47 protein-coding genes and 4 pseudogenes (1 of these 51 cut by a window edge) are annotated in these 57,671 nt (G+C 55.5%); 29 read left to right on the top strand and 22 right to left on the bottom strand.

Annotated features, from left to right (window positions below):
• Window positions 1–748, bottom strand: partial view of a zinc transporter ZntB gene (gene zntB / locus WH279_RS15415; protein ID WP_339457616.1) — the 5' portion only. It extends 236 nt beyond the left edge of the window; 748 of the gene's 984 nt are visible here — the first part of the coding sequence; its start codon is at window positions 746–748; the stop codon falls past the left edge of the window.
• Between the two features lie 416 nt (window positions 749–1,164).
• Between zntB and bglF the strand changes: the two genes are divergently transcribed.
• The 3 genes from bglF (at window position 1,165) to WH279_RS15400 (ending at window position 5,548) form a co-directional block, all read left to right on the top strand.
• Window positions 1,165–3,051, top strand: coding sequence for a PTS beta-glucoside transporter subunit IIABC (bglF, locus tag WH279_RS15410; RefSeq protein ID WP_339457615.1), 1,887 nt, complete (start codon window positions 1,165–1,167; stop codon window positions 3,049–3,051).
• A 20-nt stretch (window positions 3,052–3,071) separates the two neighbouring features.
• The gene (locus tag WH279_RS15405) at window positions 3,072–4,466 is read left to right on the top strand and encodes a glycoside hydrolase family 1 protein (protein ID WP_339457614.1); all 1,395 of its coding nucleotides are present in this window, start codon (window positions 3,072–3,074) and stop codon (window positions 4,464–4,466) included.
• A gap of 98 nt (window positions 4,467–4,564) precedes the next feature.
• Entirely contained in the window at window positions 4,565–5,548 is a 984-nt protein-coding gene (locus WH279_RS15400; protein WP_339457613.1) for a nucleoside hydrolase, read from the top strand.
• 45 nt (window positions 5,549–5,593) lie between these two features.
• Here the strand turns inward: WH279_RS15400 and dcp are convergent, their stop codons facing one another.
• The 5 genes from dcp to guaD all read right to left on the bottom strand — a co-directional run bounded on the left by dcp (window position 5,594) and on the right by guaD (window position 13,692).
• On the bottom strand, window positions 5,594–7,738 hold the full coding sequence (gene dcp / locus WH279_RS15395; RefSeq protein WP_339457612.1) for a peptidyl-dipeptidase Dcp: 2,145 nt from the start codon (window positions 7,736–7,738) through the stop codon (window positions 5,594–5,596).
• Between the two features lie 64 nt (window positions 7,739–7,802).
• Complete coding sequence (gene xdhC / locus WH279_RS15390) at window positions 7,803–8,576, bottom strand: xanthine dehydrogenase accessory protein XdhC (protein WP_339457611.1); 774 nt, start codon at window positions 8,574–8,576, stop codon at window positions 7,803–7,805.
• On the bottom strand, window positions 8,569–10,932 hold the full coding sequence (gene xdhB / locus WH279_RS15385) for a xanthine dehydrogenase molybdopterin binding subunit (RefSeq protein WP_339457610.1): 2,364 nt from the start codon (window positions 10,930–10,932) through the stop codon (window positions 8,569–8,571). Before xdhB ends, xdhC begins: the two co-directional genes overlap by 8 nt.
• Window positions 10,922–12,364 carry a xanthine dehydrogenase small subunit gene (gene xdhA / locus WH279_RS15380; protein WP_339457609.1) on the bottom strand — a complete coding sequence of 481 codons (1,443 nt, stop codon included), beginning with the start codon at window positions 12,362–12,364 and terminating at the stop codon, window positions 10,922–10,924. Before xdhA ends, xdhB begins: the two co-directional genes overlap by 11 nt.
• On the bottom strand, window positions 12,361–13,692 hold the full coding sequence (gene guaD / locus WH279_RS15375; RefSeq protein WP_339457608.1) for a guanine deaminase: 1,332 nt from the start codon (window positions 13,690–13,692) through the stop codon (window positions 12,361–12,363). The genes xdhA and guaD overlap by 4 nt, the downstream gene beginning before the upstream one ends.
• An 82-nt stretch (window positions 13,693–13,774) precedes the next feature.
• On the opposite strand from guaD, the gene WH279_RS15370 reads away from it, so the two are divergent.
• From WH279_RS15370 to ydfG, 5 genes are all read left to right on the top strand, one after another.
• Window positions 13,775–13,951 (top strand): hypothetical protein, encoded by a 177-nt coding sequence (locus WH279_RS15370; RefSeq protein WP_339457607.1) that lies wholly within the window; start codon window positions 13,775–13,777, stop codon window positions 13,949–13,951.
• Between the two features lie 333 nt (window positions 13,952–14,284).
• Window positions 14,285–14,767: an Hcp family type VI secretion system effector gene (locus WH279_RS15365; protein WP_339457606.1), complete on the top strand. Its 483-nt coding sequence runs from the start codon at window positions 14,285–14,287 to the stop codon at window positions 14,765–14,767.
• Between the two features lie 114 nt (window positions 14,768–14,881).
• A complete protein-coding gene (locus WH279_RS15360; protein WP_339457605.1) occupies window positions 14,882–15,583 on the top strand; it encodes a hypothetical protein in 702 nt (233 codons plus the stop codon).
• Window positions 15,580–15,720: a hypothetical protein gene (locus tag WH279_RS15355; protein ID WP_339457604.1), complete on the top strand. Its 141-nt coding sequence runs from the start codon at window positions 15,580–15,582 to the stop codon at window positions 15,718–15,720. The genes WH279_RS15360 and WH279_RS15355 overlap by 4 nt, the downstream gene beginning before the upstream one ends.
• Window positions 15,721–16,169: 449 nt before the next feature.
• Window positions 16,170–16,916: a bifunctional NADP-dependent 3-hydroxy acid dehydrogenase/3-hydroxypropionate dehydrogenase YdfG gene (gene ydfG / locus WH279_RS15350; protein WP_339457603.1), complete on the top strand. Its 747-nt coding sequence runs from the start codon at window positions 16,170–16,172 to the stop codon at window positions 16,914–16,916.
• Between the two features lie 28 nt (window positions 16,917–16,944).
• On the opposite strand, the pseudogene WH279_RS15345 reads toward ydfG, so the two are convergent.
• Window positions 16,945–17,265, bottom strand: a pseudogene (locus WH279_RS15345) (YnfA family protein); the annotation flags it as partial.
• 132 nt (window positions 17,266–17,397) lie between these two features.
• Between WH279_RS15345 and WH279_RS15340 the strand changes: the two are divergent.
• Together WH279_RS15340 and WH279_RS15335 are read left to right on the top strand one after the other, a co-directional pair.
• Window positions 17,398–17,745 carry a DUF1283 family protein gene (locus WH279_RS15340; protein ID WP_200642130.1) on the top strand — a complete coding sequence of 116 codons (348 nt, stop codon included), beginning with the start codon at window positions 17,398–17,400 and terminating at the stop codon, window positions 17,743–17,745.
• A 50-nt stretch (window positions 17,746–17,795) separates the two neighbouring features.
• Window positions 17,796–18,095 (top strand): DUF1161 domain-containing protein, encoded by a 300-nt coding sequence (locus WH279_RS15335; RefSeq protein WP_407647794.1) that lies wholly within the window; start codon window positions 17,796–17,798, stop codon window positions 18,093–18,095.
• A 41-nt stretch (window positions 18,096–18,136) separates the two neighbouring features.
• Here WH279_RS15335 and WH279_RS15330 read toward each other — a convergent pair whose 3' ends face one another.
• On the bottom strand, window positions 18,137–19,594 hold the full coding sequence (locus WH279_RS15330) for an MDR family MFS transporter (RefSeq protein ID WP_133845128.1): 1,458 nt from the start codon (window positions 19,592–19,594) through the stop codon (window positions 18,137–18,139).
• A 312-nt stretch (window positions 19,595–19,906) separates the two neighbouring features.
• On the opposite strand from WH279_RS15330, the gene WH279_RS15325 reads away from it, so the two are divergent.
• From WH279_RS15325 to osmV, 4 genes are read left to right on the top strand one after another with little or no spacing between them, the layout of a single operon-like run.
• Window positions 19,907–20,620, top strand: coding sequence for an ABC transporter permease (locus tag WH279_RS15325; RefSeq protein WP_339457602.1), 714 nt, complete (start codon window positions 19,907–19,909; stop codon window positions 20,618–20,620).
• Window positions 20,621–20,637: 17 nt separating this feature from the next.
• Window positions 20,638–21,561, top strand: coding sequence for a glycine betaine ABC transporter substrate-binding protein (locus WH279_RS15320; protein ID WP_445235271.1), 924 nt, complete (start codon window positions 20,638–20,640; stop codon window positions 21,559–21,561).
• A 9-nt stretch (window positions 21,562–21,570) separates the two neighbouring features.
• A complete protein-coding gene (gene osmW, locus WH279_RS15315) occupies window positions 21,571–22,218 on the top strand; it encodes an osmoprotectant ABC transporter permease OsmW (protein ID WP_159337188.1) in 648 nt (215 codons plus the stop codon).
• On the top strand, window positions 22,218–23,357 hold the full coding sequence (gene osmV / locus WH279_RS15310) for an osmoprotectant ABC transporter ATP-binding protein OsmV (protein WP_200642134.1): 1,140 nt from the start codon (window positions 22,218–22,220) through the stop codon (window positions 23,355–23,357). Before osmW ends, osmV begins: the two co-directional genes overlap by 1 nt.
• A gap of 61 nt (window positions 23,358–23,418) precedes the next feature.
• Here osmV and bioD read toward each other — a convergent pair whose 3' ends face one another.
• From bioD to WH279_RS15295, 3 genes are all read right to left on the bottom strand, one after another.
• Window positions 23,419–24,084, bottom strand: coding sequence for a dethiobiotin synthase (gene bioD / locus WH279_RS15305; protein ID WP_339457601.1), 666 nt, complete (start codon window positions 24,082–24,084; stop codon window positions 23,419–23,421).
• Window positions 24,085–24,206: 122 nt separating this feature from the next.
• Window positions 24,207–25,424, bottom strand: a complete 1,218-nt coding sequence (gene mlc, locus WH279_RS15300) for a sugar metabolism global transcriptional regulator Mlc (protein WP_200642136.1) — start codon at window positions 25,422–25,424, stop codon at window positions 24,207–24,209.
• Between the two features lie 180 nt (window positions 25,425–25,604).
• On the bottom strand, window positions 25,605–26,492 hold the full coding sequence (locus WH279_RS15295; RefSeq protein WP_200642137.1) for a LysR family transcriptional regulator: 888 nt from the start codon (window positions 26,490–26,492) through the stop codon (window positions 25,605–25,607).
• A 102-nt stretch (window positions 26,493–26,594) separates the two neighbouring features.
• On the opposite strand from WH279_RS15295, the gene WH279_RS15290 reads away from it, so the two are divergent.
• Together WH279_RS15290 and tus are read left to right on the top strand one after the other, a co-directional pair.
• Window positions 26,595–27,863: an MFS transporter gene (locus WH279_RS15290; RefSeq protein WP_445235270.1), complete on the top strand. Its 1,269-nt coding sequence runs from the start codon at window positions 26,595–26,597 to the stop codon at window positions 27,861–27,863.
• A gap of 181 nt (window positions 27,864–28,044) precedes the next feature.
• Window positions 28,045–28,980: pseudogene (gene tus / locus WH279_RS15285) on the top strand (DNA replication terminus site-binding protein).
• Between the two features lie 37 nt (window positions 28,981–29,017).
• On the opposite strand, the gene fumC reads toward tus, so the two are convergent.
• Complete coding sequence (fumC, locus tag WH279_RS15280) at window positions 29,018–30,415, bottom strand: class II fumarate hydratase (protein WP_339457600.1); 1,398 nt, start codon at window positions 30,413–30,415, stop codon at window positions 29,018–29,020.
• A 199-nt stretch (window positions 30,416–30,614) separates the two neighbouring features.
• Between fumC and manA the strand changes: the two are divergent.
• A pseudogene (gene manA / locus WH279_RS15275) lies at window positions 30,615–31,799 on the top strand (mannose-6-phosphate isomerase).
• A 137-nt stretch (window positions 31,800–31,936) separates the two neighbouring features.
• Window positions 31,937–33,439: a YdgA family protein gene (locus WH279_RS15270; protein WP_339457599.1), complete on the top strand. Its 1,503-nt coding sequence runs from the start codon at window positions 31,937–31,939 to the stop codon at window positions 33,437–33,439.
• Window positions 33,440–33,479: 40 nt separating this feature from the next.
• On the opposite strand, the gene WH279_RS15265 is transcribed toward WH279_RS15270, so the two are convergent.
• The gene (locus tag WH279_RS15265; protein WP_339457598.1) at window positions 33,480–34,820 is read right to left on the bottom strand and encodes a hypothetical protein; all 1,341 of its coding nucleotides are present in this window, start codon (window positions 34,818–34,820) and stop codon (window positions 33,480–33,482) included.
• Window positions 34,821–34,992: 172 nt separating this feature from the next.
• Here WH279_RS15265 and add point away from each other — a divergent pair, with 172 nt between their 5' ends.
• Window positions 34,993–35,991 carry an adenosine deaminase gene (gene add / locus WH279_RS15260; RefSeq protein ID WP_339457597.1) on the top strand — a complete coding sequence of 333 codons (999 nt, stop codon included), beginning with the start codon at window positions 34,993–34,995 and terminating at the stop codon, window positions 35,989–35,991.
• A gap of 52 nt (window positions 35,992–36,043) precedes the next feature.
• On the opposite strand, the gene WH279_RS15255 is transcribed toward add, so the two are convergent.
• From WH279_RS15255 to WH279_RS15235, 5 genes are all read right to left on the bottom strand, one after another.
• Window positions 36,044–37,084, bottom strand: coding sequence for an oxidoreductase (locus WH279_RS15255; protein WP_212814266.1), 1,041 nt, complete (start codon window positions 37,082–37,084; stop codon window positions 36,044–36,046).
• Between the two features lie 78 nt (window positions 37,085–37,162).
• Window positions 37,163–38,077: an arabinose operon transcriptional regulator AraC gene (araC, locus tag WH279_RS15250; RefSeq protein WP_339457596.1), complete on the bottom strand. Its 915-nt coding sequence runs from the start codon at window positions 38,075–38,077 to the stop codon at window positions 37,163–37,165.
• An 11-nt stretch (window positions 38,078–38,088) separates the two neighbouring features.
• Window positions 38,089–39,069, bottom strand: coding sequence for an L-arabinose ABC transporter permease AraH (gene araH, locus WH279_RS15245; RefSeq protein ID WP_133845166.1), 981 nt, complete (start codon window positions 39,067–39,069; stop codon window positions 38,089–38,091).
• 17 nt (window positions 39,070–39,086) lie between these two features.
• Entirely contained in the window at window positions 39,087–40,610 is a 1,524-nt protein-coding gene (gene araG, locus WH279_RS15240) for an L-arabinose ABC transporter ATP-binding protein AraG (RefSeq protein WP_339457595.1), read from the bottom strand.
• Window positions 40,611–40,838: 228 nt separating this feature from the next.
• On the bottom strand, window positions 40,839–41,822 hold the full coding sequence (locus WH279_RS15235) for an arabinose ABC transporter substrate-binding protein (RefSeq protein WP_133845170.1): 984 nt from the start codon (window positions 41,820–41,822) through the stop codon (window positions 40,839–40,841).
• A 372-nt stretch (window positions 41,823–42,194) separates the two neighbouring features.
• On the opposite strand from WH279_RS15235, the gene WH279_RS15230 reads away from it, so the two are divergent.
• The 4 genes from WH279_RS15230 (at window position 42,195) to WH279_RS15215 (ending at window position 48,063) form a co-directional block, all read left to right on the top strand.
• A complete protein-coding gene (locus tag WH279_RS15230) occupies window positions 42,195–43,880 on the top strand; it encodes a ribulokinase (RefSeq protein WP_133845172.1) in 1,686 nt (561 codons plus the stop codon).
• Between the two features lie 11 nt (window positions 43,881–43,891).
• On the top strand, window positions 43,892–45,397 hold the full coding sequence (gene araA / locus WH279_RS15225) for an L-arabinose isomerase (protein ID WP_133845174.1): 1,506 nt from the start codon (window positions 43,892–43,894) through the stop codon (window positions 45,395–45,397).
• A gap of 246 nt (window positions 45,398–45,643) precedes the next feature.
• Window positions 45,644–46,855 carry a hypothetical protein gene (locus WH279_RS15220; RefSeq protein ID WP_339457594.1) on the top strand — a complete coding sequence of 404 codons (1,212 nt, stop codon included), beginning with the start codon at window positions 45,644–45,646 and terminating at the stop codon, window positions 46,853–46,855.
• Window positions 46,856–46,878: 23 nt separating this feature from the next.
• On the top strand, window positions 46,879–48,063 hold the full coding sequence (locus WH279_RS15215) for an amidohydrolase (protein ID WP_445235269.1): 1,185 nt from the start codon (window positions 46,879–46,881) through the stop codon (window positions 48,061–48,063).
• A 244-nt stretch (window positions 48,064–48,307) separates the two neighbouring features.
• Here WH279_RS15215 and yjfF read toward each other — a convergent pair whose 3' ends face one another.
• The 4 genes and pseudogenes from yjfF to ytfQ form a co-directional block, all read right to left on the bottom strand.
• A complete protein-coding gene (gene yjfF / locus WH279_RS15210; protein WP_227536226.1) occupies window positions 48,308–49,291 on the bottom strand; it encodes a galactofuranose ABC transporter, permease protein YjfF in 984 nt (327 codons plus the stop codon).
• Window positions 49,284–50,303: a galactofuranose ABC transporter, ATP-binding protein YtfT gene (gene ytfT, locus WH279_RS15205; RefSeq protein WP_133845181.1), complete on the bottom strand. Its 1,020-nt coding sequence runs from the start codon at window positions 50,301–50,303 to the stop codon at window positions 49,284–49,286. Before ytfT ends, yjfF begins: the two co-directional genes overlap by 8 nt.
• Entirely contained in the window at window positions 50,296–51,792 is a 1,497-nt protein-coding gene (gene ytfR, locus WH279_RS15200) for a galactofuranose ABC transporter, ATP-binding protein YtfR (RefSeq protein ID WP_339457593.1), read from the bottom strand. Before ytfR ends, ytfT begins: the two co-directional genes overlap by 8 nt.
• Before the next feature lie 77 nt (window positions 51,793–51,869).
• A pseudogene (gene ytfQ, locus WH279_RS15195) lies at window positions 51,870–52,826 on the bottom strand (galactofuranose ABC transporter, galactofuranose-binding protein YtfQ).
• 490 nt (window positions 52,827–53,316) lie between these two features.
• On the opposite strand from ytfQ, the gene ydgT reads away from it, so the two are divergent.
• The 6 genes from ydgT to WH279_RS15165 form a co-directional block, all read left to right on the top strand.
• Window positions 53,317–53,532 (top strand): transcription modulator YdgT, encoded by a 216-nt coding sequence (gene ydgT, locus WH279_RS15190; RefSeq protein WP_133845187.1) that lies wholly within the window; start codon window positions 53,317–53,319, stop codon window positions 53,530–53,532.
• Window positions 53,533–53,652: 120 nt separating this feature from the next.
• Entirely contained in the window at window positions 53,653–54,093 is a 441-nt protein-coding gene (locus WH279_RS15185) for a DUF2569 domain-containing protein (protein WP_339457592.1), read from the top strand.
• A 126-nt stretch (window positions 54,094–54,219) separates the two neighbouring features.
• Entirely contained in the window at window positions 54,220–54,801 is a 582-nt protein-coding gene (gene rsxA / locus WH279_RS15180) for an electron transport complex subunit RsxA (RefSeq protein ID WP_133845191.1), read from the top strand.
• Window positions 54,801–55,376: an electron transport complex subunit RsxB gene (rsxB, locus tag WH279_RS15175; protein ID WP_339457591.1), complete on the top strand. Its 576-nt coding sequence runs from the start codon at window positions 54,801–54,803 to the stop codon at window positions 55,374–55,376. Before rsxA ends, rsxB begins: the two co-directional genes overlap by 1 nt.
• A complete protein-coding gene (gene rsxC / locus WH279_RS15170) occupies window positions 55,369–57,582 on the top strand; it encodes an electron transport complex subunit RsxC (RefSeq protein ID WP_339457590.1) in 2,214 nt (737 codons plus the stop codon). Before rsxB ends, rsxC begins: the two co-directional genes overlap by 8 nt.
• Window positions 57,583–57,671 (top strand): hypothetical protein (locus WH279_RS15165; RefSeq protein WP_339458723.1); only part of this gene is annotated, 89 nt, incomplete at its 3' end.

Genomic DNA, 57,671 nt, shown 5'->3' with positions numbered 1-57,671 from the left:
CACCCGTACGTGCCACGCTGGCATCAAGGTCGTCCAGCCCCCGCCCTAAACGGTCAGAGATATCCTGCATACGACGACGATCGTCATCGCTCATCCAGGGAAGACGTTCGCTGGCAATACGTGAAAAGACATCGCGCTGCGGTGCCATGTAGCGCCGCATGATAATCAGTTGCTTACGAATCAGTGCCAGCTCACCACGAGGCGGCACCTGCTGATCCACCACCGCATCTTCCAGATCGATGATCTTATCGTGCAGCTCTTCAATAAACTCGCTGGTGTGATCGGTCAGCGCATCGCAGACATCCACCAGCCAGCTACCCCCGTCCACCGGGCCATTGCCATTTTTCAGGTCGGTCAGCACTTCATCGATGGCAAACACTTTGCGCTGCCGCGTGGAAACAATCAGTTTCTCGTTGATAAAGACGCGGATCACCACCAGCTGTTCCGGGCGCGATTCGCTGTTGAGATTGATGCTACGCAAGGTGATCATGGTGCCATCACCCAGCCGGTTAACGCGTGGACGCATACTGTCGCCGCCCAGCGCATCGCGAACCGCGTCAGGCAGCAGCGGGGTCGACACCAGCCAGTCTGCGCTCTCACGGTGGGTATAATTCAGGTGCAGCCAGCACGGCTTGTCACACGTCAGCACATCGCTGTCGTCGATCGGGATTAACCCGCCCTTTCCATCTAACTGACAGGAAATAATCGCGTCAGACACCTGCAATGATTTACCAGCAATAACATCCACGTTTGCGTCGCCCTCAACAGAATCAATGCGATACAGTCTAGCCTGTGCTGAAGCGGTTGCCTAATCTGAGCCACTTCCTGAGCGTTAAAAATCGTGACAATCTGCAAACAAAGCGCGGGATAAAAGTCGATCCCGGTCACGAAAACCACTTATTCTAACCTTAACCTATTGCTAACCCTCGGCGAGTAAGGAAATATCGCTGCAACAAAAACAGGATTGCTACTGATTTTCAGGCAAAACCTAAACTGCTTTTCACGCCCGTTCGGCGATGTTGAAGCAGTTTAGGTTTTTTTTTGGCCTGAATTCAGCATCGGCCCGAAAACATAGACCCAACATAATTCAAGGTGCAGGCAGGCATCCCACACACCTGCACCGTGAAATATGAAGGTTACAGATGTCGAAACCAGGAGCATAAGATGAAGTACCAGGTTTTATCAGAAGAGATCCTGCAAGGTGTAGGCGGCAAAGAGAACATCAATTCGGTGATGCATTGCGCTACGCGTCTGCGTTTTAAACTTAAAGACAGCCGTAAAGCCGATACTGCAGCGCTGAAAGCCAACGCTGGCGTGATTATGGTGGTGGAAAGCGGAGGGCAGTATCAGGTGGTGATTGGTAACCACGTCAGCGAGGTCTATCAGGACCTGCTCACCACAGCGGGATTGGCAGACGACAGCAACAATAACGCGGACGAGGATAAAGGTTCGTTGTTTGCCCGCTTTATTGACATTGTTTCCGGTATTTTTACCCCGTTTGTCGGCATCATGGCCGCCTCCGGTATTCTTAAAGGATTGCTCTCTCTGGCGCTGGCCTGTGGCCTGACCACGGAAACCACCGGCACCTACATTACGCTCTCTGCGGCCGGTGATGCCGTCTTCTACTTCCTGCCGATTTTGCTGGGCTTCAGTGCGGGCAAAAAATTTGGCGGTAACGCCTTTACGACAATGATTATCGGTGCGGCTTTGGTCCACCCGATGATGATGGCGGCCTTTACGGCTTCACAGGCGGGCAGCCCGCCGCTGCACTTCTTCGGCATTCCGATGATCCTGATTAACTACAGCTCATCCGTGATCCCGATTATCTTCGCGGCCTGGTTCTCCTGCCTGATTGAGCGCGCGGTGCACAACCGCCTGCCGGGCGCGGTTCGTAACTTCACTACCCCGCTGATCTGTCTGGCCATTGTGGTTCCGGTCACCTTTATGCTGATTGGCCCGGTCGCCACCTGGGTCAGTGAACTGCTGGCAGCGGGCTACCTTCATGCCTACAGCTTCAGCCCGACCTTTGCAGGTGCCTTTATGGGCGCATTCTGGCAGGTCTGCGTGATCTTTGGTCTGCACTGGGGCCTTGTCCCTATCATGCTGAACAACCTCGCCGTACATGGCGCGGACACCCTGCTCCCGCTGCTGATGCCTGCCGTTCTCGGCCAGGCCGGGGCAACGCTGGGCGTGCTGCTGCGTACCCGTGACGTAAAACTCAAAGGAATTGCCGCATCGGCCTTTAGTGCCAGCCTGTTTGGTATCACTGAGCCTGCGGTCTACGGCGTCACGCTGCCGAACCGCCGTCCGTTTATCTTTGGTTGTATTGGCGGTGCACTGGGGGCTGCGGTGCTCGGTTTCTATCACACCACCAGTTACTCCTTCGGTTTGCCGTCAGTGTTTACCTTCAGCCAGGTGGTCCCCAAAACGGGCTTTGATGCCAGCGTGGTTGCCGCGATTGCCGGGGCGCTGATTGCCTTTATTTTTGCCGCCATAACCACGTCACTGTTCGGTCTGCCTGCGGCGAAAGTCACAGTAAAAGAAGAAGCGGCACCCGCTGCCCCGATGGCAGTCGTCAATCCTGACCTGCTGCATAAAGAGACGCTGGTCAGCCCAATGAGCGGTGCCGTCGTTGCGCTGGACCAGGTGCCGGATGAGACCTTTGCCAGCGGCCTGCTGGGGAAAGGCATCGGTATTCAGCCCAGTGTTGGCCGGGTGGTCTCCCCAGTTAACGGCACCGTTGCCTCACTGTTCCGTACCCGCCACGCCATTGGACTGGAAGCAGAAGACGGTTCAGAAGTGCTGATCCACGTGGGGATTGATACCGTAAAACTCGATGGCCTGCATTTTACCGCTCACGTCAGCCAGGACGACAAAGTACGCGTCGGTGACCTGCTGCTGGAATTCGATATCCCGGCGATTCGTGCGGCGGGATATGACCTCACCACTCCGGTGCTAATCAGTAACAGCGATGACTATATCGACGTGCTGGCTGCCAGCCAGCAACGCGAGGTGGCCGCAGGTGAGCCACTGCTGACGCTGATTAAATAATCTTTCATAAGGAGATCAACATGACACAACGTTTCCCACAACATTTCCTCTGGGGCGGCGCCGTCGCCGCCAACCAGGTCGAAGGCGCATGGCAGACCGAGGGTAAAGGCATTTCCACCTCGGATTTACAGCCACACGGCATTTTTGGTGAGCGCGTGGAACGTCAGGAAGGTGATTTTGGCATCAAGGATGTGGCCATTGATTTCTATCACCGCTACCCGGAAGACATTAAGCTGTTTGCCGAAATGGGCTTTACGGTTCTGCGTACCTCAATTGCCTGGACGCGCATCTTCCCGGAAGGGGATGAAACACAGCCGAACGAAGCAGGCCTGGCGTTCTACGATCGTCTGTTCGACGAAATGGCAAAATACAATATCGCCCCGCTGGTCACCCTTTCCCATTATGAAATGCCTTACGGTTTAATTAAAAAGTATGGCGGCTGGGGCAACCGTAAAACCATCGACTGCTTCGTGCACTATGCCGAAACGGTGTTCGCTCGCTATAAAGATAAGGTCAAGCACTGGCTGACCTTCAACGAAATCAATATGTCGCTGCATGCGCCTTTCACTGGCGTGGGCCTGCCGGAAGAGAGTGATAAGCAGGCCGTGTATCAGGCGATCCACCATCAACTGGTGGGTAGTGCGCGCGCGGTGAAAGCCTGCCACCAGATCATCCCGGATGCCAAAATCGGCAATATGCTGCTGGGTGCCATGCTGTACCCCCTCAGCCCGCTGCCTGCTGACCTGCTTGAAACCCAGAAGCAGAACCGCGACTGGCTGTTCTTTGGTGATGTGCAGACGCGTGGGTACTACCCGGCCTATATGACGCGCTACTTTAAAGAGAATGGCATCACACTTGAGATCACCGAACAGGACAAGCAGGATCTGCGCGAACCTATCGATTTTATCTCGTTCAGCTATTACATGACCGGGTGCGTGACCACCAACGAAGAGCAAAACAACAAAGCCCGCGCCAATATTCTGAATATGGTGCCGAACCCGCATCTGGCAAGCTCAGAGTGGGGCTGGCAGATCGACCCTGAAGGGCTGCGTTATCTGATGAACGAACTGTACGATCGTTATCAGAAGCCGCTGTTTATTGTGGAAAACGGTCTGGGTGCACGCGATATCGTGGAAGCGGACGGCTCCATTAATGATGACTATCGTATCGCCTACCTGAACGACCACCTTGTGCAGGTGCGTGAAGCGATTGACGATGGCGTTGAAGTGCTCGGTTATACCTGCTGGGGCCCGATTGACCTGGTGAGTGCGTCAAAAGCGGAGTTCTCCAAACGTTACGGCTTCATCTACGTTGACCGTGACGATCAGGGCAACGGCACCCTCGCCCGCAGCCGTAAGAAGAGTTTCTTCTGGTATCAGAACGTGATTAAAACGCACGGCGAATCACTGAAGTAATCCCCCCCGGGCAGCCTGGCTGCCCTTTACTCCACGCCCTGAGACGATGCGCGCTATCGCGCAGGGCGTTGTTTTATATGAAATCCTCTGGAGAGATCATGTTCAAACCGTTATTGATGGTGCTGGCATTATCGTTTTCTGCCCCGCTGCTGGCCACCACGCCGGGGCATCCACTGCCTTTCAAGCCCGATGTGGCGAAACAGGTGCGGGTGATTATCAGCAGCGACGCCAAAAATGAAGCGGATGATGACTTTGCCGTGGCACACGCCCTGCTGACACCGACCTTTGATGTGCGCGGGCTGATTGCTGCCCACTACCAACGCACGGCAACAATGATGAAGAAATTTGACCCGACCGAACCGAAAAGCTATCAGGAGTTGCAGCATCTGACCTCACTGATGCACGCCTCCACCCCGGTCTGGCACGGTGCACAGCATGAAATCAATCAACAGACCCAGCCGTTAAGTGAAGGTGCCGAGGGCATTATTCGGGAAGCCATGAGCAACGACACACGCCCGCTGTTTGTGCTGGTGCTCGGCCCGGCCACCGATGTGGCGCTGGCCTTGCAGGCGCGGCCTGAGATTGCCAGTCGCTTAACCGTGGTATGGATTGGTGGCAATCCGTACCCAAAAGGCGGCTGGGAATACAACCTGTATAACGACCCGCAGGCCGGACGCATTCTGTTCGCATCGAAAGCCCCGCTGTGGCAGGTACCGCACAATGTTTATATGTCGATGCGTGTGTCACTGGCCGAGCTGGCCGTGAAAGTCAAACCGCAGGGGAAAACCGGGGAATATCTCTGGCAGCAGATGCTGGAATTTAACGACTGGGCATCGGCGAATCTGAAAGGCATTCCCTGGCCAAAAAGTGAGGTCTGGGTGCTGGGCGACAACCCGGCGATTGGGCTGCTGCTCGACGATCACGAATATCACTATACGATGGTGAAAGCACCGAAGCTGAATGATGACCTGACGTACAGTATCGATGAAAGTCATCGCGAAATTCGTGTCTATAACGCGATTGATGCGCGCTTTGTGCTGGAAGATTTTTACGCCAAATTACAGCTGGCTTACGGTCAGTAAGCGTCAGGGGCAGGCCGTTTACCGGCCTGCCCGTTTTAGATAACGTTATTTCAACCCACGGTGATGCAGCATCGGCTCAATGGCCGGTTCCTGTCCCCGCCAGTCATGATAGAGCTGCTTGAGGTCTTCACTGTTGCCGCGCGACAGCACGTTATCGCGGAAACGCTGACCATTTTCCCGCGTCAGCCCGCCGTGCTCCTCAAACCAGGCAAATCCATCATCGGCCAGCATTTCGGTCCACAGATAGGCGTAATAGCCGGCGGCATAGCCATTGCCCCAGATATGCTGGAAATAACTGGAACGGTAGCGCGGCGGTACAGCAGCCAGATGGATATGTTCTTTCTCCAGCGCCGCCTGTTCAAAGCGATCGGCCTGTTGCAACGGCTGCCCGTCACTCAGACTGTGCCAGTGCAGGTCCAGCAATGCGGCGGCCAGAAGCTCACTCATGTCATAACCTTTATTAAAGGTGCCGGCACGCAGCATCTTTTCACGCAATGCCGCAGGCATCGGCTCGCCTGTCTGGTAATGGCGGGCAAAATGGTTAAACACCTGGGTGTTGCTGGCCCAGTGCTCGTTAAACTGCGACGGGAACTCGACAAAATCACGCGGCGTTTCGGTACCAGACAGGCTCGGGTAGCGCTGTTCGGCAAACATTCCATGCAGCGCATGGCCGAACTCATGGAACATGGTGATCACATCATCCCATGACAATAACGCAGGCTGTCCGGCCACAGGTTTGCTGTAGTTGGCCACGTTGTAAATCACCGGTTTTGTCCCTAACAGCGTCGACTGCTCAACAAAATTGCCCATCCAGGCGCCACCGCCCTTGTTGTCGCGTTTGAACCAGTCGGCGTAGAACAGCGCCAGCGAACTGCCGTCTTTATCCAGCACTTCATAGACTTTCACATCCGGGTGATAAACCGGGATATCCGGGCGCGGTTTAAAGGTGATGCCGTAAAGCTGGGTGGCGGCATAAAATACACCATTTTCCAGCACGTTGTTCAGTTCAAAATACGGTTTAATCTGCGTTTCATCGAGGTCGTACTTCGCGCGACGGACCTGCTCAGCATAGAACTGCCAATCCCAGGGGGCCAGGGTAAAACCACCTTTCTGCTGGTCAATGACTGCCTGAATATCGTCTGCTTCACGCTGCGCCCGCGCAGTGGCGGCAGGCACAATTTGACGCATAAAATCAAATGCCGCCTGCGGCGTTTTCGCCATCTGATCCTGCAATTTCCAGGCCGCGTAGCTGTCAAAACCCAGCAGTTTTGCCTGCTGTGCGCGCACCTGCGCCAGACGCACGATCACCTCGCGGGTATCATTGGCATCACCTTTTTCAGCACGCGTCCAACTGGCGGTGAAAAGCGTCTCACGGGTAGCGCGATCCGTCAGGGTTTGCAGATCGGGCTGCTGCGTGGTGTTGTGCAGAGCCAGCAGCCACTGATGGTTTAATCCGCGCGCGCCTGCGGCTTCCGCCGCCGCCGCCTTTTCTGCATCACTCAGTCCTGCCAGTGCCTGCGCATCGTCAAATACCACGCCTCCCGCTTTGGTGGCGGCCAGCAGACGGTTGGTAAAACGCGTACTGAGTGTCGCTGACTCCTGATTCAGGGCTTTCAGCGCCGTTTTATCGCTCTCTGTCAGGCGCGCTCCGGCCAGCACATACGCCTGCCAGATGACCTCGACCAGGCGAAGTGACTCCGGATCAAGCGCCAGCTGCTGCCGCTGCTGGTAAACCGCATCCAGCCGGGCAAACAGCTTACCGTTCAGCTTGATATCATCATCCAGCGCGGCCAGCGTCGGTGACATCTCCTCATCCAGCGCCTGAAGTTCATCGCTGGTGTTCCCCGAGGTCATGGCGCTGAACACATTGTTGACGCGTCGCAGACTTTGCCCACTCTGCTCCAGGGCCTGGAAGGTATTTTCAAACGTTGGTGCGGCGGGATTATCTGCAATGCGTGCAATCTCATCGCGCTTTTCCGCTATTGCCGCGATCAGCGCCGGATGGTAGTCAGCGATAGTGATACGGTCAAAAGGCGGTGCCTGGAAAGGCAGTGAACTGGCCTGACTGAAGGGGTTATTGTGCTGCGACGACATGTGACGACTCTCCTTTTGTGGCTCTGCCGCCAGTGCGCTCTGTGCGCTGACGGTCAGTGCCAGACTAATGGCCCAGACTAACGGTGCGATCTTCATTTCCCTGCTCCCATTCCCTTTGGCTGAACCTCCAGCATAATCGCCCGTGCGCCTTGGCGCAAAATCATTCCCGTCGTTGATAACAGGCAATGATCTCCCCCGCCACGGCCACCGCGATTTCCGCAGGCAGTTTGCCTTTTACATCCGGCAAACCAATCGGGCAGCGCAGACGATTAAGCTGCTCACGGCTGAAGCCTTTGCCCTCCAGCCGGTAGTCAAAGCGCTGGCGTTTGGTGTCTGAGCCGATCATGCCAACATAAGCGACATCGTCACGGCGCAGGATCGCTTCACAGAGTTCAAGATCGCGCGGATGGTGATGGGTCATCACCACATAGTAACTGCCCGCAGGCATGCGTTTTACCTGCTCTGTCGGGTCTTCCAGGCAGCAAACGGTGACGCCAGGTGGTACCAGGCTGAACTGTTCTGCTCGTTCATCCACCCAGTGAACGTGACAGGGTAACGTTGCCAGTAACGTCACCAGTGCCTGACCAACATGCCCGGCACCGAAGACCGCTATCTGCGGCTGTGCCTGGATCAGCGGTTCGAACAGCACGCTGCTGATGCCGCCACAGCACTGCCCAAGACGCGCCCCGAGGTTAAACTGCTCGTAGCGCGCCTGCGTCTGCCCGGCAAGCAGCATCTCGCGGGCAATGGCAACCGACTGAAACTCCAGATGGCCGCCGCCGATGGTCAGCCAGGTTTTATCGGCGGTCACTACCATTTTACTGCCGCGATCGCGTGGGACAGACCCTTTATCATCCAGTACCGTCAGCAACACACAGGGCTCTGCACGATCGCGCAGGTTTGCAAGAAGAGTAATCCAGTCATCGCTACGCATCTTCACCTCCTGAACGCTGTTTCTCTGCGCCCCAGAACACGCGCTCTGGCGTGGCGGGTGCATCCAGCAGCGGATGCTGGCGGTAGCCGCCCACGCTGGATACCGCATCCTGCAAGGCGCACCAGACGGCGATCCCCAGCATAAAGGGCGGTTCTCCCACCGCTTTGGAATGGAACACGGTGTCCTGCGGGTTTTTGCGATTTTCGACCAGCGTCACCCGCAGATCCTGCGGCACGTCGCCAATCGCAGGAATTTTGTAGCTGGCCGGGCCATCGGTCAGCAGACGACCTTTGTCGTTCCACACCAGCTCTTCGCTGGTCAGCCAGCCCATACCCTGTACGAAACCGCCCTCTACCTGGCCGATATCAATGGCCGGGTTCAGCGAAGCCCCCACGTCATGCAGAATATCGGCACGCAGCAGGCGGTATTCCCCGGTCAGGCTGTCGATCAGCACTTCGGCACAGGCCGCACCATAGGCAAAGTAATAAAATGGCTGCCCCCGCCCGGCCAGCCGGTTGTAGTGGATCCCCGGTACGCGGTAGTAGCCGGTGGCGGAAAGCGGAACCTGATTAAGCCATGCCAGCTGGGCAACATCGGCAAAGGTAAAGTAGTTATCGGCGACGTGAACAATGCCGTTGCTGAACGTTACCTGCTCCGCGCCACAGTCATGCAGCTGACACAGCATGCTGACCAGTCTTTCACGCAGGATTTCAGCCGCATTCTGCGCCGCCTTACCGTTAAGGTCAGTGCCACTGGAGGCCGCTGTGGGCGAGGTGTTAGGCACTTTCCCGGTATCGGTAGCGGTGATCTGAATACTGTTAATATCGATTTGCAGCACCTCAGCGACAATCTGCGCCACTTTGGTGTTCAGCCCCTGGCCCATTTCGGTGCCGCCATGATTCAGCTGCACCGTGCCATCGGTGTAAATCAGGATCAGTGCCCCCGCCTGGTTGAGAAAGCTGGAAGTAAAGGAGATGCCAAACTTCACGGGTGTCAGGGCCAGACCGCGTTTCATCACCGGGCTGGCAGCATTAAACGCGGTAATCTGCGCACGGCGTGCGGCATAGTCTGCGCTCTGTTCAAGCTGTGCGGTGATCTCATCCAGCAAATTATCCTCGACCGTCTGATAATAGTGGGTGACATTGCGCGTCTGTTTGCCGTAGTAGTTACGTTTGCGCACCTCCAGCGGGTCAAGGCCCAGCTCACGGGCGATATGATCCATGATCTGCTCAATCGCCACCATGCCCTGTGGGCCGCCAAAACCGCGATAGGCGGTATTGGACGCGGTGTTGGTGCGGCAGCGGTAGCCGGTGATCAGCGCATCACCGAGATAATAGGCGTTGTCGGCGTGGAACATGGCGCGATCGACGATCGAACCAGACAGATCCAGCGAGTAACCGCAGTTCCCCGCCAGGTCGATCTTCACCCCGCTGAAACGCCCGTCATCATCCACCCCCACGTCATAACGCACGAAAAACGGATGCCGTTTTCCGGTCGTCAGCATATCGTCACGCCGCGACAGCCGCATTTTGGCAGGCCTCCCGCTCAGACGTGCCGCCAGCGCACAGAGGCAGGCGACGCCTGCTGCCTGCGTTTCTTTACCGCCGAAACCGCCTCCCATGCGGCGCATATCGATGGTCACTTTATTCATCGTCAGCCCCATCACCGATGCCACCAGCTTCTGCACTTCGGTGGGGTTCTGGGTAGAGGAGTAAACCTGCAACGCGCGATCTTCGCCCGGCACCACCAGCGCCACCTGGGTTTCCAGATAGAAATGCTCCTGACCGCCAATATGAAACTCGCCCTTCAGGCGATGGGGTGCCTTCTCCAGCGCAGCATCAGCATCCCCGCGCTGGTGGATATGCGGTTGCTGGACAAAACTGCCCTGCTCCAGCGCCTGCTTCACGTCCAGCAACGGGGTCAGCGGCTGGTACTCAATCACCGCCAGCGCGGCCGCCTGACGCGCCGCCTGCTCGCTTTCTGCTGCCACTACCAACACCATCTGCCCGACGTATTCCACGATCGCTTTCGCCATCAGCGGATCGCCCGGCTCCAGCGGGCCAATATCCAGCTCACCGGGAACGTTTTCCCAGGTCAGCACCTGCACCACGCCGGGCACGCGGTAGCAGGGTTCAACGTCGATGCTGAGAATACGCGCATGGGCATGTTCACTCAGGCGCGGTGAGAGATGCAACATGCCCGGCAGTTCCAGACGGTCGTCAATGTAGAGGGCTTCTCCGGCTACATGCATCGCTGCGCTGTCATGTCGCGTGCTTTTACCCACGCCCCCCGCATTGTCCTGCTGAAACTGGCGGGCCAGCGCGTCCGGGCTTAACGCCGGGGGTTTATAGGACATAGTCTGATACCTCCGTCACGGTCAGTTCGCCACTCAGCGTGGCGTGATAACGCCGCAGCAGGTTTTTCGCCAGTTGCAGGCGATACGCAGCGCTGGCACGAAAATCGCTCAGCGGCTGAAAATCCTGTTCCAGTGCACGACAGGCGCTTTCTACCGCGGTTGTCGTCAGCATTTGTCCCAGTAATTGTTGCTCACAGTGATGGGCACGGCGTGGTGTTTCGGCCATCCCGCCAAACGCGATGCGCACGCTGCTGATGCAGCCCGTGTCATCCGTCGCCAGCGTAAAGGCGGCAAACACAGCAGAAATATCATCCTCCCGCCGTGTGGACACTTTCCAGGCGCGGAAATGCTGCGCGATCATGGCCCGTGGTATCACCACGGCGCGGATAAATTCGCCCTCGCGCAGCGCCGTTTTACGGTAACTGAGGAAGAAGTCGTCTAACGGCAGACGGCGCTGGCTGTCGCCCTGTTGCAAAATCAGCGATGCATCCAGCGCCAGCAGCATAGGCGGCATATCGCCAATCGGAGAGGCGTTGCCAATATTCCCCCCCAGCGTGCCGAGGTTGCGGATCTGCTGCGAGGCAAAACGCGCCAGAATTTGCGTCAGCGCGGGAATGCCCTCCTCCAGCCATTGCCAGCAGTTGCTCAGGGACGTCCCGGCGCCCAACACCATCTCATCGTCACTGAGCGTGCAGTGCTTCAGTTCATCGATCTGATCAAGGGCGATCAGCAGCGGTAACGCTTCGCCGCGCTGGGTCACCTGCAGCGCCAGGTCAGTTCCCCCGGCCAGCAGTTTCGCCTGCGGATGGGCTAGCAGCGCATCGGACAGCTGCTTCACTGTTTTCGGCAGCAGGCAGCGGTTGCCCCGGTGGTTGATTTCCTGCATCTCCGGGGTTTGCAGCGTCAGCAACTGCGCCACAGTGGCCGCTTCCTGCCGATCAAAGCTGTCCTGCTGTGCCAGCGCGCAGGCCTGGCGGGCGGCATCGACAATCGGACGGTAGCCAGTGCAGCGGCAAAGATTGCCGGCCAGCGCCTGTTCAATTTGCTGGTGATGACCGCCGCCGTGTTTTTGCAGGGTGAAAATCGACATCACAAAGCCCGGCGTGCAGAAACCGCACTGTGAAGCGTGGCAGTCCACCATCGCCTGCTGTACGCCATGCAAGCCCTCCGGCTGGCGCAGATCTTCCACGCTGATCAGCTGTTTTCCCTGTAAATGGCTGACAAACGTCAGACAGCTGTTCACCGTCTGATAGCGCATTTTCCCTTGATCCACATGGCCCAGCGTGACGGTGCAGGCACCGCAATCCCCGGAGGCGCACCCCTCTTTGGTGCCGCAACGCCGCTGGTTCTGGCGCAGGTAGTTCAGGATCGTGGTATTGGGGTCAAGGTCCTGCTCGCTGACCAGGCGCTGGTTAAGTAAAAACTGGATCATGCGGCCGGCTCCTTCTCTTCACGCTGCCAGACGCAGCGACCATTGACCCAGGTGGCGGCGATATTGCGATCGTCACCCAGCGTCATCAGTACAAACAGTTTCTCCCAGATATCACGGCTATTGGCGTGGCGCATCTGTTGCAGCGGGGAGACTGCCGGGTCGAGGATCACAAAATCGGCCTCTTTGCCGGGCATAAAGTTGCCGATGCGGTCATCGAGATCCAGCGCTTTCGCCCCGCCCAGCGTGGCATGGTAGAAGGCTTCACAGGCTGAAAGTGTATAGCGCTGGAGCTGCCCCACTTTGTAAGCTTCTCCCATTGTTTGCAGCATGTTAAAGGTCGTGCCCGCGCCGACATCCGTACCAATGCCCATCTTCACCCCTTTATGCCAGCAGGTTTTCAGGTCAAACAGGCCGCTGCCCAGAAACAGATTGGAGGTCGGGCAGAATGCGACGGCAGAATCGGTGTGGTGGAGGCAGTCCCATTCGTGTTGGTCCAGATGCAGGCAGTGCGCAAACAGACTGCGCTTCCCGGTCAACTGATACTGGTGATACACATCCAGGTAGCCGTTATGCTGCGGGAAAAGTGTTTTTACCCAGGCGATCTCCTGCGGGTTTTCGCTGAGGTGCGTGTGTACCCAGGTATCCGGGAACTCATGACGCAGCTGCTGCACTTTCGCCAGCAGTTCGGGCGATGAGGTCGGGGCAAAGCGCGGTGTCAGGGCATAGCTCAGGCGCCCTTTATTATGCCAGCGCTCAATCAGTTCACGGGTCTGCTGGTAGCTCTGCTCAGGCGTCTCCATCAGCGCATCCGGACCATTACGATCCATCATCACTTTGCCCGCAATCAGCCGCATTTCGAGGGCCGATGCCGCGGTAAACAACGCATCCACCGACTGCGGATGGACGGTGCCAAACACCAGTGCAGTCGTCGTGCCGTTACTCAGCAGCTGTTGCAGGAAAAATGCCGACATACGTGCCGCATGCTGCGGGCAGTGATACTGGCTTTCAACCGGGAACGTGTACTGATTCAGCCACTCCAGCAGCTGTTCACCAAATGCGCCGATCATTTCGGTTTGCGGGTAGTGGATATGCGTATCGATAAAACCCGGGACAATCAACCGACCACGGCAGTCCAGCAGATCCACCTCCGGCGTCAGCCGGTGCTGCCCCTCTTCCCAGTCTGACAACCCGACGATAACGCCCTGATTAAGCAACAGCAGCCCGTCGGCAATATAGCGAGCGGCGTCCGGCAACTGCTGCGGATCGTCCACCGTCTGGGTGATATCAAAAAAACTGGCGCGGATCGCCTGGGTTGCATTCTGAGACATAACAATTCCTTTCATTAAGCGGCCTGCTCATGGTGCGTCATGGCGGGCTGGCAGATGAAAGCAATAATGCAAGAGTTATGCCATGAAAGAGTTACTGTTAATTAACTTTAAAAAACAATTAGTTATATATTTTAATTGCGCGTTATCTTCTCTTTTTCAGAAAAATCCCACGCAATCGGTTGCCTGGAAAGCAACCGATTGCTTACCCAGCTTTTATCCGGTTTTACCTCATCATCCTGATGGCGTTGCACCGCGCTAACGCAGAATCTCCCGCCGTTGCGCGCTGACGGTGCAATATGCCTTGTGACAATATTTATGGAAACACAGAGATATACCGGTCTGGACAAATAACACCAAAAGGATAACAAAAAATGTCTATATAATTACATGGGTAGAAATTATTATATCAACCTGATATTAAAAAAATAATTTTAAAAAATAATAAGAAAAAAGTACTTTTATTCAGAAACTAGTGGTTTTATTTTAGCACTTTCCGTTGCACTTTTAATATTCAATCCAACATTTACGCCCGCTTCCCATAGTTCCCTTTTTAAGGTAAGGTCCACATAATATATAACTAAGGGAGAACGATATGAGTAAGGACATTTTCTTAAAAATTGATGGTGTCACAGGTGAATCAAGAGATGCCCGCCATCAGGGATGGATACAGATAGAATCATTCAGCTGGGGTGCTACGCAACCCTCTGGCATGGAAACAGGAAGCGGCGGAGGCTCCGGGAAAGTCATATATCGTGACTTAACGGTGAATGCGTTTATCGATAAAGCGACATCTGGTCTTATGCGTTATGTATCGAATGGGAAGCATATTAATTCGGTACAGCTTTCTTCATGTAAGGCTGGTGGCGAACAACTAGAATTTTTTAGGATAACACTAAAGCAGGTTATGGTAACGGATGTAATATTTAATGGTGCATCGGAACAGGATTTATTTGGCGTCACCTATTGCTTCAGAGCAGCAGAGGTCAGTAATCATTATTTTGAGCAAACACAGGAAGGTTCCCGTGGCGCTGAATTCTCGTCAGGATGGAATATCAAAGAAAACAGAGAGATATAACCCTGATTGTCAGATTTAACCAATGCCATCCCTGCTAAGCGTAAGCCTGGAGCCCAGACTTGCTATGCCGTAATAATTAAATTGTATTTTTTAACAGAAAGGGAATTTTGAGGAATGAGTACACGGAATGAAATCATTGATGGCTCACAAGCGGCAAGTGCCAGAGGTGGCCTGATCTACACGGAAGTGCTGGGCTGGATTGATCTTGGTCATGCGAGAGGAGATGACATCAGAATATTGATGAGCAAATTCGACGCTGGTGAAGCAATGAGTGCAGATCGCTACGATGCCACCTATGCCCAGTCTATGGTATCTCCGTACCGGATAATTCGGGTAGGAAAGTTTATCAAATGGCGTATACGAAAGGGACGTCCTTATCAAGAACGCAAAAGCATCGCACTCGCTATGATGATGACAATGGCGCGAAAGTTTGAAGCATTTCAGGGTTCATTTCCTAACAATATGGTGACTGACAGTGGATTTAGTGGAGAAGACCTGGTGTCAGACTTGCTGGGATTTTACCGTGTTCTTTCCGTTCAGAATCCTTTCGCAATGCTGCGTCCAGTCAGCAAAGCAGAGGCACTGAAAAGATGGGATTATTACGGAAAAATCGGTTCCTGGAAAAATGAAACCTTCCGACCATTATTATTCCCGAACCCAGAGCGATTCCCAAACGCTAAACCACGCTTAGGCCAGTTGCCAAATTTCATGCAGGTCATAAAACCCTACAATGACTGGAAATCAGGAAACGTTGCTATTGCAACCATGGATGGCTCTTTCATACAAGATGGCAAGAGGAAGGATTTAATTGTATGAAAAGCTCACTTAAAGCAACACTGTTCATTATCGTTGTGATAGCAGGCGTGTTTTTTTACTGCTGGCCAACGATAAAAATAGAGCTGGCGGGTAGTGCACACTACACTGAACAAGATAAGCGGGAATATGAATTTTAAACCCCGGGCATCCTGAAAAAAATACCAAGAATATCTGAACGCTATGAGTTTGATTTTTATAACGTGGCGGGTCCCGGATCACTTGTCTATTCGGTTACGTTTTACAATACAATTGATGCCAGTAGGGTTAACGCTTATCTGGCATCTCTTGGCTACATTAAGCAAAATTTCTGTTCAGTGGAGGGATATTGCTGGAAAGGCAGTGATCCTGCTGAAACTGTCACTGTTAGTTCAGTTTCAAAAATTAATGTGGTGATGGTGCAAGTCGATAACTCACCACACTTCTGATCATGCATAGAAGCAGCCAGGAGTGCGTGAAATTTGTGCAGTTTTTATTGCCAGGGGGTGTTATCCATTCTTTCTCATTCATCATAACAATTCGCTCCTTATCACCTCGCCCATCAGATGGTAAGGTGATAAAAATCCAAAATGTGTTGAGGAACAGTGAGATGATCGTATTTGTTACCGGTGCCACCGCCGGTTTTGGTCAGAGCATTACCCGTCGCTTTATCGCCCAGGGCCATAAAGTCATTGCTACCGGTCGCCGTCAGGAGCGTCTCGAGGCCTTACAACAGGAGTTTGGTGACAGTATTTATACGCTGGTACTGGATGTACGTGACCGCGCGGGCATTGATGCCGCCGTCGCCAGCCTGCCTGCTGAGTGGCGCAACATTGATGTGCTGGTCAATAACGCCGGTCTGGCGCTGGGTATTGAGCCTGCGCAGCGCGCCAGCCTGGAAGACTGGGAAGATATGATCGACACCAACAATAAAGGCCTGGTGTACATGACGCGCGCCCTGCTGCCCGCGATGGTCGAACGAAATGTTGGCCACATTATTAACATCGGTTCAATCGCCGGAAGCTGGCCTTATCCCGGTGGAAATGTTTACGGTGCCACTAAAGCCTTTGTACGCCAGTTCAGCTTCAACCTGCGTACCGACCTGCACGGCACGGCGTTACGTGTGACCGATATCGAACCCGGTCTGGTCGGCGGCACCGAGTTTTCTAACGTGCGTTTCAAAGGTGATGACACCCGTGCGGGCAGCGTGTACGACGGTACGGAACCGCTGACGCCAGAAGATGTGACCGAAGCCGTGTGGTGGGTTGCCACCCTGCCGAAGCATGTCAATATCAGCGCGCTGGAGATGATGCCAGTGGGTCAGAGCCAGGCGGGCCTGCGCGTCCACAAGGCGTAATCAACCTTGTTCGGGCCTGTCTTCCGGCCCGTCCCCATCCTGCCACGATAATCAACATTCCGCAGAACGCCACGGCTGCCCCCACCCAGTCATACGTGCTCAGTTTTACCCCATCGACAATACGCAACCACAACAGCGCCGTGACCACATAAACCCCGCCGTAAGCCGCGTAAACGCGCCCACTGGCTTCCGGATGCAGCGTGAGCAACCAGACAAACACCATCAGGCTGACGCCCGCGGGCAGTAACAGCCAGGCAGACGCATTTTTCTTCAGCCACAACCAGGGGAGAAAACAACCGATAATTTCGGCTAATGCCGTGGCAAAAAACAGCAGTGTCGTGGTCAGCACGTTTTCTTTTCTCTCTCGATGGTAAACGGCAGTATCGGGCAGACTGGTGAGGGCCTGAAAGCTGGTGATATACTACACCACATGACCTGTTCAGTCGCCGTTGCCGTGGCTGCCTACATAAAGGAACCGATGATGAATACCCTGAAAAGCCGGCTGACAAAAGCCACTGTCCCGTTGCTGCTACTGACCGCGCTGTTTTCTGTTCAGCACAGCGCTCAGGCGCGTACTGACCGTCTGATTATTTCAGACGGCGATAATGCCCTCACCACCGAGCAGGCACGCGAACAGAAAGAGCAGTGGGATGCGACCCGCAGTCTGCGTAACAAAGTGAACACCCGCGTGGAGAAAGAGTTTGATAAAACTGACCGCGCATTTGATACCCGAGACGGCTGCGAACATAGCCTGAATGTGAATGCCTATTGGGAACCCAATACGCTGCGTTGCCTCGACCGTCGCACCGGCCGTCCGGTTGCGCCATAAGTGGATTTAACTGCTATAGTTAGCGGGATTTTCACACAAATAAGGATGAAATGATGAAAGGGTTTAAGTGGATGTTAACCGGGCTGATTGTCGCGATGCCGCTGGCCGTTCAGGCGTCGTGCGAAACGGTCAAAGCCGATATTAATCAGAAAATCATTAACAATGGCGTGCCGGCTTCCGGTTTTACGCTCGATATTGTCCCTAACGACCAGGCCGATCAGGCTGGCGGACAGGTTGTCGGGCATTGCGAAAATGACACGCAGAAAATCGTCTACAAACGTACGGGTAACGACGGTGACAACAGCGTTCCCGCCAGTGCAGGCACCTCTCAGGATGCCCCTGCGCAGTAGTCTTCTTTAGGGCGACCCTTCAGGGCCGCCCTGCCTTACCGCTAGTGTGGCTTCTCTGCCGGAACAAAGCGTGCAATCACCAGGCTCATCACCGCAATCACCGTCGATACCGCAAACACCCAGTGCAGCGAATGCGCAATTTCACTCAACATCACCTCCAGACTGGGGGCATCAATCTGCTGTCGCTGAGCGTGTGACATCACCTGCTGTACCGGATCATTATCGCCAGGCAAACGCAGCAGTAAATTGTAATTCAGTACCGCGCCCATTAACGCTGTTCCCAGTGCCGATCCCAGCATACGGCTGAACATAATCGAGGCAGTGCAAATGCCCCGGATGGCAAAGTCGGCCGTGTTCTGTACCGCGATCAGGAAAGTGGTGCTGGTCATGCCCATGCCGGTGCCAATGACAAAAGCAAACAGCCCGGCGTGCCATACCGGGCTTTCCCGGTGCAGCGTCAGTAACAATGCGGTGCCGGCGATCAGCAAGGCGGAACCCAGCAGCGCGGTAAACCGGTACGAGGTACGCTGCATCAGACGCCCGCTGAGCGTACTGGCCAGCGGCCAGCCGATCGACATCATTGCCAGTGCGCTGCCCGCCTGAAGTGGCGTTCCGCCATTGACGCCCTGGATCCAGGTGGGCAGAAACGCACTGATCCCCATCATCGCCGCACCAATCAGCAGATTTCCCGCGTTACCCGCCAGCAGTGTGCGACTGCGCCAGATCGCCAGTGGAAACAGCGGTTCGCTGGCCCGACGTTCATGCCGCAGAAGCGCGGTACCCGCCAGCACGGCCAGGACCAGTAGTGCAACAACAAACAGGGTGCCAAGTGCTTCTGCCTGCAGCAGGGCCACCAGCAATGCACTGACGGTCAGCATCAGCCAGGCGCTGCCTGCCAGATTGAGCCGATGCGGGCTACGTTCCTTCGACTCAGGGAAAAACCGCGCCAGCAACAGCATCGACACAATGCCAATCGGGACATTGACCCAGAAGATCAACGCCCAGTTAAAGTGCTGCACCAGCCAGGCCCCGGTCAGCGGCCCGACAATCGCCGCGATACCCCACACACTCGACAGCCAGCCCTGCACGCCCGCGCGCTCTTTCGGCGGATAGACATCGGCAATAATCGTCGAGGTCAGCGGCATAATCGCCCCGGCCCCCAGCCCCTGGAAGGCGCGGAACAGGATCAACCAGCCCATATTAGTGGCGAACCCACATAACACCGACCCGATGAGGAACAGCCCTGTGCCGATAAAAAACATCCGCTTTCTGCCCCAGAGATCTGCCAGACGACCGTAGATCGGCACGCTGACCGCCTGAGTGAGCAGATAGATTGAAAACACCCAGCCAAACTGAGAGAAGCCCCCCAGCTCGGCAATAATCGTTGGCATGGCGGTGGCAACAATCGTGACTTCAATGGCGGCCATAAACATCGCCAGCATTGAAGCGATAAGCACCCAGTGACGGTGTGTCACTTGTGTCGCAGTCTGTTCCGTCATATATCCCCTTTCTGTCGCACGTCCTGAAAGTGTGCATGATATTCCACACAACAGTTTTCGGATTGTGCTCTATGCCGTCTGTGACGGTGTCACTTAACATCGATGAATTTTTTTCATCGACGATTTTCCCAGCGCTATCAACGGCTGACGCCTGTTTTGCCGAAAAAGTATCCTGCTGATTTTCGGCCAGAAATTTGGCAAATCTGCCGTTACGCTGCTATAGCTTTGAAAGCAAGTTTACCGGGTAAAGTGATAATCGCCCACGAGATAAACACTTTTAATGCTTATTTGCCCCCCAGGGAGAACACTGATATGCCACATTCCACGCTGTTACGGCGTGCCTTACTGGCGACGCTGTTTGTCGCTGCGATCATCGCCCTGCTGGTCTGGGGGCTGGGGATTGAGACCATTAAGGCGAAACGCGTCGATCTGATCTACCTCGGGCAACAACACATGACGCTGGTGTTCTGGTCTATGCTGTTTGCCCTGTTAATCGGTATTCCCAGCGGGATCATTCTCAGCCGTCCCGGCGCCCGTCGCTGGGCCGAGTATGTGATGCAGATTTTTAACGTCGGTAATACGTTACCCCCGCTGGCGGTACTGGCGCTGGCAATGGTGGTGATCGGCATTGGCGATCGCCCGGCGATCATCGCGCTGTTCCTGGCCTCACTGCTGCCCATCGTGCGCAACACCTATTCCGGCTTGTGTTCAGTGCCGGACTCCCTGCTTGAGGCTGCCAATGGCATCGGCATGACCAAAGGTCAGCGCCTGCGTCAGGTGGAAATTCCGAACGCTATGCCGGTGATGCTGTCCGGCATCCGCGTGGCAATGGCCATCAACGTTGGCACCGCCCCACTGGCGTGTTTGATTGGGGCCAGTAGCTACGGCGAGCTGATTTTTCCCGGTATTTACCTCAATGACTTCCCGACGTTGATCCTGGGCGCCGCGGCAACCGCGCTGTTTGCCCTGATCCTCGATCTGTTGCTGGCCGGCCTTGGCCGTCTCCTCAGCCCACACACTGCCTGAAGAATAAGGAACGGATGATGGCTGATGCTACTGTACTGACCCGCTGGCTGCGTGCAGCCGCCCTCGCCCTTGCTGCCTCGATGACACTGAGCAGCCTGGCAACGGCAGCCCCGATTGTGATGACCACCAAAAGCTTTACCGAGCAGCATATTTTGTCTGCGCTGACCACGCAGTATCTGCGCAAACAGGGCTTCGAAATCGAACCCAAAACCAATATCGCCACGGTAATTGGTCGTAATGCGATGATCAATAAGCAGGTTGATATGACCTGGGAATACACCGGGACCTCACTGATTATCTTCAACCATATCACGCAGCGGATGTCACCCGATGAGACCTGGCAGACGGTGAAAAAACTGGATGCGAAGCTGGGTCTGGTATGGCTTAACCCGGCACCGATGAACAATACCTATGCTTTTGCCATGTCGGCCAAACGGGCCGAAGCCGAGCATATTGAGACGATTTCACAGATGGTGGCGAAGCTCGAGCATGTGCGTCAAACCGACCCGGATAACAACTGGATGCTGGGACTGGATCTGGAATTCGCCGGGCGCTCAGATGGCCTGAAACCGTTGCAAAAAGCCTACAACATGCCGCTGGATCGTCCGCAGATCCGCCAGATGGATCCGGGGCTGCTGTATAACGCCATTCGCGACGGTTTTGTCGATGCCGGGCTGGTGTACACCACCGATGGCCGCGTAAAAGGCTTCGACCTGAAAGTACTGAAAGATGATAAAGGATTTTTCCCCAGCTACGCCGTAACGCCCGTGGTCACGGCAAAAGCGCTGAAGGACCATCCGGGTCTGGATGCCGCACTGAATAAGCTGTCGCCGTTAATCACCGATGAGGCGATTACTGAAATGAACAAACGTGTGGATATCGATCATCAGTCGCCGCAACAGGTGGCACATGATTTCCTGACATCCCATAACATGCTTTAAGGAGGCCTGGTGGAAACGATTCATTACATCATGGACAACAGCGGTTACCTGGCGAGCCTCACCTTCCAGCATCTGTGGCTGGTGGCGCTGGCTGTGGGTTTCGCTATCGTAATTGGCGTCCCCGTCGGTATTCTGATTGTGCGTTTTAAGTGGCTGGCCACCCCGGTACTCGGTCTGGCCACCATTGTACTGACCATTCCCTCTATCGCCCTGTTTGGTCTGATGATCCCACTGTTTTCGCTGATCGGTCAGGGTATTGGTGTGCTGCCCGCCGTCACGGCAGTGTTTCTCTACTCCCTGCTGCCGATTGTGCGCAACACCCACACCGCGCTGGAGAATCTGCCCGGCGGGCTGCGCGAAGCAGGACGGGGGATTGGCATGACCTTCTGGCAACGTCTGCGCTGGGTAGAAATTCCGATGGCGTTACCGGTGATTTTTGGCGGTATTCGTACCGCCGTTGTGATGAATGTTGGCGTGATGGCTATCGCGGCCGTGATTGGTGCTGGCGGTCTGGGCCTGCTGCTGCTGGATGGTATTAGCGGAAGTGACGTCCGCATGCTGGTCGCTGGCGCACTGATGATTTGTTTACTGGCCGTCGTTCTTGACTGGCTGCTGCACCGTTTGCAGGTCGCACTGACACCTAAGGGGATCCGATAATGATAAAACTGGAAAATCTCACCAAAACCTTCAAACAGAAAAATGGCTCCAGCGTCAATGCGGTGGACAATGTCAGCCTGAACGTCCCGGAGGGTGAAATGTGCGTGCTGCTCGGCCCTTCCGGCTGCGGCAAAACCACCACGCTGAAAATGATTAACCGTTTGATCCCTGCCAGCAGCGGTAAGATCCTGATCAACGGAGAAGACACCAGCGGGCTAGATACCGTGACATTGCGCCGCAATATTGGCTATGTCATTCAGCAGATTGGTCTGTTTCCGAATATGACCATCGAAGAGAACATTACCGTGGTACCGCGGATGCTGGGCTGGGACAAGCAGCGTTGTAAAGAACGCGCCAGCGATTTGATGAGCATGATGGCGCTGGATGCGAAAAAATTCCTGCATCGTTATCCGCGTGAAATGTCCGGCGGGCAGCAGCAGCGTATTGGCGTTATCCGTGCGCTGGCGGCGGATCCTCCGGTGCTGCTGATGGATGAACCCTTCGGTGCGGTCGACCCGATCAACCGTGAAGTGATTCAGAATGAGTTTCTGGATATGCAGCGTCAGTTGAAAAAAACCGTGATGCTGGTCAGTCATGATATTGATGAGGCGCTGAAGCTGGGTGACCGTATTGCCGTGTTTGGCCAGGGTAAAATCGTGCAGTGTGCCAGCCCGGACGAGCTGCTGGCGAAACCCGCCAATGAGTTTGTCGGCTCCTTTGTCGGCCAGGACCGCACGTTAAAACGTCTGCTTCTGGTGCAGGCCGGTGATGTGACCGACCAGCAACCGACCCTCACCGTGCGTAAATCCACGCCGCTGTCTGATGCATTCGGCATCATGGATGATAACGATCTGCGCTCGATTACCGTGGTGGACGAGGACGGTAAACCACTGGGCTTTGTGAAGCGCCGTGAGGCGCGTGGTGCCAGCGGTCAGTGTGCTGACCTGTTGCACCACTTTACGGTGACGGGACGGGCCGAAGAGAACCTGCGCGTGGTGTTGTCGAAACTGTACGAACACAATATGGTATGGATGCCGATTGTCGATGAAGAGGGTCGTTACAGCGGGGAGATTTCGCAGGATTATATTGCAGATTACCTCAGTTCAGGGCGTACGCGACGGGTGCTGAATCCGGGGTGACCATTAATCCAGGCGTAGAGGCTGACCCTCTGTTCCGGTCAGCCCGCCACGTGTGCGAAGGTTAAAGATCCAGTGGCGTCAGATCAAGATAGTGCGCCAGATCGCGGCTTTCCGCACGTGGCAGATACGGCAGTTCGCCAAGCAGCGGTGCCGGAATTTTGTCGCGCAGCACATCAATAATCTCCGCGTAATGGGCCAATCCCGGATTGATGCGATTCGCCACCCAGCCTAACAGCGGCAGTCCATCGTTAATCACCGCCTGCGCTGTCAGCAATGCGTGGCTGATGCACCCCAGTTTGATGCCAACCACCAGTACGACCGGAAGTTGCTCCTGCACGGCCCAGTCAGACAACGGGCGCAGATCATTCATCAGGCTTCGCCAGCCGCCCGTCCCTTCCACCACGATATAGTCCGCATGTTGATCCAGCGCTTGCAGGCCGCGACTGAGCGCGGCATAGCTGATGGGTGTGCAACTGGTGCTAATTTCATCTTCCAGTAAGGTGACCGCATTAATGGCGTGGTAAGGCAACGGCACTGAGGAGGATGCCTGTAGAACCAGAGCATCTTTATTGCGTGGCCCTTCTTCCGTTTGCTGGCTACTTTTCGCGACGGGTTTATATCCTACGGCCTGTTTACTGCCCGTTGCCAGCTTTTGTAATAACGCGCGCGACACCACGGTTTTACCGACTTCCGTATCTGTGCCGGTGACAAATAAACGTTTTAACATGGGATGACTCCGACAGGCACTGCCTGGCCTCATTGATAATTTTCGTACTTGATGAATGAACGAAAATTGTAGGGTAGTGCCGGATGTCGGGGATTGCGTTAGCGCAATGTTTAGTGAATTTATCAGCCTTGTAGCAGTTTGATTAATAAGGAGCCGTTGTAGAGAGCATCTTTTACCAGTGCGGCACCCGGCATAGTGCCCAGATTCGCAAACTCAGTGGATTCTACCTTAAGGTCAGCACTGTAGCGGGGTAATGCCTGCTGGCGAATACAGTTAACGATGGCAGGGAACAGAATATGTTGCGCCTGATTAAGCGGGGAACCAATAAGAATTTTTTGTGGATGGAAAAGATTGACCATGATGGCGAGAATACGCCCTACGCTGTTGCCAACGCCGGCAATGACATCACAGGCGATATGATCTCCCGCCAGTGCAGCCTCACACAGGGCATTGATGGTCAGCGCCTGATTATGCAGTGCCGAACTCATCGACGCCTGCATCCGCTGCGCCGCCAGTTCAAGCATATTGTCGATGCTGGCCACGGTTTCCAGACAGCCATGATTCCCGCAATAGCAGCGTTTCCCCCACGGATCGACCTGAGTATGACCGATCTCAACCAGTGAACTGCTACCGCCGTGCAGCAGGCGGCCACCGGTAATCACCCCGGCGCCCACATGGTGATCTATCACCACCTGAAGCACATCGCTGGCATCACGTGAAGCACCAAATAGCGATTCTGCCATCGTCCAGGCGCAGATATCATGCTGAATATACACTGGCAATCCGGTGCGCTCGGCAAGAACCGGGCCCAGCGGCATATCGTCAACGTCGTAAAACGGCATCCGGTGAACAATACCTGACTGGCTGTTCATGATGCCCGGTAGTGTGATGGCAATGGCCGTCAGACGCTCGAGTTTGTGCTGGTGGTGAATAAAGAACTGGTCTACTTGCTGCACGATACGCGTCAGCAACGGCAAGTCAGCCTCTGCGGGAAGGGGGAATTGCTCTTCAACGACCATTTTGCTGCTGAGATCGCGCAGCGCGAGGGTGATTTCACCATTACCGATACGGGCAGACAGAAAATGCCAGGCCTGGGTGTCCAGCACCAGTCCGACAGCCGGACGTCCACGACTGCCTGGGTCCTGAAATTCCGTTTCCTGCACCAGATGCGCTTCAAGCATTTCACGCACAATTTTCGTGATGCTGGCCGGGGCCAGTTGCGCTTTTTTGGACAGCTCAATACGCGAGATGGGACCAAACCGATCAATCAGTCGGTACACCGCTCCGGCATTAGTCTGTTTAATCTGGTCAATATGGCCAGGCTGACTATCCGCAATCACACCCCACTCCCACTTATCACCTGTCTTAAAAGGCGCTGCTGTCTGTTATTTTCACGCTTCAAAATAAAGCATTTCGCTCATGGTGAAACACTTATCAGATGGCGTCAAATATTTGATTCGATATGTGATTTGCCGCACATAAACCGTCGCTGAACGCTCATGTTTTCCGCGATTGCCGGATCATTTCGGCAATAACAACGTCATCATCGCGGCAACGACGGACGGCACCTCTCTCTGCTTCGACCACACCAGCCACACTTCCGAACGCGCGTCCTGTTCCACCAGCGGGATCCATACCACATCGCTCAGGCGGACGCGTCGGAACGATGCCGGAAGAATAGAGACGCCCAGTCCGGTAGACACCAGGCCGATAATCGTCATTGCTTCCCCCACCTCCTGAGCAATATTGGGCTGAATATTGTAGCGGCCCAGTAAACCCAGAATTTCACCGTACAGCGCCGTTCCCACCTGCGGGTCAAAGAAGACAAAAGGCTCCTGCGCCAGATCGCTCAGGGTAATCTGCGGCCTGCCCGCCAGGCGATGGGCACGATGCACTAGCGCATACATGGGTTCACGAAGCAGCAGCTGATGATCGAGGGTTTCCGGCAGCAGAGTATTACGCATCACCCCTAAATCAAGCCGCCCGTCCCCGATCGGCGCCAGTTGCTGCCGTGTATTAATCTCCTGCATCTGGATATGGACCGCCGGGAAGCGCTGACGAAAGGTGAACAAAGCGTCTGATACGACGGTGATAAACGGGGCAGATGACGTAAAACCAATACGTATTTCGCCTTCGTCACCGCGATGCAGGCGCGCAGCTTTATCGGCAGCCTGATCCACCTGTTGCAGCACCAGACGGGCATCCTGCAGGAACTGCTGCCCGGCCGCCGTCAGCTGGACGCTGCGGTTGGTGCGGGCGAAAAGGCGTGCGCCTATTTCATGCTCGAGGATCTGAATTTGCTGGCTGAGCGGCGGTTGGGAAATATTCAGGCGCAGTGCCGCACGACCAAAATGCAGCTCTTCTGCCACGGCAATAAAGTAACGCAGGTGACGTAGCTCGATATTCATATGTTAAAAGTATCATTCGAGATTATTAATATATTAGACATCATAATCTGACTTTCTTACCCTTTACAACGTGAACTCCCTGAATATCGTTAAGGAACTGTTGTGAACCGCTCATCCCATGCCGTCAGACCGCCGTATTCTGCTGACCGTGCATCTCTTGCCATCACCGACCCATCTGCGGTTGATAAAAATCTCTATATCAAACGTGGTACCCCTCAATTTATGCGCGTCACGCTGGCGCTATTTTCAGCCGGGCTGGCGACGTTCGCCCTGCTCTATTGCGTACAGCCGATCCTTCCGGTTCTGTCGCAGGAGTTTGGTGTTTCCCCGGCGACCAGCAGTATTTCCCTGTCAATTTCCACCGGGATGCTGGCACTTGGGCTGCTGGTAACCGGTCCGTTATCCGATGCCATCGGGCGTAAATCGGTGATGGTGACCGCGCTGATGCTGGCCGCGATTTGTACTCTGCTGTCAGCGACCATGACCAGCTGGCACGGGATTTTACTGATGCGTGCGCTGACGGGTCTGTCATTGAGCGGCGTTGCGGCCGTGGGGATGACCTACCTGAGTGAAGAAATTCATCCCAGTATGGTGGCGTTTTGGATGGGGTTGTATATCAGCGGAAACTCGATTGGCGGTATGAGCGGCCGCTTACTCAGCGGTGTGATCACTGATTTCAGCAGCTGGCGCATTGCCGTTATGACCATCGGCTGCTGTGCGCTGGCCGCTGCGCTGATGTTCTGGAAAATTCTGCCTGCCTCGCGTCATTTCCGCCCTGCTTCGCTTAAACCGCGTAGTCTGATGATTAACTTCCGGCTGCACTGGCGCGATAACGGTTTGCCGCTGTTGTTTGCGGAAGGTTTTCTGTTGATGGGAGCCTTTGTCACCCTGTTTAACTACATCGGCTATCGTCTGCTTTCGCCGCCTTATTCGATGAATCAGGCGATTGTCGGCCTGCTGTCTGTGGTCTATCTCACCGGTTCGTGGAGTTCGCCGAAAGCCGGAGCAATGACAGCAAAATATGGCCGCGCACCGGTGCTGCTGTTCTCCACCGCACTGATGCTGACCGGGCTGCTCATCACTCTCGCCAGCAACATCTGGTTTATTCTGCCAGGTATGATGCTGTTTACCGCCGGATTTTTTGCTGCACATGCCGTTGCCAGCGGCTGGATTGGCCATCGTGCGCGCCGCGCTAAAGGCCAGGCATCATCGCTGTACCTGTTCAGTTATTATCTGGGGTCCAGCGTTGCCGGAACGCTCGGCGGTGTGTTTTGGCATCATTTTGGCTGGTACGGAATTACAGCGTTTATTGCTGCCATGCTGGTGCTGGCGTTACTGGTAGGAAGCCGTCTACACGGACGAAAACTCTAACTCCCGGGTACAATGCGTTGTCACAGGCGGACCGAAAAACACGGTCCGCCCCAACAGAAAATGACGCCCTCTGCTCAATCGCGCCACTTCCCCCTGCCCGACACAAAAAACACTTTTGTTGATGTTCATCTCTGTTTTTGACTGCTATAGTCATTAGTATGTTGTAACTAATGGAGGTAGCATGCGTCATTACGATACTGTTGCGCAGCTTCACCGCTGTGTGGCCGATCTCGAACAAGAACTGGAGGCATTAAAGCAGCAGATCCTCAGTATGCGTCTGCTGACCGCCTGGGTGTTTGAACTGCCAGAGGTGTAAAAAGGTAAGGAGCACGACCCGCTGACGCAGGTTAAGGTTGAGCAGTTGACTGGCCAGGCAGCCCTGCAGCGCTCCCTGACACATTTTGCGCGTCTGTTTATGCAGCACCAGTCAGAAAAACTGAGCACTAAGGCGGCAGTACGTCTTCCTGGTGCAGTGTGTTTAGAAGCCGATAATACCCAGTCTGCCCTGCTCCACCAGCAGGTCGCCTCAATCAATCAACTGAAACAACGGCTGGAGCAGATTATTACCGTGGAATCGGGCCTGCCGAGCGAGGAGCGGTTCGAGTTTGTCCACCGTCATCTGCGCGGGTTGATTACCCTGAACGCCTACCGTTCGCTGACGCTGCTTGAAGCGCCCGATTCCGTGCGCTTTGGCTGGGCGAATAAGCATATTATTAAAAATATCAGTCCCGATGAGATGCTGGCAACGCTGGAAAAAAGCCTGAAGGCCGGGCGTGCCGTGGCCCACTGGACACGTGAGCAATGGGCCGAACGCGTCCAGAGCGAAATTGAAGCGGTAAAATCACTGCCTGCAGGCGCGGCATTTAAAATAAAACGCCCGGTGAAAGTACAACCGATTGCCCGCGTCTGGAGCAGCAGCGATCGAAAACAAACCCAGTTGGCCTGCCCTTCTCCGCTGCTGGTACTGTGCCCGGACGCCAATAGCGTGCCAAAACTGGGAGAGCTGCTGAATTATGATGCCGCTAACGTGACGCATCGTTACAAACCTGATGCTCAGCCGCTCTATTTACTGATCCCTCGCTTGCATCTTTATACCGATCGTCTGGTGCAGGCATAAAAAAAGCCAGGTCTTAGACCTGGCTTTTGGCAGCAGCTTACACCTTCATGCTGCCGACCATCTCTTCCGGACGCACCCAGGCATCAAACTCTTCTTCCGTCAGATAACCCAGCTTTAGCGCAGCGCCTTTCAAGGTCAGCCCTTCTTTATGCGCTTTCTTGGCAATTTCAGCCGCTTTATCGTAGCCAATATGCGTATTCAGCGCGGTCACCAGCATCAGAGATTCATTCAGCAATTGCGTAATACGATCGCGGTTTGGTTCAATACCGATGGCGCAGTGGTGATTAAAGCTGTCCATCCCATCCGCCAGCAGACGAACAGATTGCAGGAAGTTATGGATCACCATCGGACGGTAAACGTTCAGCTCAAAGTTACCGGATGCACCACCGATGTTCACCGCCACATCGTTGCCCATCACCTGACAACACAGCATGGTCATGGCTTCACACTGCGTCGGGTTCACTTTACCCGGCATGATGGAACTGCCCGGCTCGTTTTCCGGGATAGCGATTTCGCCGATGCCGCAGCGCGGGCCGGATGATAACCAGCGCACGTCGTTGGCGATTTTCATCAGTGATGCCGCCAGGCCTTTTAGCGCACCGTGGGCATGAACCAGCGAATCACAGGTGGCTAAGGCTTCGAACTTGTTCGGCGCGGTGACAAAAGGCTGTTTCGTCAGCTCAGCCAGCTCTTGGGCAACGCGCACGGCATATTCAGGATGAGTATTCAGCCCGGTACCGACCGCCGTACCACCCAGTGCCAGCTCAGCCACATGCGGAATGCTCTGTTCAATATGCTTCAGGCTGTGGCTTAACATCGCCACCCAACCAGAGATCTCCTGGCCCAGCGTCAGCGGTGTGGCATCCTGCAAGTGAGTACGACCAATTTTGACAATGTCTTTATAAGCTTCAGCTTTTTCATGCAGCGTCTGTTGCAGCACTTTCAGCTCAGGGATCAGGTGTTCCTGCACGGCCACCACCGCTGCCACATGCATCGCGGTTGGAAAGACATCATTAGAACTCTGGCTCTTGTTCACATCATCATTGGGATGCACAAGGCGTGACATGCCACGTTCGCCACCGAGGATCTCGCTGGCGCGGTTCGCCAGCACCTCGTTCATATTCATATTGGTTTGTGTACCGGAACCGGTCTGCCAGATAGCCAGCGGGAACTCGCCCTGATGCTTGTCGGCCAGCACTTCATCCGCCGCCTTGATGATCGCACCCGCGCGGTCATCCGGTAACAGACCGAGGTCATTGTTCACTTTTGCCGCCGCCCGTTTGGTCAGCGCCAGCGCATACACCAGTTCAGCAGGCATTTTCTCCGTGGAGATACGGAAATGTTCCAGAGAACGCTGCGTTTGCGCCCCCCAGAGTTTGTCGGCAGGTACATCAATCGGTCCCATTGAATCTTTTTCAACGCGGTTCGCAGCCATTTCTGTCTCCTTGAGCACAAACATATGAATATTATTGACGCTGATTAGCCGTTTTGCGGTTAAAAAGCGCGGCGGTAGTCTGACATACACCAGGTTACGATTATGCGACTCATTCGCGTTTATTGCATCCCGATTGTCTTTCACCGGTGCTTTTCTGCTTTAATACATCCAGTAACCAGTGAATGACCAGGGAGATATGATGCAAAAATTAATCAATTCGCTGCAAAATTACGCATGGGGCAGTAAAACCGCGCTCACTGAACTGTATGGGATCGCTAATCCGTCGCAGCAACCGATGGCCGAATTATGGATGGGCGCCCATCCGAAAAGCCCATCGCACATTATCGTCGATGGCAAACCTCGCTCGCTACGCGATGTGATCGATGCTGACCCGCCTGCGCAGTTAGGTGCCGGGGTGGCGCAGCGTTTTGGCGAATTACCGTTTTTATTTAAGGTGTTGTGCGCTGAACAACCGCTGTCGATTCAGGTGCATCCGAGCAAAGCGGCGGCCGAAGTCGGCTATGCACGCTAAAACGCCAGCGGCGTTCCGCTGGATGCGACTTCACGAAACTATAAAGACGCCAATCATAAACCGGAACTGGTCTATGCCCTGACGCCGTTTAAAGCGATTAACGGCTTCCGTCCGCTGTCTGAAATCGTCTCGCTGTTACAGCCAGTCGCAGGCGCTCATCCGGCCATTGCCCATTTTCTGAATACGCCAGACACCACGTCTCTCGCGGCGCTGTTTGCCAGCCTGCTCGCTATGCAGGATGAAGAGAAATCACTCGCGCTGGATATTCTGCGAACCACCGTTGCCAGCCAGTCTGTTGAACCCTGGCAGACCATCGCTGAGATCGCTGAGGTTTATCCTGATGACAGCGGCCTGTTTGCCCCGCTATTGCTGAACGTCATCACCTTACAGCCGTCTGATGCGATGTTTCTGTTCGCTGAAACACCGCATGCCTACCTGCACGGTGTGGCGCTGGAGGTGATGGCAAATTCAGATAATGTGCTGCGTGCCGGGTTGACGCCGAAATACATTGATGTCCCGGAGTTGCTGGCCAATCTGCGCTTTGATTCCCGTCCGGCAGAGAGTCTGCTGACGATACCCGTGCAGCAGGGAAAAACGCTCAACTTCCCGATTCCGGTGGACGATTTCGCCTTTGCGATCCACTCGCTGACCGACGATCCGTTAACCGTTAGCCAGCAAAGCGCGGCGATCCTCTTTTGTATTGAAGGTGATGCGCTGGTGAAAGGGGATGAACAGATGTTGTCGTTAACAGCAGGCGAGTCAGCATGGATTACCGCCAGCGAGTCTCCTCTGACGCTTAGCGGTACCGGCCGCGTGGCGCGAGTCTATAACGATCTGCCGAATTGCGGCTGACGTCAGCGGCCAGAATTGCTAAGATTATCCTGGAATTATCAAAAACGCCGTTATGGCGTTTTTTATCGCCAAAGGGTTACCTGCAGGACCTGAACGGGTACGCCCGTCTTCGTGAACAGAAAAGGACGATATTACAGATGAAAAAAACAAAGATTGCCGTGGGTGTAGTGATTGCTCTTGGCGTGGCCTGGACTGCGGGAGCCTGGTTTACTGGCAAGCAGTTGGAAAAAAACATGGACCAGCTGGTTCAGCAGGCTAACGCGCAAATCCAGAACACGGCACCGGAAAGCCGCCTGAAATTGAGCTACCAGGATTTCCAGCGTGGCGTATTCAGCAGCCATGCGCGCTTTGTCTTACAGTCGAGTTCACAAACCGAAGATAACTCTATTCTGAAGCCAGGCCAGAGCATCATTTTCAGTGAAAATATTGATCATGGCCCTTTCCCGCTGGCCCAGTTGAAAAAATTCAACCTGATGCCGAGCATGGCCTCCGTTCATAGTGAACTGGAGAATACCGAGGTGGTGAAAAAGCTGTTTGAAATCACCAAAGGTCAGTCCATCGTGCAGGCAGAAACCCGCATCGGCTACGGCGGCAGCACCGATTCAGACATTCGCCTGTTGCCGGCCGATTACAGCAATGCGCAAACCGGTGAGCGCTTTGCCTTCAATGGCGGCACTCTGAAGGTGAGCGCCGATGATAAAGGCGATAAGGTCGACTTTAGCGGCGATATCGACAGCCTGGTGATGACCACCAAAAATGAGCTGGATATGCCAGTGCTGTTCACCGTCAATGGTCTGAAAATTGACGCCAATACGCACCTCAGCCCGGAGGGACTGCGCATCGGCGATCAGACCATCAATCTGAAAAAACTAAGCGCAGCCGTGGAAGGTAAAGAAGCGATGCTGGCCGAAGGACTGAACGGAAAGTCCAGTTTTGACTCCACCAACAACCGTGTATCCGGCCTGATTGACTACAGCTTAGACAGCCTGAAATTGCAGGGTCAGCCTTTTGGCCAGGGCAAGCTGGCGATTAAACTGGATGGCTTCGATGGCAAAGCCGTCAAGACCTTCTCTGAAAACTATAATCGCCAGGTGCAGGCGCTGACCAACGATCCGGCAATGCAGGAAAACCCTGAGTTGTATCAGCAGCGCGCCAGTGAACTGCTGACGGCTAACCTGTCGTTGCTGTTGAAGGGCGATCCGTCCATCAGCATTGCGCCATTTAGCTGGAAAAATGACAAAGGGGAAAGCACCTATACCCTGAATGCACAGTTCAAAGATCCGTCTACTGCCACTGCTCCTGTGCAGAATCTGGGTCAGCAAGTGGACAGTGTGTTGAAAACGCTGGATACCAAACTGGCTGTTTCGATGCCAATGGCGACCGAAATGATGACTCACGTCGCCATGGGTGAAGGCTACAAGCAGGAAGATGCGGTGAAACTGGCTGACCAGCAGGTGAAAGGCCTGGCGGCGATGGGTCAGATGTTCAAACTGACCACGCAGCAGGATAATAATATCACCATCAGCCTGCAATATGGCGCCGGTCAGATCACCATGAACGGTGAGAAGATGCCGCTGGAGCAGTTCCTCTCCCGCTATATGCTGGGTGGCGGAGCGGTACCGGAAGGTATGCCACAGTAAGATGTGTTAACTAACGGGCCGCAACAGCGGCCCGTTTAATTTATAGACTGGCAGGATCTGAATTTAACAGCACGTCTTCCCCGAAATCTGGCAGTGTATGCTGGCGCAGATAATCCGCAAAGGATGCCCGTGGATTCTCCGCTTTCCAGGCTGACTGCAACTTCCCGAGCAGATCGGTGGATGTTGATTTCTGCTCAGGGGTTGTCGTATCGGACATCAGCTCCCCTCTTACATACTTTTGTTCTCGCGTTGAGGTACTCGCCAACTGGTCAAGCGTGGCTGACACCAGCGCACCTTTGCGATACTGCACCTCTGTGGTGCTTTCCGCCTTATCATCAATCTGCGTGTAGAAATAATTCTGCGCGTTTCTGTCCGCGGTCAGCGCGAGTTGCAGCCCGGAGGTCAGCGCTTTATGGAAGCTGGCGGTCAGATGTGACTGCTGCTTCTGGGTGATATTACGATTCTGGTCGCTGGTGCCGGAAAGCGTGCTGGTTTGCGATACCTGATACGAGAAGGTATCAGCCTCACTCAGACGTATCGGATTTGGCGACTGCGGGGTTTGTGTGACGGAAGCCGTAAAATCTGCCAGTCCGGTCAGCATGTTTTTGTCCGTACGCGTCACGGAGAGATAGAGGGTTTGCTGGCGACTTTTGGCGGGCGTACTGCTGTCGTAGTGACTGTTGAGCGCCGTAAAGGCATCCTTGAACATGGCCATCAGCGTACTGTTGCCCTCACCCCGGCTTTGTGCCCGGTCGAATTGCGTCAGATACTGACTCAGCGCCCGCTGCTGCTGGCCCTCATTACCCAGGATCGCCCGCTTACTCATATCCACGCTGATATCCACGGTGCCGAGGGTGCCGGTGGATTTTACCGAACGCGTATTAGTGTCAGCATGAAAAGCCAGCGTCAGCTTATTTTCGCCCGTCACCTTCGCCTGCAAATCAACTGACGTCAGTACTGCACTGTTAAATTTGGTCAAGCCACTCAGGTCAAGACGCGGTGGCTGACCTGTCAGTCCTTCCATCGCCTTCTTAAAACCGTCCGACAGCTTCTCAAGCGCGCTGCGTTCAGCTTCACTCAAGGTCCCCTTGTTCACTTTAATCTCAATACCCGACCCATCACTGGCCTGGGTCAGTTCAACCTCCGCGCCGCTGGCGGTTTTGACGCTCAGGGTGCCCTGATTGTCGGTTTGCGTCACAGCCGTTGAAACACGTGGCAGAGAATAAACGGGACTCGCTGCCGCAGACTGGCCGAGAGACACCGTGGTTGAGGAGAGGGGCGGCGTTTGTAACGTGTCTACCGCCGCAGCGGTAGTGGCCAGTTTCGTTGCGCCCGGCAACGTGTTCACTGACAGGTTTCCAACAGAAGAAATAGCAGTCATTGCGTACAGTCCCTTGGTCTTACGCCGTAGCGTCACAGTAAATGTAGTACTTCTGATGCTATTTTCGGCAAAAAAACTAAAACCTTTAACCTGATGCGCAATTAACTGGCGCTGTTGCGCAATAAGTTTTTATAATGCTCCGCACTTTATTAAAAAAACAGAGAGTGCCGATATGATCGATTCCCAGCTTCCCCTCACCGACATTCACCGCCATCTTGACGGCAATATTCGCGCACAAACCATCCTCGATTTAGGCCGTGAGTTTAATCTGACGCTGCCTGCCAGCACGCTGGAAACCCTGCGCCCGCATGTGCAGGTGATTGAAACCGAGCCTGACCTGGTGAGTTTCCTCAATAAGCTGGACTGGGGCGTAAAAGTGCTGGGATCTCTGGATGCCTGCCGCCGTGTGGCGCTGGAAAACGTGCAGGATGCGGCACGTGCCGGGATTCATTATGCTGAACTGCGCTTCTCCCCGGGCTATATGGCGATGACCCACAACCTGCCGATTGCGGGTGTGGTTGAAGCCGTCATCGACGGGATTAAAGCGGGTTGCAGCGCAAATAATATTGATGTGCGTCTGATTGGCATTATGAGCCGTACCTTTGGTGAAGAAGCCTGTCTGGATGAGCTGAACGGCCTGCTGGCACATCGTGACAGCATTACCGCACTGGATCTTGCGGGAGATGAACTTGGCTTCCCTGGCAGCCAGTTCCTCAGCCACTTTACGCGCGCCCGCGATGCCGGACTGCGCATTACCGTCCACGCCGGAGAAGCCGCAGGGCCGGAAAGCATCTGGCAGGCGATTCGTGAGTTGGGGGCAGAACGTATTGGTCACGGCGTGAAAGCGGTGGAAGACCCGGCACTGATGGACTTTATGGTGAAACACAGCATTGGTGTGGAATCCTGCCTGACCTCCAATATTCAGACCAGCACCGTAGCTTCACTGGACCGTCATCCGCTGAAAACGTTCCTGGAGCACGGCATCCTGGCCACGATCAATACGGATGACCCGGCAGTCCAGGGGATTGAGATTGGTCACGAGTACCATGTGGCAGCCCCGGCAGCCGGTTTGAGCCAGGCACAAATGCGTACGGCGCAGGAAAACGGATTGCAGATTGCATTCCTCAGCGATGCTGAGAAAGCAGCGGTTCGCGCTCGCGTTGCGGCGTAACGCTAACAAGGGCGGGTCATGACCCGCCCCTATCGGAGCATCAGCCCGTCTGCTATTTCAGTGACATCGTCTGGCGTTTCTCAGCCGATTGCAGGCCAAGCTCGATCAGTTCCATCACCTGAATCGCCTCTTCCGCCTTCACCGGATTTTCGCCGGTACCGTTCACCGCATCACGGATCGCGGCATAGTACGCCGGATAGTTACCGGGAATGGTCAGCAGCGCTTTCTCTATCATCACATCCCCATCCGCCAGCGTCAGCACGCCGTCACGCATATCGTAGCCCCAGTCTTCCTGCGGCGGACGCGCACCGGACTTCAGGCTGTCTTCCTGAGGATCGAGGCCGAATTTAACATAGCTGCCCTTGGTGCCATGCACCAGATAACGCGCAGATTCGGCGGCCACCAGTAAACTACCGTGCAGCACCACGCGGCGCTGTGGGTAGATCAGCGTGGCGTGGAAATAGTCCGTCGTCACTGAACCCGCACGCAATTCGGCGGTATCAACATTAATCGCCACCGGGGAACCGAACAGCTGTAATGCCTGGTCGATAAGATGTGGACCCAAATCGTACCAGATACCGCTGCCCGGCACCTGCTGCTCACGCCAGCGCTGCTGTACCTGAGGGCGGAAACGGTCAAAGTGTGACTCGAAATAACGCACGTCCCCCAGCGTCCCTTCAGCCAGCAGTGCTTTCACCGTCAGGAAATCACTGTCCCAGCGGCGGTTATGGAACACTGACAGCAACAGGCCTTTGGCCTTCGCCAGCGCATCCAGCTCCCGCGCCTGTGACAACGTCACGGTGAACGGCTTATCCACCACCACATGCTTACCCGCGGTGAGCGCGGCTTTGGCTAACGGGAAGTGGGTTTCATTGGGGGTAGGAATGACGATCAGGTGCAGGGTGGGATCGTCAAACAGCGTCTGGGGATCGGACACAACCTGTACCGACGGCCAGTCGGCCTGGACTTTGGTCGCATCGCTGCTGGAAATGGCGGCCAGTTCCATTTCTGATGTGCCGGCAATCAGCGGTGCATGGAAGGTTTTACTGGCAAAGCCGTAGCCGACCAGGCCAACTCGAATCTTGTCACTCATATTAATCCCTCTCGTGGTTACCCGTTGATTTAAGACGATCAACTCACTAACCACAAGAAGGATTTGGCTGAATTACGCCTACTGGGCACGTCGGGGTAAATGCCAGGTTTCCTGGGCAACCAGCGCATCATGGGCGTCCAGGCTGCGGCGACGGAAGTCGCTGGGGCTGACGCCCGCCCGCTTGCGGAACACGCGCGAGAAATAGAGCTGGTCGTCATAGCCCACTTCACGGCCAATGCTGGCTATTGGCTCCTGAGTGGTCTGCAACAGCAGTTTGGCCCGGATCACCCGCTGGTCTTCACGCCAGCGCAGCAGATTCACACCCATTTGCTCACGGAACAGATGCGCCAGCCGTGACGGTGACAGACAGACATGTTTGGCCACCTCTTCGATTTTCACCTCTGCGGCCAGGTTGTTGGTCACATACTGGCAGGCTTCCACCACACGCGCATCGCGCACCTGTTGCTGACTGCGCGGATCTTCCTGTACTGCCCGCAACAGCAATCGCTCCAGCAGGTTCATTGCCAGCTCTTCGGCAAACGGACGCCCGGAGTTATGGGTATGTTCGATATTGGCAAAAAGACGGTCAAACTCACCGCGTAATGACTCCGGCAGCCGCAGTCGCCCCACGCCCTGCGCCTCATCCTGCCACTCCAGCCAGTCGCTCCAGTAGGCGCGTGGACGAAAATAAACCCAGCGGTGATACCAGCAATCGCTGTCCGGCAGACGCCCGTAATAATGCGGTGTTTTAGGCTGAAACAGCAGCAGGTCACCGGGTTCACAATCGAAGGCCGCTTCACCGTCAAACACCCGCCCGCGCCCTTTGATGGTCAGGTTGAGAATGTAGCCTTTCATGCCGTGGGGACGGTCGATAAAGAAATCAAGCGGCCCCATCGCATTAATGGGCGTCAGCCCCGCCACCAGCCAGGCGCTAAACGGATAGCCGGGAAGTAACGGGTTGGATTGCGCCACGGGCGCCAGACGATGATACATAACGCCTCCTGTCAGACCGCTTTCGCTTTTTGTTTGTAACGGTCGAAAATCACCGCTGCTAACAATATCAGACCACGTACCACGTACTGTGAGAAAGGCGATATATTGAGTAAATTCATCGCATTTTCCACCGTTCCGAGGATCAGAACCCCGGCCACCACATAAGAAATTTTACCGATACCGCCCTTCAGGGAAACGCCGCCGAGCACACAGGCTGAGATAACAATCAGTTCATAACCCAGCGAGGTCATTGGCTGGCCGCTGGTCATACGCGATGCCAGGATGATCCCTGCCGCTGCCGACACCAGGCCGGAAAGAATAAAGATGATGATGCGGGTGCGTACCACCGGCACACCGGCCAGACGGGCGGCTTCTTCATTGCCACCAATCGCCAGCGTGTTGCGCCCAAAGGTGGTTTTGTTGAGCAGGAAAGCAAACAACACCAGGGTAATAATGGTCAGCCATACCGGGGCCGGCACGCCCAGCCAGCTGGCATAACCCAGGGCGAAGAAGCGCTCGTCTTCGATACCCACGGCTTTACCGTCGGAGAAGATATACGCCAGCCCGCGCACGATCTGCATCGTGGCAAGCGTGGTGATCAAGGCGTTGATTTTCAGTTTGGCAATCACGAAACCGTTCACAAAGCCGCAGGCCACGCCGAGTAACAGCCCGGCAATCACCCCGATCCACAGGCTTTCGGTCATGTTGATGACCACCGCGCAGACGACACCGGCACAGGCAATCACCGAGGCTACCGACAGGTCAAAGTCGCCTGACGCCAGGCAGAACAGCATACCGCAGGCCACCATGCCGGACATCGACATCGCCAGCCCTAAGCCTTTCATATTGATAAGGGAACCAAAATTCGGCACAAACACCATGCAGGCAATAAACAGCGCGGCAAACACCACCAGCATGCCGAAGTTGTCCCACACGCGGCTCAGACTGAAGCGCGATGGGGCAGCGGGTGTAACAGATGAGGTCGTTGACATAGGTTTCTCCTGCATAGTCAGGCCACGTGTGTGGCAGGTTTGGCGGTTTTTGGCATCGCCAGACTCAGCGTCAGGGCTTCAGTGGCGTCGTTATGGTCCAGCTCTCCGGCGATTTCGCCTTCGCGCATCACCAGAATACGGTCAGCCAGCCCCATCACTTCGGGCAGGTCACTGGAGGCAAACAGCACCGCAATACCCTGGTCGGCCAGGGCGTAAATCAGCTGATAAATTTCGTTTTTCGCGCCGACGTCAATGCCGCGCGTGGGTTCATCCAGCAGGATGACTTTCATCTCTTCAGACAGCCAGCGACCGAGGATCGCCTTCTGCTGATTGCCCCCGGACAGATTCATAATCAGCTGGTCTGCCGACGGGGTTTTGATATTGAGCGAGCGAATATGCACCCCGGCATTGCTGGCTTCCCAGCTGTTGTTGATCAGACAACCTGCCTTCAGGTTATTACGCCTGGCGCTGATATTGATGTTGTCGCGTACGGAATGTACCGGGATGATGCCATCGGCCTTGCGGTCCTCCGGGCAGAGCATAATGCCGGCGCGAATGGCTTCAATCGGCTCGTTAATCTGCAGTTTTTTGCCATCAAGCCACAGTTCACCGCTGGTCAGACGCGTGGCACCAAACAGCCCTTTCATCAACTCACTGCGCCCGGCCCCCACCAGGCCAAACAGCCCGACAATTTCCCCTGCACGCACGCTGAACGACACCGGGCTGCGCACGCCTTTGGCATGCACATTGTCCAGTTTCAGTCGCACATCGCCCTGCGCGCGTGGTCGATAACCGTAGATATCACCAATTTCACGTCCCACCATCGCCTGCACCAGCTCGTCGTTTCCAGTGGTGGCCATATCGGTAAAGGTGCGCACGTAGCGGCCATCTTTAAACACCGTGATGGCATCGCTGAGGGCAAAAATCTCCTCCATGCGATGGGAGACATACAGCACCACGCGGCCGTCGGCACGCAGTTGGCGGATCACGCGGAACAGCTGATCAATTTCACGCGCCGAGAGCGAGCTGGTCGGCTCATCAAAGGCGATAACCTGCGCATTACGCGTTAACGCTTTGGCAATTTCCACCATCTGCCACTGCCCAAGGGAGAGGTATTTCAGCGGCATATCCGGGTCAATATCCATACCGAGGATTTTGAGCTGACGCGCGGCTTCTGAGCGCAGGCGGGAGCGATTGACCAGCCCGGCACGTTGTGGCAACTGGCCTAAAAAGATATTTTCTGCCACCGACATTTCCGGCACCAGATGGAGTTCCTGATAAATAATCGCCACCCCGGCATTCAGCGCATCAGTGGTCTTCTGAAAATTAACCGGCTGGCCCTGCAGGCGAATCTCCCCGCCGCTGGCCTGATAGCTTCCGCTGAGAATTTTGAGCAGCGTTGATTTTCCGGCGCCGTTTTCCCCCATCAGGGCATGCACTTGTCCGGCATAACAGTCAAAACTGATGTCCTGTAACGCCTTCACGCCCGGGAAGGTTTTGCTGATGCCGTGAAAGCTGAGGTACGGTGGTTGCGAAGTCATGGTGTCTCCTGCATTTTTGGGTGGAGGCATCCGGGCGAGGCATGCCTCGCCCCTACAGTCTTGTGTTTTGCGGGGGGTGGGAATCCGTCGCCCCTGCAGTCGTGTGTTTTGCAGGGGGCGGGCATCCCTCGCCCCTGTCGTGGTGTGGTTTTTAGGGGGCGGGCATCCCTCGCCCCTGTCGTCATGTGTTTTGTAGGGGGGGGGCCCCGCCCCCCCCGCTGCCACGGATTACATCAGGCCTTTTTTCGCCAGTTCTGCTTTGAAGTTGTCGCGGGTGATCAGCACCACATCGGTCACTTCGGTAAATTTGGCAGGCTCGATATCTTTCGTCACCCAGTCATGCAGCATCTGGATACTGCGGTAACCGTGGACATCCGGGCTTGGCAGCAGCGAACCATAGAATCCGGTCGCCTGGCCTTTCGACAGTTCACTCACTGCATCCACACCGTTAATGCCAATACCAATCACATTCGGCGCTTTAAAGCCCTGACCTTCGGTCGCACGGACGCCACCCAGTACGGTGTTATCGTTCATGCCAACAATCAGCCAGTTCTTCACTTCAGGATGCTGAACCAGCAGGGAGTTACCGGCATCAAAGGCGCCGGGGATATCGTTAGATTTGGTGGGGATCTGGTAAATCTGTTTTTCCGGGAATCCGGCCGTTTTCAGGGCATCAATAGAGCCGCCGGTACGGCGACGGGCAGTGTCCAGCTCATTGGCGGTGATCGCCATCACCGCGGTGTCTTTCACATCCCAGCCGCGTTTCTGCATCTCTTTGTACAGTTCCTGACCCTGACGTTCGCCAATTTTGGTGGCAGCCATCATCACCAGCGGTACGGTGTCCATCGGTTTGCCTTTCGCGGTCACAAACTGGTCATCCACCGCGATCACTTTCAGGCCATAACTGCGTGCTTTGGCCACAATGGCAGAGCCGAGTTTGGGATCCGGTGTACAGATAACAAACCCTTTCGCACCGCTGGCGGCCAGGCTGTCGATAGCATTCAGGGTTTTTTCACCATCCGGCACAGCGATTTTGATCACCTCGAAGCCAAGATCTTTACCGGCCTTATCGGCAAATTTCCATTCAGTCTGGAACCAGGGTTCTTCCGGTTGTTTCACCAGGAAACCCAGCTTCATGGTTTCCGCCATAGCGGATTGTGACATAACGGCTGCGAGGCCAATCGCGGCCAGCGCTTTAGTGAATTTGTGCATGAGGCTCTCCGGCTCAGTGCCCGCTCAGGGCGGGATTGTGTAAACGGTAACAATCGGTTGTTGAAAAAATTAAAAGCATTTAAACAAGACCTTACCTGAGCACTGACAACTTAACAGTGGCGGTAGTGCGCTAGTTTTACCCGCAAGTAAAGGGAAATATGTAGAGCGCTATCACACACTGAAATTACAGTCGTTTTGTCCATCTATTCAGCCAATTTAACCGACAGGCAACATTTGAAGCCCATCACATTCCCACCCTGCATGGCAGAAAAGTGCATATTTGCAGCCAGCCGCACCTAACCACTCCGCCGCGATGTTTCCAGGATAGAGGAACAGTAAAAGAGCCTCTTCTGAACATAACGGAGAACAACTATGCATAAGGGTGCGATTACCCTCGGTCTGGATTTCGGCAGCGACTCGGTCAGGGCGCTGGCGGTCGATTGCGCCAGTGGTCGTGAGCTGCACAAGCACGTGGTTGCCTATCCTCGCTGGAAGGCCGGGCGATTCTGCAACCCGGCGAACAATCAGTTCCGTCACCATCCGCAGGACTATATTGATGCCCTGGAACAGGCCATTCGTGACGTTGTCACTAAATTAACCCCTGAGCAGCGCCTTAACGTGGTGGGTATTGGCGTGGACTCCACCGGTTCCACCCCCGCCCCTGTCGATCGTGAAGGCCGCGTGCTGGCGCTGCGCCCGGAGTTTGCCGACAACCCCAATGCGATGTTCGTGCTGTGGAAAGATCACACCGCGATTGAAGAAGCCGAAGCTATTACCCGGCTGTGCCACAGCGGTGACTATCAGGATTACTCGCGCTTTATCGGCGGTATCTATTCGTCCGAATGGTTCTGGGCCAAGATCCTGCACATCAGCCGCAACGATGCGGCAGTACGTGAGGCCGCCGTTTCCTGGGTGGAACTGTGCGACTGGGTACCCGCCCTGCTCAGCGGCACTACCGCCCCTGCCGACCTGAAGCGTGGCCGCTGTGCTGCCGGTCATAAATCCCTCTGGCACCCTTTATGGCAGGGACTGCCGGAAGCGAAATTCCTTAATGCTCTCGATCCGTTGCTCACGGCCGATCTCGATCACCCGATGTTCACCGAGACCTGGACCGCCGATGTGCCTGTCGGCAAGCTGAGCGCCGAATGGGCCGAACGTCTTGGTCTGCCGGACCATGTCGTGCTGTCCGGCGGGGCATTTGACTGCCATATGGGCGCGGTGGGCGCAGGCGCACAGCCTTATACCCTGGTGAAAGTCATAGGTACTTCCACCTGCGACATTCTGATTGCCGATGCGGATCGCGTGGCTGACCGGGCGATTAAAGGCATCTGCGGCCAGGTGGACGGCAGCGTGGTACCGGGCATGATTGGCCTGGAGGCCGGGCAGTCAGCCTTTGGCGATATGTATGCCTGGTTTGGCCGCCTGCTGAGCTGGCCGTTAGTGCAGGCGGCCACGCTGCACCCCGACCTGCAGCCGCAGCTGGAAGCGATCCAGCACAGCCTGCTGGAACAGCTGACCGCCGCCTGGGCGGCTGACCCACAGCTTGACCATCTTCCGGTGGTACTCGACTGGTTTAACGGCCGTCGTACCCCCTTTGCCAACCAGCGCCTGAAAGGCGTGATCACCGATCTGAATCTGGGCACCGATGCTCCGACGCTGTTTGGCGGGTTTATTGCCGCCACCGCATTTGGCGCACGCGCCATTATGGAGTGTTTCGAACAGCAGGATATTCCGGTGCAGCAAATCCTCGCGCTGGGTGGGATTGCCCGCAAATCACCGACCATCATGCAGGTGTGTTGCGACGTGATGAACCGTCCGCTGGATATTGTCGCCTCCGATGAGTGCTGTGCACTGGGCGCGGCGATCTTTGCCGCCGTGGCCGCTGGCGTGTATGCGGATATCCCCGCAGCGCAGGCGCAGATGGCCAGCCCGCTGGAACAAACCCTGCAACCGGACCCGATGCGCGTTGCCCGCTTCCAGCAGCTTTATCAACGTTATCTTGAATGGTGTGAACTGGCGGAACCGCAGTTTGCCCCACAACCTTCATCAGTCAGTTAAGGAATCGTTTTATGACACAGTTAAACGCCCGTAGCGTATGGTTTGTGATTGGTACACAGCATCTTTACGGTGCGGAAACCCTGCGCCAGGTAGAGCAGCATGGACAGCAGGTGGTGGATGGCTTAAATCGGGCGGGTAAACTGCCCTTCCCGCTGGTCCTTAAACCGCTGGTGAAAACCCCTGATGAAGCGCTGTCGCTGTGCCGCGAGGCTAATCACGATCAAAGCTGCCTGGGCATTATCACTTGGCTGCATACTTTCTCTCCGGCAAAAATGTGGATTGGCGGCCTGTCGATCCTGAATAAACCGTTGTTGCAGTTCCATACCCAGTTCAATGCGGAAATCCCGTGGGACACGATGGATATGGACTTTATGAACCTGAACCAGACCGCACACGGCGGGCGTGAGTTCGGCTTTATTGGCGCGCGTATGCGCCTGCCGCATCAGGTGGTGACCGGACACTGGCAGGACGAGCGTTCCCAGCAGCGTATCGGCCAATGGATGCGCGGTGCCGCCGCCCTGCTCGCCAGCCAGCAGCTCAAAGTGGCGCGCTTTGGCGACAATATGCGTGAAGTCGCGGTAACCGAAGGCGATAAAGTCGCGGCACAGATCCAGTTCGGCTATGCGGTCAATGGCTGGGGCGTGGGCGATCTGGTGGACGTGATCAACCAGGTCAGCGACGGCGATGTGAACACACTAATCGACGAGTATGAAAGCAGCTATGAGTTCAGCGCGGCGGCAGCGGTAAACGGTAATAAGCGCCAGAATGTGCTGGATGCTGCCCGTATTGAGCTGGGGATCAAGCGCTTCCTGGACGATGAAGGCTGCCGTGCTTTTACCACGAATTTCCAGACCCTGCATGGCATGACGCAGTTGCCAGGTCTGGCGGTTCAGCGCCTGATGCAGCAAGGCTATGGTTTTGCCGGTGAAGGTGACTGGAAAACCGCTGCACTGCTGCATGTGTTCAAGGTGATGGCAGGGGATTTACCGGGCGGCACCTCGTTTATGGAGGATTACACCTATCACTTCGCACCGGGTAACGATCTGGTGCTGGGTTCCCATATGCTTGAAGTCTGCCCGACCATTGCACGCGAAGCCAAACCGCTGCTGGATGTGCAGCCGCTGGGTATTGGTGGCAAAGCCGATCCGGCCCGCTTGATCTTCTCTGCCCCTGCCGGGCGCGCGGTGAACGCCAGTGTGATTGATATGGGCGACCGTTTCCGCCTGCTGGTGAATGTGGTGGATGCGATTGAACAGCCGCAGGCCCTGCCTAAGCTTCCGGTGGCCCGTGCACTGTGGCGTGCGCAGCCTTCGCTGGCGACAGCGTCTGAAGCCTGGATCCTCGGCGGCGGTGCACACCATACGGTGTTCAGCCAGGCGCTGACGGTGGAAGATATGCGCCTCTATGCTGAACTGCACGGGATTGAGGTGCTGGTGATCGATGAAGAGACAACACTGCACGGGTTCCGCGATGCCCTGCGCTGGAATGAAGCGTACTACCGTTTGAATCAACGTTAATCCCACAGGTTCAGTGAGATATCAGGCGGACCGCAAGAGGTCCGCCCCTACCGTCCCACCGTGGTGCCTTCCTGTTTCCACCGCCTTTCACTTTATTTCAATCTCTGCTGGTCAGCACGGCTGCATTCCGCTTACTATGAAACCTCGAAGCTGGAAACCCCATGATTTCATTGAGTTTTAATCACATCGTCATTCGCGCCTCGGTCAGGGGGATTATTCTAATAATTATTCAAATGGAAGTGGTTCATGTCGCAAATGCTCGCTCTTTTACTGATTATTTCTATTCTATATCTCGGTGATCTGGTTTCAGTCAGAACGAAAGCGTGGGTACCTTCCGTCTTTGTCTGCGCGGTACTGTTTTTAATCGGTTACTGGACTTTTTTCCCCAAAGATATTGTCAGCGTTGCCGGGATCACGCCGGTGGTGGCGGTGTTGCTGATGTATCTGCTGATCACCAATATGGGCACGCTGCTGTCAGTGCCGGAGTTGATCCGTCAGTGGAAGACGATTGTTATTTCTCTGGCCGGTATCGCCGGTATTTTTGTCACAGTCTTTGGCGTCTGCCTGCTACTGTTCGATTTTAATACGGCTATCGTCACTATCCCGCCACTGGTTGGCGGTATCGTTTCGGCAATTATTATGTCGAAAGGCGCGGCCAGTGCGGGTCTGGTCGATTTGTCGGTATTCGCTATTCTGATCTACGTGATGCAGGGCTTTGCCGGTTATCCGCTAACCGCCATTATGCTGCAACGCGAGGGCAAGCGAGTGCTGAGCCTGTACCGCAGCGGGGCGTGGCCTCAGACAGTCGTGACGGCAGAGACGTCTGCGGTGGCAGCGCACCCGTCAGCGGATGTCATGCCACGCCTGTTTAAACGCTTTCCAGCCCATTACAACACCAGCTACTTTAAATTCCTGCGCCTGGCGGCCGTCGGCTATCTGGCGTATCGGGTGTCTGACTGGCTGGCGCCAGTCATCTCCGTCAGCCCGTTTGTCCTGTGCCTGCTGTTTGGCGTGGTGGCGACCACGCTAGGCTTTTTAGAGAAGCAGCCATTACAGAAAGCCAACGGTTTTGGCTTTGCGGTGATGGGGCTGATGCTGTTTATCTTTGATACGCTGAACCGCGCGACGCCGGAGATGTTATTGCGCCTGCTGTTGCCCATGCTGGTGCTGATCGCCACTGCGGTTATCGGCATGTTTATCGTCTGCTGGGTGGTGGGTAAGCTGCTGGGCGTCAGCACCGAGATGGCCTTCGCCATCGCCCTGACCTCAATGTACGGTTTCCCGGCAGACTATATTATTACCCATGAAGCCATTACCGCCCTGACCCGCGATGAAAATGAGCGCGAGGTGCTGATGCAGCACATGCTGGCCCCGATGCTGGTCGGTGGATTTATCTCCGTGACCATGGTGTCCGTGGTGATGGCCGGTGTCATGGTGGCATATATTATTCCTGCATAAAAAACCAACAAGGAAGCTAAACAGTGATTAATCACGATATTAAAAAATCCGTCCATGCACATGTTGACGCGATGATCGCCCTGCGCCGCGACCTGCATGCCCACCCGGAACTGCCATGGGAAGAAGTACGCACCACCAATACGGTGGCCGCTCTGCTGGATGAAATGGGCATCGACTATCGCCGCACGCAACCGACCGGGATCATTGCCGAGATCCGTGGGGGTAAACCGGGTAAAACTGTCGCTCTGCGCGCTGACATGGATGCGCTGCCAGTGCAGGAGCTCAGCGACTCACTCAGCTATAAATCCCTGACTGACGGTAAAATGCACGCCTGCGGGCATGATGCCCACACCGCAATGCTGCTGACGGCAGCCAGAGCTTTACAGGAGCATCGCTCCCGTTTGCGCGGTAATGTAAGACTGATTTTCCAGCCTGCAGAAGAGATCGCCCAGGGTGCGCGTGCCATGGTGAAACAGGGCGCGGTGGACGGCGTTGATAACGTTTTTGGCATGCATATCTGGACGACGACTGCCTCTGGTAAAGTGTCCTGCAACGTCGGTTCATCCTTTGCCTCCGCCGACCTGCTGAAAGTCACGTTTAAAGGGCGCGGTGGCCACGGTTCGATGCCGGAAGCCTGTATTGACGCGGCGGTGGTGGCCTCATCGTTTGTGATGAATCTGCAGGCCATTGTGGCGCGGGAAACGTCCGCGCTGGCGTCCGCCGTGGTGACCATCGGGCGTATGGAAGTGGGCACACGTTTTAACGTTATCGCCGAAAATGCGGTTCTGGATGGCACGGTGCGCTGCTTTGACGTCGCCACCCGTGAGCGTCTTAAAGCGGCGATTGAACGTTATGCGCAACATACGGCGGCAATCTATGGTGCAACAGCGCAGGTTGAGTACACCTACGGCACACTGCCGGTGATTAACGAGGCACGCAGTGCGCTGCTGGCACAGTCCGTGATCAGCGATGCGTTTGGGGCCGGGGTGCTGTTTGACGAGAAACCGACCACCGGTGGTGAGGATTTCAGCTTCTTTATGGAAAATATCCCCGGCTGTTTTGCCCTGCTCGGCTGCGGCAATGCAGAGAAAGGCACCGACTGGGCGCACCATCACGGCCGTTTTTATATAGATGAAGATGTGATGGTGACCGGGGCCGAACTTTATGCGCAGTACGCCTGGTGCTACCTGCAACAGGATGATTTTTAACCTCATCACGTAGACACTGTCTTGCCAGATAACTGGCAAGACATATTTAGATGATCTCCCCGTAAAACCGGGTCAGTCCGCTGCTCAACATCACGGGCAAACCGGAAAAAAGGGTCTGCCCTTACGTGAAGTGAACCGCGCTTGCGAAGGCATCCACGCAGTGGACGCAGCGCCTGCCGCAAAGGGCGGCGGCGACTGGCGGACCGCATAATAAGGCCCGCCCTTGGGGTTATGAGTCGTGAACTTAACTTAATCGCTTCACCGGCGCATTCTGCTGCCGATCCCACATCACCGTCAGCAGCCGTTGCAGCGCAATAAACGCAAACAGCAGCACACCGATGGCAATCTTCGTCCACCATGAACTCAATGTGCCATCAAAGTTTATCCAGGTCTGAATCAGCCCCTGGATCAGCACGCCAAACAGCGTCCCCAGTACCGTGCCGACACCCCCCGACAGCAACGTGCCGCCGATCACCACCGAGGCGATGGCGTCCAGCTCCACGCCCATGCCCGCCAGCGCATACCCCGCCGAGGTATAAATGGAGAACACAATCCCTGCCAGCGTCGCCAGACCCGATGACAGCATATAGATACGCACCGTGGTGCTGCGGGTGGAAATCCCCATCAGCTTTGCAGAGGTGGCGTTGCCGCCAATGGCGTAGACCTGATTACCAAAACGGCTGCGGTGCGCCAGCAGAATACCGAACGCCACCACCACCAGCATAATCACCGCCAGCAAACTCAGGCGCCCGCCTCCCGGGATCTTCCACGCCATGGATGAGAGCGTGGCATACAGTGGGTGATCGATCGGTAATGAACTCTCGGCCACCAGATAGCTACAGCCGCGCAGGAAAAACATCCCGGCCAGCGTGATAATAAACGCCGGGATTTTCAGGGCATCAATGAGCCAGCCCATAAAGGCACCGAACGCCGTCCCCAGCGACATCACCAGCGCAAAGGCCAGCCACGGGTCGACATGGAAATCACCAATCAAACGGGCAAGGAACACCCCGGTAAACGCGATCACCGCCCCCACCGACAGGTCAATACCGCCAGAGAGGATCACAAAGGTCATACCAACGGCAATAATACCGAGGAAGGCATTGTCCGTGAGGATATTGGCGATCACCCTTGTTGAAGCAAACCCCGGAAACTGGCTCAGACAGAACAAATACCCCGCCACAAACACCAGCAGGGTGATCATTAATGGCAGATGACGTTTAATCACGGCGGTGCCCTCGTTTAAACAGTTGAATAAAGCGCGGGGATTGCAGCAACAGGACCAGCATCACCACTACCGCTTTCACCACCTGATTCAGTTCTGGCGGGAAACCGGACAGCAGAATACCGGTGTTCATGGCCTGAATAATCAGCGCACCAATCAGCGACAGCAGCAGATTAAATCGCCCGCCCATCAGAGATGCACCGCCAATCACCACCGCCAGAATCGCGTCCAGCTCCAGCCACAATCCGGCGTTGTTGGCATCGGCACCGCGAATATCCGCCGCCACAATCAGCCCGGCCACCGCGGCGCACAGCCCGCTGAGAATATAGGTGCTCATCACCACCAGCCAGCCGTTGACGCCCGCATTGCGCGCCGCACGCAGGTTGATCCCCACCGCTTCAATAAACATCCCCAGCGCTGTTTTTCGTGTCAGCAACCAGACCAGCAGTGCGAGGGTCAGCGTGATCCACACCGGAACGGGCAACAGCAGCAATGTCCCGCTGCCGAGCCGCGCCAGCGCATCACTGTCGAAGGTGACAATTTGCCCCTGGGTGATCAGCTGCGCGATACCGCGCCCCGCCACCATCAGGATTAATGTGGCGACAAACGGCTGGATCTTCAGTAACGCCACCAGCACCCCATTCCATAATCCACACAGAATGCCGCTGCCCAGCGTGACCAGAATAATCACCGGAATACTGTGCCCGGCCACGGTCAGCGTGGCCGCCGTTGCGCCTGCAATCGCCATCACGGCACCCACCGACAGATCGATGCCCCCGGTGGCGATCACCAGCGTCATACCGATCGCCAGGATCGCGACGGGGGCGGCGCGGTTGAGAATATCAATCGGGCTACCGAACAGTCGTCCGTCCTGCAGATGGACAGCAAAAAAGTTGTTTGCCACCAGACTGTCAATAATCAGCACCAGCAGCAGTGCGCCAATCTGCGGTAATCCCGGCGGTAGTTTTCGTTTTAACATCGGTGGTTTCCCCGCCATCAGATGCGATTCAGGCATGTTGCTCCCCTCCTGCGGCAATCGCGTTAACGATGGCCGCAACGGACAGTTGTTCCAGTGGTATTTCCGCTACCTGCTGGCGATCGCGCAGGATCACCACGCGGTCAGCGTACCCCACCAGCTCCTCCAGCTCCGACGAAATCACCAGCAGCGCCAGGCCGTCGGCACAGAGCGTCTCAATCAGACGGATAATCTCTGCGTGGGCACCCACATCAATGCCACGCGTGGGTTCGTCCAGAATCAGAAACTGCGGTTTTGTCACCAGCCAGCGGGACAGCAAAACCTTCTGCTGGTTACCGCCGGAGAGCAATTCCACCGGCTGCTCTGCGTCCGGGGTACGGATCCCCAGGCTTTTGATAAAGCGGTCAGCCACCTGTTGCTGCTCACGTTTTGGGATCGGGCGCAGCCAGCCGCGCTGGGCCTGCAACGCCAGGATGATATTTTCGCGTACCGATGCTGCGCCAATAATGCCGTCGGTTTTACGATCTTCCGGGCAGAAGCCCATGCCCAGCTTCGATGCCTGGGCCGGCGAACGGATTGTTTGCGGTTTCCCCTTGATGAAGGCGCGGCCGCTGTCAGCACGTTTAATGCCGAACAACAGCTCAGCGGTTTCCGTACGTCCTGACCCCAGCAGGCCAGCCAGCCCAACGGCCTCCCCGGGACGCACGCTCAGGCTGAAGGGTTCAATCGTCCCTTTTTTGCCATAGTCTTTAAATTCCACCACGGGCTGATTGCTTTTCAGCGTGCTGCCAGCCCGCTGTAAGGCGGTTTCCAGCAGATCGCGCCCCAGCATCAGCTTGATCAGCTCTATTTGCGGCAGCGTTCGGGTATCGCGTGTGGCGATAAACTGCCCGTTACGCAGCACGGTAATGCGGTCGGTAATGCGGTAAACCTGGTCAAGGAAATGAGTGACAAAGATCAGGCTCATGCCTTTCTCTTTGAGTTGCGTCATCAACGTGAACAGCATGGTGACTTCACTGGCATCCAGACTGGCAGTCGGCTCGTCGAGGATCAGCACTTTTGCCGAGAGATCCACCGCGCGGCAAATGGCGATAATTTGCTGCATTGCCACCGAGTACTGTCCGAGGGGACGTGTCACATCCAGCTCAAAACCGTAGTCGGCCATCAGCTTCACCGCCCGCTGATTTAATGTCTTACGGTCAATCAGACCAAAGCGTTTCGGCTCGCGGCCGATAAACAAATTGTCAGCGACTGACATATTGGGCAGCAGGTTCACTTCCTGGTAGACGGTACCAATTCCCAGCTGCTGGGCTTCTGCCGTATTGCGGGGGGTTATCGCCTGCCCGCCGAGCATGATGGTCCCGTCATCGCGCTGATAGACGCCAGTCAGTACCTTGATCAACGTGGACTTTCCTGCACCGTTCTCCCCCAGTAGCGCCATGATTTCGCCTGGGCGAAGGTCAAACGAGACATTATCCAGCGCCCGGACGCCGGGAAAGGATTTGCTGACATTGCTGATATTCAGCATGGCGGCCAGTGGGGTATCGTTGGCAATTTTGCCCCCCCGCCCATGATAAACCCCCCCCCAACGGGGCGGTGAGGGGATCAGTAACCCATCCCTTTTTTGGTGTCCAGCTGTGCCTGAGCGTCGGCTGGCAGGAACAGTTTCGTTTCAGTTTTGATAATTTTTTGCGGCATAGTGCCGTGGTTTTTTAGTTTTTTAACCGCCTAAAAAGCAGGACCCCCCATATTTGGCGTCAGCTCCACGTTGGCATTTGCCTCACCTGCCAGCATCGCTTTGTAAATATCCGGCACGCCATCAATCGATCCGGTTAAAATATCTTTCCCCGGTTTAAGTCCGGCTTCTTTAATTGCCTGAATGGCACCGATCGCCATATCATCGTTATGGGCGTAAACCATGCAGATATTCTTGCCGTTGTTTTCTGCCTTAATAAAACTTTCCATGACTTCTTTCCCTTTGCTACGGGTAAAGTCGCCGGACTGCGAGCGGATCACTTTAATATTGGGTGTGTTAGCAATGGCTTCAGCAAAGCCTTTTTTACGGTCAATAGCCACGCTGGCACCCACCGTGCCTTGCAGCTCCACGACGTTACAGGGTTTGCCTGCCTGATGTTTGACCAGCCAGTCACCGATCAACTTACCTTCGTAAACATTATCTGCGGTGACGACGGCCTGATAGAGCGATTTATCTTTGACGACGATGGCACGATCGAGCAGGAAGACCGGAATTTTGGCGTCTTTGGCTTCCGAGAGCACGGGCTCCCAGCCGGTCTGAACGACGGGCGCAATAAAGATTGCGTCAACGCCCTGAGCGATAAAGGAGCGTACAGCTTTGATTTGATTCTCTTGTTTTTGCTGGCCGTCCGCGATTTTCAGCGTAATGCCGCGTTTCTGAGCCTCACTTTTTGCCACGCTGGTTTCTGCTGCGCGCCAGCCCGATTCAGAGCCAACCTGTGAGAATCCAACGGTCATGGATTCGGCCAGCGCCGGTGCAGACAGGCTGGCACTGATGAGAGTGGTTAAGAGTAAACGCTTCCACATGATCATTTTTCCTCTGATGGGATTTTATCGTATAGGGTTAAGAGCCACTAAAGCCTGGACTATTCACCAGAAAACATTTACGACAATGCTCACAAAATTCAACAAATCAAATAGCTTACGCGACAAGACCGATCTGTTTCTGCGCTAATCGATATGGAAAAAACGCGCACAGGGCGCCAAAAGAAGGTTAAATAACTGTAATAAACATAAGCGGTTGCGCCAGAAGCATTTGGAAGCGATTACAATACCGCGTGAAGTTCTGTCACCCGCACTCCCCTTCCGTTCACCCCCGATCAAACAGCAGATTTGTGAGCTGCTGCACAGTTTAATCTGTCGCGTAAAACCGGCTGCCCGCCGGGGCCGTATTGCGTATGGCTTAGAAGGAATGCTGAATTTTCTGATTTTTATATTACAAAGCCGAAACAACGTGGAATCTTTTTCTCTGCAACATATAATCAGCGACTCATTATTCTGTCGCTGGCTGACCGCAATGACCGTTCAAGACTATTTGTTAAAATTTCGCAAAGTTAATTCTCTGGAGACGCTGGAAAAACTCTTTGACCATTTGAATTACTCCCTGACCGATGACAGCGATATTATCCAGATGTACCGCGCCGCCGACCATCGTCGGGCGGAGCTGGCCTCCGGTGGACGCCTGTTCGACCTCGGCTGCGTCCCGAAAACAGTCTGGCACTACGTGGTGTAGCCCGGCAGTTGATTATCGCCCTGATGACCTGAAGCGCGATATTCCGTATAATCCTCCTCATCATGCGTAGGGCTCTGTGCAATGCGCGCTTTGCCGTCTCTGGCTGAATAAGGACAATCTGTGCCTGTTAATTCTAAACCGCGCCTCGGTGGCTGGCTTTTTGTGCCGTTGACCTGGCTGGTGTTAGTCGTCATGAATATGATTCTGGTGTTGATAATCTATGGGGGCGGACTGATTGGCCCAGCCTTTCGCAATGCGTTATCCAATCTGCCATCGTCTGCGCTGTTGTTGTGGGGGGCCTTCCTGCTGACGACAATACTGATGCTGAGCTACAGTACCTGGATTATCTGGATGTTCTGCAAGCGTTCTCCGCGCCTGCCGCGCCATTACATTATCTGGCTGTTGATCAACGTGCTGCTGGCGCTTAAGGCCTTTCTCTTCGCGCCGGTGGAAGACAGCGCGGTGGTCAACAGCCTGCTGCTCGCTCTGTTGGCGGCCAGCGTGTTTGTACCCTATTTCAAGCGTTCTCAGCGGGTTAAAAACACTTTTATCGCACCCTGATGTCGAAAAAAGCGTCAGAAATTTAATCCTGAGTGCGCTATTAAAAACCCACAGACCCGCAGCGGTTGTGGTCAGGCACGCAATGCCTGATAATAAGCGGCTTTCTCTATATTTTCAGGCGTATCAATGACCGAATACCTGCTTCTTTTTATTGGCACAGTGCTGGTGAATAACTTCGTTTTAGTGAAGTTTCTCGGCCTCTGTCCCTTTATGGGCGTTTCCAAAAAACTGGAAACGGCAATTGGCATGGGACTCGCCACGACATTCGTTATCACACTGGCCTCCATTTGCGCCTGGCTGGTGAACCACCTGATCCTGCTGCCGCTGGATCTCGTCTATCTGCGAACCATGGCGTATATCCTGGTGATCGCCGTGGTGGTGCAGTTCACCGAGATGGTGGTGCGTAAGACCAGTCCTGACCTTTATCGCCTGTTAGGTATTTTCCTGCCGCTGATCACCACTAACTGTGCCGTGCTTGGCGTGCCGCTGTTAAGCGTTAATCTCAATCATACTTTCCTTCAGGCCGCGCTTTACGGTTTCAGTGCTTCACTGGGCTTCTCTCTGGTGATGGTGCTGTTCGCCGGTATCCGCGAGCGCCTGGTGCTGGCCGATGTCCCGGCACCGTTTAAAGGCTCTTCCATTGCACTGATCACCGCCGGACTGATGGCGCTGGCATTTATGGGCTTTAGCGGGTTGGTCAAGTTCTGATGAGTGCGATTTGGATAGCGATTGCCGTGTTAAGTGCGCTCAGTCTGGTTTTCGGTGGACTGCTGGGGTATGCCTCGCGCCGTTTCAAAGTGGAAGAAGATCCGATTGTTGAGCAGATCGATGCGATTCTGCCACAAAGCCAGTGCGGCCAGTGCGGTTACCCTGGCTGCCGTCCTTATGCGGACGCCGTGGGCAATAACGGTGAGATGATCAATAAATGTGCTCCCGGCGGCGAGCAGACCATGCTTAAGCTGGCGGCGCTGCTTAATGTTGATCCTCAACCGTTGGGCGATAAAATGCCCACGGAGCCGGAACGCAAAGTGGCCTGGATTGACGAAGCCAACTGTATCGGTTGTACCAAATGTATTCAGGCCTGCCCGGTTGATGCCATTGTCGGTGCCACGCGCGCGATGCACACCGTATTAAGCGACGTCTGTACCGGCTGCGATCTGTGCGTTGCCCCCTGCCCGACCGACTGCATCGAGATGCGTCCGGTTGCGACTACCACTGCTAACTGGAAATGGGATCTCAACACCATCCCAATCCGGGTTATTCCTGTAGAAAGTCATGTTTAACCTGCTTAATTTCTTTAAAAAAGATCGGCTCTGGGATTTCGAAGGTGGCATTCATCCACCGGAGATGAAAACCCAGTCTAATGGCGTGCCGCTGCGCCAGCTGCCATTACCTGCGCAATTTATTCTGCCCCTGAAGCAGCATATCGGCCATGAAGGCGAGATTGGCGTGCGCCCGGGCGATAAGGTGCTGCGCGGGCAACCGCTGACCTTCGGCAACGGCCGCATGTTACCGATCCACGCGCCGACCTCGGGTACTGTCACGAAGATTGCGCCACATATGACGGCCCATCCGTCGGCGCTGGCTGAAATGTGCCTGTTTATTACCCCGGATGGCGAAGACCGCTGGGTGGATAAGCAGACCCTGAGCGATTATCGCAGCGTGGAACGCAGCATTCTGGTGGAGAAAGTCCATCAGGCTGGCGTTGCCGGTCTTGGCGGCGCGGGTTTCCCCACGGCGACGAAACTGAAAGGCGGCCTGCGTGGTGTGAACACCCTGATTATCAACGCAGCGGAGTGCGAGCCTTACATCACCGCCGATGATCGTCTGATGCAGGACTGTGCCGACGACGTGCTGGAAGGCAGCCGCATCCTCGCGTGGATCCTGCAGGCAGAGCAGGTCTTAATCGGCATCGAGGATAATAAACCCGAGGCAATTGCCGCGCTTAAGCAGGCGTTAGGCAGTGCCACGGATTTGCATATCCGGGTGATCCCGACCAAGTACCCCTCAGGCGGTGCCAAGCAGCTGACCAAAATTCTGACCGGGAAGGAAGTGCCGCACGGTGGACGTTCAACCGATATCGGCGTGCTGATGCAGAATGTCGGCACCGCTTTTGCCGTTAAGCGCGCCATTGTCGACGGTGAAGCACTGACCGAACGCGTGGTGACACTGACCGGTGAGTCCGTGGCAAAGCCGGGCAATGTCTGGGCGCGTCTCGGCACCCCCATCAGCCATCTTTTGCAACAGGCTGATTTTATGCCGGGTGCAGAGCAGATGGTGGTGATGGGTGGCCCGTTGATGGGCTTTACCCTGCCAACGCTGGATGTGCCCGTGGTGAAGATCACCAACTGTATTCTCGCACCCGCCGCCAGCGAAATGGGCCAGAACGAACCGGAACAGGGCTGCATCCGTTGCAGCGCCTGTGCCGATGCCTGCCCGGCAGCCCTGTTACCGCAACAGCTTTACTGGTACAGCCGGGGCGGCGATCACGACAAAGCGCGTGAACATAATATTGCTGACTGTATTGAGTGCGGTGCCTGCGCTTACGTCTGCCCGAGTAATATCCCGCTGGTACAGTATTACCGTCAGGAGAAAGCGGAGATCCTGGCCATTGACCAGGAGGCCGAACGTAATGCGCTGGCGAAGAGCCGTTTTGAAGCACGCCAGCTTCGCCTTGAACGTGAAAAAGCCGCGCGCGATGCCAAACATCAACAGGCAAAACGCAGCGTAGCCGCCAGTGACGCCGATGCGATCAGCGCGGCACGCGAGCGCGTCAAAGCGAAGCAGGCTGAGGCATCCGGCCAGGATACCGCTGCCCAGGCAGCAAAACAGGCGCAGCGAGAAGCGCGTCAGGCCGAAGCACGTGCCCGCCAGGTGGAAGAACAGTCCAGCAGCGAGCCCGTTACCCGCCAGACTGACGATCCGCGTAAAGCGGCAGTAGAAGCTGCCATTGCACGGGCAAAAGCGAAGAAAGCCGCTCAGGCCACTGCCAGCGCAACAGCACCTGCCGAAGCCGAATCGCCGTCGGCTGAACCGGTGGTGGATGCACGCAAAGCAGCAGTGGAAGCTGCCATTGCTCGTGCAAAAGCGAAGAAAGCCGCGCAGGCCACCGCCAGCGCAGCACAACCCGCTGAAGCCGAATCGCCGTCGGCTGAACCGGTGGTGGATGCGCGCAAAGCGGCTATTGAGGCCGCCATTGCCCGCGCAAAGGCGAAGAAAGCCGCGCAGGCCACTGCCAGCGCAGCACAACCCGCTGAAGCCGAATCGCCGTCGGCTGAACCGGTGGTGGATGCACGCAAAGCGGCTATTGAAGCCGCCATTGCCCGCGCAAAGGCGAAGAAAGCCGCGCAGACTGCAGAAGAGTCAGTGAAAACAGAAGAGAGTGAAGCGCCTGCCGCTTCAGATGATGCACGTAAAGCGGCGGTGGCAGCGGCCATTGCGCGCGTGAAAGCGCGTAAATCGCAGCAGCCTTCAACGCAAGAGGATTAAATGGCTTTTCGTATTGCAAGTTCGCCTTACACCCACAACCGCCGCAGCACCAGCACCATTATGCTGCTGGTGCTGATTGCCGCCGTGCC

This window comes from Erwinia sp. MYb375, assembly GCF_037479175.1.
Lineage (GTDB): Bacteria > Pseudomonadota > Gammaproteobacteria > Enterobacterales > Enterobacteriaceae > Erwinia > Erwinia rhapontici.
Note: the sequence above shows the minus strand (reverse complement) of the source record. Positions and strands in the feature narration are given on the sequence as shown.

Excerpts from the sequence above, each read along its gene's own strand:
- bglF (WP_339457615.1), top strand. The coding sequence starts at position 1,165 with ATGAAGTACCAGGTTTTATCAGAAGAGATCCTGCAAGGTGTAGGCGGC.
- WH279_RS15405 (WP_339457614.1), top strand. The coding sequence starts at position 3,072 with ATGACACAACGTTTCCCACAACATTTCCTCTGGGGCGGCGCCGTCGCC.
- WH279_RS15400 (WP_339457613.1), top strand. The coding sequence starts at position 4,565 with ATGTTCAAACCGTTATTGATGGTGCTGGCATTATCGTTTTCTGCCCCG.
- dcp (WP_339457612.1), bottom strand. The coding sequence starts at position 7,738 with ATGAAGATCGCACCGTTAGTCTGGGCCATTAGTCTGGCACTGACCGTC.
- xdhC (WP_339457611.1), bottom strand. The coding sequence starts at position 8,576 with ATGCGTAGCGATGACTGGATTACTCTTCTTGCAAACCTGCGCGATCGT.
- xdhB (WP_339457610.1), bottom strand. The coding sequence starts at position 10,932 with ATGTCCTATAAACCCCCGGCGTTAAGCCCGGACGCGCTGGCCCGCCAG.
- xdhA (WP_339457609.1), bottom strand. The coding sequence starts at position 12,364 with ATGATCCAGTTTTTACTTAACCAGCGCCTGGTCAGCGAGCAGGACCTT.
- guaD (WP_339457608.1), bottom strand. The coding sequence starts at position 13,692 with ATGTCTCAGAATGCAACCCAGGCGATCCGCGCCAGTTTTTTTGATATC.
- WH279_RS15370 (WP_339457607.1), top strand. The coding sequence starts at position 13,775 with ATGAAAGAGTTACTGTTAATTAACTTTAAAAAACAATTAGTTATATAT.
- WH279_RS15365 (WP_339457606.1), top strand. The coding sequence starts at position 14,285 with ATGAGTAAGGACATTTTCTTAAAAATTGATGGTGTCACAGGTGAATCA.
- WH279_RS15360 (WP_339457605.1), top strand. The coding sequence starts at position 14,882 with ATGAGTACACGGAATGAAATCATTGATGGCTCACAAGCGGCAAGTGCC.
- WH279_RS15355 (WP_339457604.1), top strand. The coding sequence starts at position 15,580 with ATGAAAAGCTCACTTAAAGCAACACTGTTCATTATCGTTGTGATAGCA.
- ydfG (WP_339457603.1), top strand. The coding sequence starts at position 16,170 with ATGATCGTATTTGTTACCGGTGCCACCGCCGGTTTTGGTCAGAGCATT.
- WH279_RS15340 (WP_200642130.1), top strand. The coding sequence starts at position 17,398 with ATGAATACCCTGAAAAGCCGGCTGACAAAAGCCACTGTCCCGTTGCTG.
- WH279_RS15335 (WP_407647794.1), top strand. The coding sequence starts at position 17,796 with ATGATGAAAGGGTTTAAGTGGATGTTAACCGGGCTGATTGTCGCGATG.
- WH279_RS15330 (WP_133845128.1), bottom strand. The coding sequence starts at position 19,594 with ATGACGGAACAGACTGCGACACAAGTGACACACCGTCACTGGGTGCTT.
- WH279_RS15325 (WP_339457602.1), top strand. The coding sequence starts at position 19,907 with ATGCCACATTCCACGCTGTTACGGCGTGCCTTACTGGCGACGCTGTTT.
- WH279_RS15320 (WP_445235271.1), top strand. The coding sequence starts at position 20,638 with ATGGCTGATGCTACTGTACTGACCCGCTGGCTGCGTGCAGCCGCCCTC.
- osmV (WP_200642134.1), top strand. The coding sequence starts at position 22,218 with ATGATAAAACTGGAAAATCTCACCAAAACCTTCAAACAGAAAAATGGC.
- bioD (WP_339457601.1), bottom strand. The coding sequence starts at position 24,084 with ATGTTAAAACGTTTATTTGTCACCGGCACAGATACGGAAGTCGGTAAA.
- WH279_RS15295 (WP_200642137.1), bottom strand. The coding sequence starts at position 26,492 with ATGAATATCGAGCTACGTCACCTGCGTTACTTTATTGCCGTGGCAGAA.
- fumC (WP_339457600.1), bottom strand. The coding sequence starts at position 30,415 with ATGGCTGCGAACCGCGTTGAAAAAGATTCAATGGGACCGATTGATGTA.
- WH279_RS15270 (WP_339457599.1), top strand. The coding sequence starts at position 31,937 with ATGAAAAAAACAAAGATTGCCGTGGGTGTAGTGATTGCTCTTGGCGTG.
- WH279_RS15265 (WP_339457598.1), bottom strand. The coding sequence starts at position 34,820 with ATGACTGCTATTTCTTCTGTTGGAAACCTGTCAGTGAACACGTTGCCG.
- add (WP_339457597.1), top strand. The coding sequence starts at position 34,993 with ATGATCGATTCCCAGCTTCCCCTCACCGACATTCACCGCCATCTTGAC.
- WH279_RS15255 (WP_212814266.1), bottom strand. The coding sequence starts at position 37,084 with ATGAGTGACAAGATTCGAGTTGGCCTGGTCGGCTACGGCTTTGCCAGT.
- araC (WP_339457596.1), bottom strand. The coding sequence starts at position 38,077 with ATGTATCATCGTCTGGCGCCCGTGGCGCAATCCAACCCGTTACTTCCC.
- araH (WP_133845166.1), bottom strand. The coding sequence starts at position 39,069 with ATGTCAACGACCTCATCTGTTACACCCGCTGCCCCATCGCGCTTCAGT.
- araG (WP_339457595.1), bottom strand. The coding sequence starts at position 40,610 with ATGACTTCGCAACCACCGTACCTCAGCTTTCACGGCATCAGCAAAACC.
- WH279_RS15235 (WP_133845170.1), bottom strand. The coding sequence starts at position 41,822 with ATGCACAAATTCACTAAAGCGCTGGCCGCGATTGGCCTCGCAGCCGTT.
- WH279_RS15230 (WP_133845172.1), top strand. The coding sequence starts at position 42,195 with ATGCATAAGGGTGCGATTACCCTCGGTCTGGATTTCGGCAGCGACTCG.
- araA (WP_133845174.1), top strand. The coding sequence starts at position 43,892 with ATGACACAGTTAAACGCCCGTAGCGTATGGTTTGTGATTGGTACACAG.
- WH279_RS15220 (WP_339457594.1), top strand. The coding sequence starts at position 45,644 with ATGTCGCAAATGCTCGCTCTTTTACTGATTATTTCTATTCTATATCTC.
- ytfT (WP_133845181.1), bottom strand. The coding sequence starts at position 50,303 with ATGCCTGAATCGCATCTGATGGCGGGGAAACCACCGATGTTAAAACGA.
- ytfR (WP_339457593.1), bottom strand. The coding sequence starts at position 51,792 with ATGCTGAATATCAGCAATGTCAGCAAATCCTTTCCCGGCGTCCGGGCG.
- ydgT (WP_133845187.1), top strand. The coding sequence starts at position 53,317 with ATGACCGTTCAAGACTATTTGTTAAAATTTCGCAAAGTTAATTCTCTG.
- rsxA (WP_133845191.1), top strand. The coding sequence starts at position 54,220 with ATGACCGAATACCTGCTTCTTTTTATTGGCACAGTGCTGGTGAATAAC.
- rsxB (WP_339457591.1), top strand. The coding sequence starts at position 54,801 with ATGAGTGCGATTTGGATAGCGATTGCCGTGTTAAGTGCGCTCAGTCTG.
- rsxC (WP_339457590.1), top strand. The coding sequence starts at position 55,369 with ATGTTTAACCTGCTTAATTTCTTTAAAAAAGATCGGCTCTGGGATTTC.